The following is a 57,671-nucleotide window of genomic DNA, read 5'->3' on the forward strand; positions in this document are numbered from 1 at the left end:
AAGAATCTTTTTCCCAAAAATTTCAGTACAAAGACTACATTATGGGTTGTTCATCGCCTTTTATAAGCTGAAATCTTCGTTCGGGATTAATTTGGGTTGTCATTTTCCTATATATCGCCATATAGTTTTGATACTAAACACAAAGATTGTTTGTTAATGCCTATGAAAAGAATTGCTGTTCTGACCTCCGGTGGCGATGCACCTGGTATGAATGCCTGTATCCGAGCCATCGTGCTCACCGCAGAACATTTCGATATACAGGTAGTCGGATTTCGACATGGATATTACGGTTTACTGGATAGTGAACACGTAGAGCTAACGCCTGAAATGGTATCTAACATTATCCAAAATGGTGGTACCTTGCTGCACAGCGCAAGGTGTCCGGAGTTTAAAACTGAACAATCGGCGCTCAAAGCCGCTAACAACCTGGAAGCACTCGGTATCGATGCCTTGTTGGTAATTGGTGGTGATGGTTCTTTTCACGGTGCCCATCACCTGCAACAACACTGGGCTAAACCAGTAATAGGCTTACCTGGCACTATTGATAACGATATTTATGGTACGGATGCCACCATAGGTTATTTTACTGCAATAGAAACGGCACTGGATGCCATAGACAAAATCCGGGATACCGCAGACGCATTTGAGCGGGTATTCTTGATCGAGGTTATGGGCCGCCATGCCGGATTCATTGGCTTAAGTGCATCCATCAGCTCTGGGGCTGACCAGGTATTGCTGCCGGAAATCAACAATGATAACGAAGCAGCCTTCAAAAACCTGGTGGCGCGAATCGAAACCACCCGAAAGAAAAAAGGCCAATGCAGCTACATCGTTGTTGTTGCTGAAAACCTCTGACCAGGTGGTGTTACGGCACTGGCGAGTAAAATCAATGATGAATTAGATATCGAAAGTCGCCCTGTTGTGCTGGGCCACATTCAGCGCGGCGGCTCCCCTTCCCCACAAGATCGTATCCTGGCAACCAAATTGGGCGCCTATGCGGTTGAGTGTGCAATTGCTGGTAAGTCAGGCATCATGGTGGGCGAGCAAAATCAGCAACTGGTGGAAGTGCCGTTGCCAGACACCTGGAACAACCAAAAGCCCTTAGATCCGTACCTGGTGAAGATTCAGACCGAATTTTTTGACATTCTGGAATAAAAAAGCCGCTCTGCTGAGCGGCAAACAATGTTCTGAAGGGAACAAGAACAATGGATTAAATGACGTTAATTTCGGGCGATTTCCGTGGTTTCCTGATATCTGACGGTTTGCCCGGCACGCAGTCTCTCTGCGCCGCGCACTACAACATTGTCGTCATTGCGAATATCACCAAACACTTCCACTCTTTCTCCCATACCAACACCGGTTCTCACCGGCACCTGATGCGCTTTGTTTTCATCATCGATGATAAATACAAACGTTCCGGCCTGTCTTAGCACCAAAGCATCGCGTTTTACGGTAATCGCTTCGTGGGCATCACTGTGTGGTAGTGCAACTCTGACTGCGCTGCCAATGGGGAAATCACCGGGTTTTAAAGCTACGCGAATTTCCATCATGCGCGAACCAGAATTACCCACAGGCACAATAGTCCGGATAGTTTCGCTTTTTTCGCTGATCCGATTTTTAACTAATACTTCCTGACCGCGGGTAATAAAAGGAGAAGCTGATAACGGGGCGCGAATACTGGCTTCAATATTTTGCGTATCCACCACTCTTAACATATCAGCGCCTACCGAAGTGTATTCCCCGGGTGTTTGAATACGCTCTACGACCATAGCATCAAAAGGCGCCTTTACATTAGTCTGCGCCAGTCGGTACTCGGTTTGTCTTTTATTAATGCGTGATTGTTGAATTTCCTGGCGCGCCACTTCCAGTTCGGAAATGATTTCATCCAGTTCATCACGGGAAGAATTGTTGAGCTGCGCCATTTTACCCACCCGTTCCTGTTTGCGCTCCAGTAAGGCCACCCTAGATTCCCATTTGGCAATATCAGCAATGTTCTGTTCAAGTTGTAATTGCAGTAATTCATCATCCAGTCGGGCTAGTACCTGGCCTTTTTGCACCAGTTCTCCCACGTCTGCCATCCACTCAATTCTGCCGCCAACTTCAGAGGCAATATTAGAATCGGAACGACTCATCACCGTGCCGGGTACCCAAATTTGCTCAGACACCATTTCAGTTATTACGTCATCTACTTCTACCAGCGCCGGAGGCGGCCCCTGGTTTTCTTCCTGCGCTAAAGCCAATGATGACAACGTCATTAGTGCGGGAATTGCGATACGAATTAAAGTCTTCATTATGCCTGTCCTGTAAAATTAGTGTTTGTCGTTAAGTTTTTGATTCTTTGCATTGTGTAATACACCTCCGCCGGTCAGGTTTGGCACCTGCGAGGGTTTCCCCACAGACAGTTGCAGCAAGGTGGGTAATAAAATCAGGGTAAATATGGTGCTGACTGTCATACCACCAACAATTACCGCCGCCATACCGCGATAAATAACACTGCCGGCACCGGGTATAAGTAACAGAGGCAACATGCCAAAAATCGAGGTCAGAGTACTCATGAAAATCGGCCGAAGGCGCAGCGACAAAGCCTGCTCTACTGCGTCCCGACGGCACAATCCGTCTTCTTTTTCAGCCAGTCGTGTTTGATGGACTAACAAGATAGCGTTATTAACAACTAATCCCAGGGTAATGATAAAGCCAATCATGGTTAACAGATCCAAAGGCTGAAACGTCACCAGATTGAGTAACTGCATGGCAATCACGCCACCCACGGTCGCCAGAGGAATACTGAGTACAACCATCAGGCTGTCTTTAGGGGATTTGAACAAGCCCGCCATCAAGATAAACAACAGCGCCATTGCAAACAGGAAGTTTTGACTCATGGTGGAAACCACATTGTTCAGACTGCTGGCTGAGCCGCCGTAGGCAATTGTGCCATCTGTTGGCATCGCCGCCAGTATTTGTGGCTCCACCTGCGCTTTGACAATGTCCATTGCCTCTTCCAATGACATATTATCTGGCGGATTTAGTGACAAGGTTAAGGTACGGCGACGGTCTATGCGCTGAATTTGGCTGGGGCCGACAGTGCGTCTCACTTCGGCCAATTCACCCAATTGTACCATTTCACCAGAAGGCGTCATGATAGGCACCACAGCTAACTCTTCCGGTGTAGCCCATTGTTCTGAGCGAAAGATAATATTCATGCGCTTTATGCCATCAAAGTACTCGCCCACGTATAGGCCATCGCCCATCGTGCGCACTATGTTGGCCAGGCTTGGTCTGTCGTATCCCACTTCCATCATGCGAGAATCGTTGGGAATCAGGCTAATTTGAGGCTCTGTTTGCTCAAGCGCCGGATTCGCCTGTACATTAGCCCCTGGAAAGGTTTCTTCCAGTAAGTCCATACCGATCACGGCAGCGGCTGCCATACCATCGGTATCTGTTGATTGCAGTCGAATATCGATACTTCTGCCATTGCCGAAACCACCAAACAGATTGCCCTGCATAGCAAAGGCACGCGTGTCTGGTAAGTCCTTCAATATTTCTTCGCGCATCAGGGTTTCCAGCTCTTTAACTTTGCTTTGATCCTTGGCTCGTGCGCCAATAGTGCCGCCATTTGGCCAGGTGATGATGTAGTAATTTTTTAAGGCGGGCTGCTTTTCACCATCCATATAGGGCTGCAAGCGCTTTACCACCAAATCCATAACTTCTTTTTCTACAAACTCACTACTGGCACCTTGCGGAAAGTTAAAAAATGCATCGATGGCGTCGCGTTTTACCGGTGGCAGATAATCTAACTTAGGCAACAACATTACAGTGGCAGTGACAGGTAGTACCATCAATACTGCAACAATCGTTAATCGCTTTTTGTTGTTAGATGTGGCGCCCATCACGCTGCGGGTTATTTTGTTCCAAACTGGTTTTAGTCTGTCTTCCGGCATTTCTTTGTTTAACCATCGACTAGCGGCTACAGGTAAGATGGAAATTGCCACAACAAACGATATCACCACGGCAATGGCGATGGTCAGCGCTAAATCAGCAAACAACTGGCCAGCCACATCTTTCAGGAAAATGACCGGAATAAAAATCGCTACGGTGGTTGCCGTTGACGCCATCAGAGCACCAAACACTTGCTTTGTGGCCTTTTCAGCTGCTTCAGTACTATTGGCCATTTCTCGTTTATGCCGCACAATGTTTTCCAGAACGACGATGGCAGCATCCAACACCATACCAACAGCAAATGCCAGGCCTGCTAAAGATATAACGTTAAGAGAGCGACCGGTTATTTGCAGAACCACAAAGGTACTCAACAAACAAATGGGAATCGACAAAGCGACAATTAACGTGGCCCGGCGCTGACGCATAAACCACCACAGTATTGCCACCGCTAAGAAGACACCCATCACTAAATTACTGCTTACCAGATTTATCGCCCGATAGATAAACACCGATGCATCAAAAGATTGCACCATGGTAAGTTGTTGCGGGTTCAACATATTGGTGTTGATTTCGTTAACCTTATCTTTGACTTCCAGCAACGTGGCCAGCACATTGGCATTATTCTCCCGGTCAATGCGGATGGAAATAGCCGGGTTGCCATTTTGAATACTGACGTAATTCTCATCACCACCCTGGATGCGAATTTCAGCAATATCATTGAGCTTGATGGGACTGCCATTGCGCCATTCCAGAATCATTTCGCCCATTTGCTGGGGCTGATATTTGCCTTCAAAGCGCAATGTGTATTTGCGACGCCCGACTTCGACAAAGCCACCGGAAACATCATTTGCCGATCCTAACAACCGGGAAATGTTGGTAATATCAACGCCCAGCTCAGCAGCGCGATAAGGGTCAAACACGATCTGAAACTCTTCTTCGCTTCCCCGACCTGATTGCATTTGAGCGCGAGAGACTCCGGGAATGGCTTCCAGTTGTGGCCGGATACTTTCATCAAAATAGTTAATAAACTCTTTGATATCTTTATTGTTGCCGGGCAATTTTTGCAAAAAGAAATAAGTCAGAGCAGGCTGGCCACCGCCCCCACCACCTAACATGATGTTAGGTGACAATGCATCTCTGGGCAGTGGTGGAATGCGGTTCATTCGGCTGATGACTTCAATTAGCGTTTTTTGCATATCGGTTTCGAGGCCAAATTCCAGGTTTATCCAGGCATTCCCCTGATTGGCAAACGTCGACATGGTTCTCATACCGGGTAACCCTTGCAACACCTCTTCCTGGGGCTCCAGGATTTCTGATTCAATTTCCTGAGGTGCAGCCGCACGCCATGAGGTCTGAATACTGATTCTGGGACGTTCAATGTCCGGGAACAGTTGCACGGGAAGCTCCGATAAACTAAATAATCCCAGAAAGGTAATGATACCCACGACGATAGCCACGCCGGAGGCATTTTTTAATGCTGCTTTGGTAATATCCATTGTTGTCCCGGATTTGTTATTTTATTGTTGCAACTATAGGTCGAACAAAAAAAGAAAAAAGTTTAAATCCGTTAGCCGTCGATTTATCACGATAAACAGCAAATGCCGTGAAAGATGTTACAAAGCGTGTTTTTTGACACATTTGCAACACACTGCAGCTTAAGCCTTAAATACCATTAAAAACAGTAGCTTACTAAAGTTAACAGGTCATTCGGAACAGACGGCAGATGAACTCAATAGTGTTGTCGTAAAATTTTACGACCACCAAAGAAATCAGAATCTAATAAAAATTAGGTGAGAGATTGACCTGAGGAAGTTGCAGGAACCTGCAAATAGCTAATATTGTCCCGTAACGTTCTGCCACTAATGTCGATGATGGCAGCTTACCTATCCATTGAATAATAAGACCCGGGACGGTGGTTTTATTGAGAGCGTACAGCCCACATGCTGTATATGCACAGAGTTACATTAATGGTTTAGCCACATCGTGCAACAGAAGCCAGTTATCACATGATTGTGAGAATTTTACGCACACAGCTGTGGTCAACATTAACCGCCAGCTTCCTTTATGCGCACAGCCCTTTAACGTTCAGCGTTAACCGCGAATACCACTCTTTGCCCGAAGTATTGACTACGAGTGAGCAACTACCACTCAGGCATTGATCATTTCTTTGACTTTATCGCGGTGACTGCGACTCACTTTTAATTCGGTGCCATTGTGCAGCACTAAATGGTATTCACCGCTGATGTGGCTGATCAGTTTATTGACGTAATTGATGTTTACTATGGCACTGCGATGCACGCGAACGAAGCGACGCGGATCGAGATCGTCGATTAGCTCTTTCATGGTCCGCCGCATAATATGGGTTCCATCCTGAGCATGGACACACATATAGTCGCCTGCCGCGTCAATCCATTGAATTTCCTCTACGGACACTCGGGTAACTTCGGAGCCGTCCTTAATAGCCAGCACTGTCGGGTATGGGTTTGCCGAGATGGGTTCGCCTTCGGCTAACTTGCGCAGGATATCTTCGCAATCATCGCCGGTGAAATCAGCGATTAAACTTGCCAGTTTGTGTTTATGCACCCCTTCCTGTACCTGGCTAAGAGTCTCTTCAACCTTTTGCAGTGCCTCTTTTAAACGTTTGTCGTCAACAGGCTTTAACACGTAATCCAGGGCGTGAATATCAAACGCTTTGATTGCATAGCTATCAAAGGCAGTAACAAAGATGATTAGCGGTAAAGGCTGACCGGTATCCCTGAGTTTATTGATTACCTGAAATCCATTGAGCCCGGGCATCTGAATATCCAAAAACACCAGGTCTGGTTTTAATTGGGGGATCTCGTCAACGGCAATATTCCCGCTGGCACACTGCCCGATGACCTCAACATTATCAAATGCACCTAGTCGAATCGCTAACCCTTTCCTGGCCAGCGGTTCATCATCCACAATTACTGCTTTAATTTTTTTATCCATTGTCTACTAATTCGTAAGGTATTCTGATACTAACTTTAATTCCGGTAGGGTCGTTATGCGACACCACAAATGAATAATCTTGCCCATATAATGAGTGTAATCGTTCCTGAATATTGGTCAATCCCACGCCATTGGTGCGATGCAACTGACCATTCACGATATCGGCGCCGGGCCCGTTATCAGCCACTTCCAATAATAAATCCCGGCCAAACAATCGAGTGGCTATACAAATTTCGCCCCCCTGTTCCATTTTGGAGATGGCGTATTTGATGGCGTTTTCCACTAGCGGTTGTAATATCAGGCTGGGCACCAGGGCTTTACTGGTATCTTCATCAACCTTCCACTGCACGTCAAGCCGCTCATCAAAGCGTACCTTTTCAATATCAAGATACAAACTCAGTGCCTGAATTTCCTGTTCCAGAGGGACTTTTTTAATCGGATCTTTATCCAGAGAATAACGTAAGAAGTCGCTTAATCGGCTGACCATTTCTTCAGCCGTTTTGTTTTCCTTAACCAATATCAACGTAGAAATCGCATTCAAGGTATTAAACAAAAAATGCGGGTTGAGCTGATAACGCAACATTTTAATATGTGCCTGGTGGGCCATTGCGTTGGATTTCAGCGCATTTTGCTTCTCTTTTTGCAGCAACTGATAGTTTTTGATACCGAAATACAATCCCGTCCAGCACATCAGTATGAAGAAGGAGTTCAGGCTGCCATTCAAATAATAATACCAGTCCTCGGGACGATACCCATGCTTATAAATCTCCCAAAAGTGTACATTTTTCATCACCTGCCATAGCAAAGACACCACAAAGCAGGATACCAGCACAGACAATAACATTTGCCAGGGTTGCAGCTTGGCAACCTTTTGATAAACATAGCGCAGAGGAATACTAATCAGGCAACCAGCAATAGCGTTCAGGAAAATGACAAAGATCCAAACAGTTCGCATGTCATGTAAGAACGACCCGATATAATAAACCAGAGCAAAGCCAGCCCAGCCACCAACATGCAGTGTCCAGAACAAGCGCTCTCTGTCTTCAAATAGTTTATGCCAGTTAACCAAATGACAATTCCAATGATGATTTGAGGGAAATTATACGACATCCCAATGCAATGCGTTTGCTGCTTGTCCTGCAACAAACGCTATTGGTCGCATAATTTGAAAGAAAGGCGAATTTAATACGAAATATTAAGTCTTTTCAACCAGTGTACCCACCACCATGCAGGCCCCACCAGTAAAAATTGTAGATCTTTGAAAAATGACGGTTTTTTACCTTCAATATGATGCCCGACAAACTGCAATATCCACATTACAACAAACAGTACCAGACTAAATTGCAGTACATTGATGCCCTGTTGATACATGGCCTCTATACTCAAAAAAACCGCCATGGTCATCAGTGTCATTGCGGCCCCGATAGGCCCGGACAAGCGAAAGTAGTAATAGAGTGTGGGTATCGCCAGAATATGTGCAAAAGTAATATCCATTGCAGCTAAAAATTCTGGCACTGGCACTAACCACACCAGCGCTATAGTAACCCAAAATATCGCCGGAACGGCAATACCATGGATCAAGATATTGGTTCGATTTTGATGACTTTCTCCGTACTCACTGAGTAAGGCATCTATCTGTCGGTGATGAATTTGCTGAATCATGATTTGTTAATTTTTTGTTATAATCCAGCGTCAGCATAAATTATGTCTGGTTTTTGAGCAACTGCTGTTTTATTGGCTGACCATTAACCGCTCCAGTAATGCTTCGGTGTAATGATTCTTTTCCTCGAAGCGCAAACCGTAATAAAAATACAGTTCATCCATACGCACATTCATTACTTCCGAACGAAACTTGAAATCCTCCTGATTACCGGGCGCACTAATAGTCAGCATGATTTGCTTATCTTCAATCTTTTCCCGGCCTTTGCGGGTAACACCAACCCGGCAACCGCTGCCAGAAATATCCAGAATCATGCCTTCACCAAGACGACTTTTATGTTCATCAGATATTTTCGATTGCACAGCATTGAGCTCACAGGGTACCCGAATTTGGGTTCTTTTTTCTGCCCGTAACCCCTGCACCTGCACCGCTTCCGGAAAGTTTACCCAGACAGCATGGATAGGCGACATGGTAATCGCCTTAACTTTGGCTTTAAAGGCCACAATTTCTCCACTGTCTTCCAGCACCAGGCGCACGATGACCTGCCCGTCAACATATAATCCATCGCGCAATGGACCGTATTTTTTTTCATCCGGGAATTTGAAAATCAACGTTTTTCGGCCATCCGCCCCGATAAACTCGGAGCGAACGCGTTTGACTGTGTTGGGAAAGCTAAGCTGAAAATCCACCGGTAAGCCGGGTTTTAGTGAGCGCAGTTTATTCACATCCGCGCTGGAAAGTTTTTGTCTGGAAGCCAAAATCGCCATAGGCGTAACATTACTCTTTTTGTTTATCGGGTTGTCGGCTTGCTTATCGGCAGCTTGCCGTTTCGCCTAAGCACAAACTATGCGATATTTACCCGGGTGTCTCAATATCAAATTGGACCCTGCGGGTTATTATCGTTATATTTTAGCTGCCCTCAGTGCATCTTTCCCCCAAAAAGTGACGTCAAATTTTCAGGAAATTATGAAAGCAAGCAATTCAAAATTACATTATCAACTTAGTATAGACGCTATTTCTAAACACACGTTTAATGTGGAGATCCACATTGACTCAGCAGACTTTGACGAACTAAACCTGACTCTCCCCTGTTGGATCCCAGGCAGTTACATGGTGCGGGATTTTGCCAAAAACCTGCTCACCATCAGCGCCTGCAACGAGCAAAACCAGGCACTGCCTGTGACACAGTTGGACAAGCAAAGCTGGCAGGTAAGCCAATGCCAGGCAAAAACCATCATTCGCTACCAGGTTTATGCCTTTGATCTTTCTATACGGGCAGCATTTTTAGACACAGAATATGGCTTTGCCAACGGTACCAGTGTGTTTCTGAAAGTACAGGAACTGCATGAACAGGCGAGTACGGTGGCGATCCTGGCTGACAACCTGTTACCTAACTGGCGCACTTTTACCGCCATGACACAGCTGGACGTAAACGACACAGGTATCGGGCTATATCGTGTCAGTGATTATGCCGACTTAATAGAACACCCAATATTATTTGCTGACGCAGATGTGCTGGAGTTTGAAGTAGAAGGCATCAATTTTAAGATGGTATTAGCCGGAGGGCACAATGCCGATCTGCCACGCATAAAATCAGATCTGGAAAAAATATGTCAGCACCATCTCAATTTATTCAGTAGCGATATTGACATTAAACACTACCTGTTTATGACATTGCTTTCTGAATCAGATTTTGGCGGTTTAGAGCATACCCACTCCACGGCATTATTATTTAGCCGCAATGAACTACCGACAGTAGCTGAGCAACATACCATGACCGATGGTTATCGTTCATTTCTGGGCCTCTGTAGCCACGAACTGTTTCACACCTGGCATGTTAAACGAATCAAGCCCAAAGTGTACCTGACACCGGATCTTTCCAAAGAGTGTTATTCAGAGCAGTTATGGATATATGAAGGCTTTACTTCTTACTACGACGATTTCAGCCTGTTGCGGTCACAGATTATTAACCAGGAAAGCTACCTGGAGTTATTAGGGCAAACCTTAACGCGTTTGTATCGCACAGAAGGTCGAAAAGTTCAAACCGTGACACAATCCAGCTTTGAAGCCTGGACTAAATTCTACAAACAGGATGAAAATGCCGTTAATGGCATCGTTTCTTATTACATCAAAGGCGCGGTAATTGCCCTGTGTCTGGACTTGCTCATCAAACGAGAAAGTCAACATAAACAGAGTCTGGATGATGTTATGCAGGCCCTGTGGCAGGACTTCGGCAAACCGTTATCCGGAACAGACAACCAGGTAATACATGAATTACTGCGCGACAAACTGCATCTGGACCTGAGCGAGTTTTTAGATAAAGCGCTTTACAGTACCGATGAGTTACCATGGCAGGAGCTGCTGGCCAGCTTTGGCATAACGTCACATTTTCGCGCCCGCAATAACCTAAAGGATATCGGTGGTAAAAAAGGCGCGTATGATAGCAACGCCGTTGATCTTGGCATGCATTACAGCAGTGATTCTTCCGGTATTACGGTGCAACAGGTAAGTAACGGACGCGCAGCGCAACATGCGGGCCTGCAAAAAGGTGATCGCATTGTGGCACTGAATCAGTGGGATTTAAAAGGTAAAACTCTTGAAACTGAACTGGCCAAATATCCACTGGGGTCAAGTGTTGAACTTACCTTGTTCAGACGTGGCCGACTATTGCAGGTGTCGCTACAGATTCAGGCTGCCGAGAAAGATACAATTTACCTCACCATCGACGATCCGGTTATGGCGCGCCTTTGGTTAGGAGAATAACCTTAGGGCGCCATAGTGGGTACGAGAAGTTGCGGATCAACGCGCTTTTCGTACCAGTTCATTCGCCAATCTAAATGGGGGCCAGTCACTCTTCCGGTATCACCAATCTCAGCGATAAGTTGCCCCTGTTTAACACGTTGTCCCACCTCGACATGACCCTTGTGTAAGTGCAGAAACGTAGAAGAAACACCATAACCATGATCAATAATTAAGGTGCCTCCCGAATAATACATATCCGGAACAAACAAGGTAACTAAACCATCTGCCGGGGCATATACCGGCTGCCCTATCGGTCCGGCCACATCTACTCCGTAGTGGGGCCGTTTTGGCTCACCATTTAATACTCTGCGACTACCATAAACACCGGAGATTGGGCCTTTAGCGGGCCAGATAAAGTCTTGTGCAAAGGCGGTATCTGCTTCAATACGGTCCCGCGCCTTACGCACCATTTGGGCATCTTGTCGGATACGCGTTAGGGTTGATTCAGGAGGCGTCACCATTTTAGGTGGTAAACCATCAATGTGCTGCTCCTGATAGAGGCGTTTATCAATTACCAGTGCCTGCTTTTGTTCAGTACCGTCAGGTAAGCGCCAGGTTAATTGCCAGTTTAATTTGTCATCCCGGGAAAATCCCAGAGCAAACTCCCCTGTCGCGGCCAGGGTAATTTCCCGGTCGTCTAACCAAAGCTGACTACCTGCGGGAAGTTTACCGCGTAACAAACTGCCTTGCTGTTTTTCACCGCGTAACTCCAACGCCTGAACCTGACTTAAAAATAAGCACATTAAGAAAGCAGTCAGGCCCTTACGCATATGCGATTGCTCCTTTGCCAACGCCTTCAAAAGCCACAACTTCAACTGAGGTATCCGGAGTCAGAGCGGCCTGCTCGTTGGCCAGATATTGCGCCAGACACTCTACCGTGGAATCAGTGTCCACAATCTCTGACTCAGCTTTAGGAATGATCAGTTCAAACTCGCCTTGCGATGATTCATAGGCAAAACAGTAATAATCGCCCTGCGGAGCAATTTTTTGCAACGACTCAGACAATTGGCTCGCGGCTACAATATCTTCAGTTGTGCCGATATAAATATCGCTCCACCGGTTAGCCCAGTATCTCTGCCATTTTTCATCGAACTGACCATCCAGTTTCACCAATATTTTGGAGCGGTGACCATGAGCAATGCGTTGACAATTGCCATCGTGCTTTTTTAGCCCGTGGGTGTAGTGATAAAAGGCACCATCAATAACCTCAGTTCGCAGTGATAACGTAATATCGTCAACGTTTTCAGGTAAGTGGGTGGCTATGATTTCTTTTAAATACTGACTCACTGACTCCATCGTCACTTCTTCAGCATATATAAAGGCATACGCTTCAGGTGGGCAGCTTAATGCGATTTCTTTTTCCGGTCGAACGAAGTTTACAATGACATTATCATTGCGGTGGTCATTGCCTAACTTCACAAAAGCATGTTCTGCGGGTACCAACAGTTTGTGATCGACATATTCGTCAATCAGATATTTTAGTTCTTTTTTCACCTTTCCGAAGTCAAGTACCATGCTTTCTTCGTTTAATGCGCCATTGAGCACAACATCGACGATCCAACTCTCTCCCACCATGCCTCTTTTCGGGCACAAATAGGAAAAGTCCATAACAGTCAGATCGTTTACAAATAAATGCATTCTTGTTTCATTACCTTATGACAATTGCAATTTCAGCGTTTAGTTTAACACCTTTTAAAAGCAGAGCCTCAAACCAACTTAAAATTGTTTTAAAAACTATGAATTATACCCATTCCATCAAATACTTGCTCAACTCAATGGGAACTGAAATCCATTTTCAACGTGGCGCTGCGCCACGTTCTCTTTGTTGTGTGAGGTTCGATGAACAACAGTATTATTTACGTTCCGCGCCTTGACCTCATGGCGCTAAATCCAGTGCTGAGTGATTCGTACTTTACCGGGCTGGTATCAGTCCTTCCACTTGTTCAGTTGGTCTTTCAGGTTAGGTGGAATACCTTTGATGACCAACGTATCGGATTCTGGCTGATAAACCACCCTTTCTCCCAACAGTTTTCGCTCAAAACTCAAACTGACGCCACCGCCAGCCCCGGTGAACTTGCTCAGTGTTTTGATTGAGGTTTTATCACCCTGAAAGGCACTTTCTAAATTTTCTTCTGATTGTTGGGAAAAAGCGTGAAAATCCTGGGTTTGATCCGCCATTGCCAGAGTTTTGGCCACATCTTCCACCACAATATCTTCACCCGATTCAATTTGGGATTTGTAATAAGTGGCCAATTCTTCGCGCTTTTGTTGTTTTTCTTCCGGCGCAAACTGTTCGACGTCCATGAACTGCTCGACTTTTTCCAGCAACAATTTGTTTTGCTGCTTGATATCCACTTCTTCTGCACAACCCAGGAACATCAAAAAGAAGTCTGAAATTTTTCGCCCGGCCCGGCCTTTTATAAAACTCACATAACGGTTTAATTCCGGCGTAGTTTGATACTGAGATAAATCAATTCTGGCTGCCAGTTGCATTTTGGCTAAATCAAGGTGGTTTGATACGGTTAAATTGAGTTGCGGATTAATTTCTACGTGCTCTTTGGTGTCCAACAGGGCCACCATTAAATAATCGGTGGCCAGATACTGATATTGAGTAACCACAATAAAGCCACTCTCCGGCGTGCCGGTTTCTATCATCGCACTAACCAGTTTGTCGCAGATCTGCACTGAAAACGGTAAAAATCCCATGTCTCCGGCGATCAAACCTGCCAGCAAGTCTTTAAAACTCTGAGCTTCCTCGTCGTCTGGCTGTACAAATCCGCCAATACCTTTAACCGGTTTATTGTTATAACTTTGGCTGAGTTGTTGCACGAACAACTCAATATCAGCGCCGACGTCAAACAGATCGTCTCTGGCCCTGACACTGAGCTTTTCGCCATCATTGATGAGTTGATGAACGACAAAGTGATTTATTATTGCTGACATGAAAATCCCGGGAAATGCATCGATTAAACAATTGTATCTATGTCGGTGGACGCAGAATAACAAAGCATGTTGCTGTCACCTGACATAAAATGTGCGTTAAGTTGTGTGCCTGTGGTTAACACAGACCGACCTGGTTTTGCTGATAACCGACATTCTGTTAATCAGAGTTCAGGTTACAACAAAAATGCGTTACCATTTTACACAAGCTATATTCCGGATGTATACATGCCACAACAATCAAAATACTCAAACGAACAATTTGAGGCGCTTTTTAGCGACATTTTAATCGCTCTTGAAAAACATAACCCATCACCCGATCTGGCTATGATGGTACTGGGCAATAGCCTGACACACGTTCTGCAAACCCAGGTTTCACAGGAGATAAGGGGCGATATGGCAGAAAAGTTTTGCCAGGTGTTGTTAAGTAGCGTAAAAAAGTAACAGCAGAATAACGATAACGAAATTACAAGTTCATGATCCTTACGGAAACGCCAAAACGGCAATTAGTCAGTAAGCTGGTAACCTGGGGCCACTGGTTTACCTTATGCAACATTATTGTTGCCATCTGTATCGCCGGTATTTACCTGTTTAGCAGCGCCCTTCCCGAAACCGCTTTAGGTTTGTTTTACCTCATCGCCAATTGGTTTAGTCATATCGGCTTTTTGACCTTTTTTGGGTTTGTGATTTTCATGTTGCCCCTTTGTTACCTGCTCCCCAATAGTCGATTTTTAAGAGCCTGGGGATCAACTGTCGCGGCATTTGGTCTGGCATTTTTGGCCTTTGATGCCCTGCTGTATACCCGCCACGGTTTGCACTTTAGCCCATATTCTGCAGAGTTTATTCGCCAGCAGACTGATACCGTGCTGGCCGGATTGAAGTTTCATCAAATCATATTTTTATTAGTGTCATTTTTTGCCTGGTTGTTGTTTCAGCTTTTAGTGGCTAACTCCTTGTGGCAACGCATCGAACGCCTGCAAAAGCTGAAAATCGGCTTACCAATTAGTTTTGGTTTTGTGACCCTGTTTATGTTTAGTCATATTGTCCACGTTTGGGCTGATGCGAACCTTTATCAACCGGTTGTTAAACAAGATAACATGTTCCCGTTATCCTACCCGGCAACCGCTAAAACCCTGCTGTCTAAATATGGTTTGTTAGACATTGAGCAATACCGCACTAAAAAAACACTGCAGTTTAACAATCAGTTTGAACGTATTAGTTATCCCAAAAGCTCGCTGTTTTGCGCCACGAATCCCGATAAAAAGGCAGTACTCATTCTGGTGGATGACGCCCTCGAAACACACATTGAGCGCTCCTCGCCCGCATTTGGCAAGATGTTGCCACAGCACTTTGATCTCTCAACCTCTAAAATTGCCGGTATAAAAACAGCGCTTTATGGATTACCCGAAGTGTTCCACGCGAACCTCTCGAATAAGTCCCCCATTTTACTGCAGTTAATTACAGCGTCTGGCCAGCAGGTATTTTCTTACAGTGCTGATGACACTGTTGCAGCCTTTTTTACGCAACACAATACTGTCCCAGTACAAACTCAATCAGAGTCAGGTGAGATACCAGCTGCTGTTAACAATGGGCTGTATATACTGCATGTCAATGCCTCGCAGGCTGAGCAATGGATACAGGAAAATAATGGTTCAACGCCCTTTCTGATGACTTATTTAAACCCGGACACTCGTGTCCCTGCTTATACCAATTTGCCGGTTACTATCAGCAACGAGTTAACTTCGCATCAGGATATTGCGGCCACCCTGATCAATTATATGGGTTGTGCCATTCAGGATAATTTGCATTCCACCGGTGAAAATTTGCTGAGCGGAGCCCGGAACTGGATCGTGAGTAATCAGCAAAATAAAATTATTATTTTGCACAATCAATTAAGGACAGAAGTAGACCCTTCCGGAAATTACCAACTGTATAACCTGGACGGCTCCCCGCAGAACAATGTTGAACTGAATATTCCATTGTTAGGACAAGCGATTAAGTTGTTGAGTAGTTTTAGTCAGGCGAAATAAAATTTCTTACTTTTCAGTGAAATAAATTTCGTTACAATACAAGGATTGGTTGCTAGTATCAAAGCTGATCAGGTGAAGGAAATTCAGTACCGTGGTCTTAGGCCGTAGATTTATTTATTCATTATTTTTGTGTTGGGCAACCTCAACCCCGTTAGCGGCGAGAGAGTCGTTGGCAGTGGTTTATCCTGAAGTGCCCTCCCCGGCAAACTTAGTGTTTGAAGAAATCATTGCCGGCATTCAATCTGCTCATCCCAATAAATTAATGATAAAAGCGATTCAAAACTCAGAATCGCCTGACGAATCACTGGCATGGGTAAATGAAAACCAGCCTGAAATGCTCATAGCGTTGGGTAAACGCGGCTACCGAATAGCCAAATATATTTACAAAGACCGTCCTGTTGCGATCGGAGCTTTACCTATCAGGCCCAATGGCATTTCCGGTATCTCATTACTGGCCGATCCCGGCATTATTTTCGATTCATTAAAAAACCTCGCACCAGATATAAAAACCATCAATGTGGTTTATTCTCCCGGCAGTCGCTGGTTAATTGCAATCGCCGCAGAACAGGCTCAGGCAAAGGGTTTAACCTTTAATCACGTTGAAGTGAAAAATATTAAAGATGCCATTAGCACCTATGATAAATTGCTCGAGAACATTAACCCCCGCACTGATGCTGTCTGGTTACCGGTTGATAAGATCACTGCACACGAACAAGTTATACTGCCCAATTTGTTAGAAAAATCCTGGGAACAGAACCTGGTATTATTCTCCAGCAAGCCTGCCCATGCCAAAAGAGGGGCGCTGTTCTCTGTGTTCCCGGACAACGAGGCATTGGGACAACAGTTGGTCAAAATGGTCACGGATATCTTAGTATCAAAAAATGATGCAGGAGTCATACCACTACAAAATATGAAACTGGCCGTTAATTTGAGAACGGCCGCGCATCTGGGTTTTGATTACAAATCCCAGCAAAAACAACAATTTCACCTCACCTTCCCACAGTAGCGCTTTATGAACGACGTGCAAGAACACAGCAAACTCAGAGCCGCAGTGGGCAGAACCAAAGACTCACTCAGCATCAGACGGCAATTATTAGCCTATATCGTTGCCGGTGTTTTTATATTGTTGGTGCTATTTAGCATAACCATTAGCTGGTTAGCCGGTAAAGAAACCAGTGAACTGACAGTTAACAATGCGCAACAGGTTGCCAGGGCGCTGGCGCAACAATCGGTACTGGCACTGTTAACCGAGTCAGAAGAAAACGCCGATACCGCATTGGATCAGGTGATGTCGTTTCCCGATGTTGCCGGAGCCGGCCTGGTGACACTCGAAGGTGAAATATTTGGATGGCGCGGCGATGCCAGGGGTGAAAACTACTTCCGAAAGTTCAACTGGCAGGAAACCCGCAACTACCTCATCCTGGAAGAAGACGATGACAATTGGTTTGTTGCGTCTGCGGTTATTCTCACTGATAACGAAGGTGATAGCGAAACTGAGCTGTTCGAATCCACTGAAGAAAAGCTGGGCTACGCCATTTTATCCTTTAGTAAAGAAACCCTTACCCAGATTAACCGCGATATTATTTTAACTATTGCGATTACGGGTGGTATCGCCGTAATTGGTCTGATTCTGATAGTCGGCGGCGCTATCCAACGTCAGCTCACCCCGTTGCAGGCGTTATCAGAAGTCATGTCACATAACCATGAGACCGGAGAACACCGCTTAGCCAAAGTACATGGCGCAAAAGAGATTGAGCAAATGGCCAATTCATTTAACGCGATGATGCTAACGCTGGACGAGCAGGACGAGCGGTTGAGGAATCAACGCGACCAGTTAGAAGCCGAAGTAAAAATACGCACAGCCGAACTAACCGTGGCCCGAGATGCGGCATTAACCAGCAGTCGTCATAAATCTGAATTCTTAGCCAATATGACCCACGAACTGCGGACGCCAATTCAGTCGATAATCGGTTACGTTGATCTGGCCAAAGAAGAAGCGGAAAATGAAGGACAGTTCGACATGGCGTCGGATCTGGATAAGGTCACACGCAATGCCGACCGATTATTAGGCATGATCAACTGCCTGTTAGATTTATCAAAAATTGAAGCCGGCCGCATGGAGTTAAACCTCTCCAGCACCTACCTGAAAGATTTACTGCAAAATTTAGCGGAAGCCACTGCGCCACTGTTCCCTCGCAATAACAATAAGTATTTACTCGATAACCACGCCGGTAATCCAATCCTACGTATTGACAGTGAAAAAGTCCTGCAAGTGCTGATAAACCTGGTGTCTAACGCTTGTAAGTTCACTGAAAACGGTACGGTCACATTGCGTGTTGAAAGCCATTCTGGTCACTTGATTTTTAACGTCATTGATACCGGCATGGGAATACCGGCGAATCAACTTGCCAGGATATTTGATCAATTTCAACAGGTCGAAAGCGGTGATACCCGACGTTATGGCGGCACGGGGTTAGGTTTGGCGATATCCAAACAGTTTTGTGAGCTCATGGCCGCAAAGATAAAAGTGGAAAGTATTGAGGGGCAAGGTAGTTGCTTTACCGTTAAGCTTCCTATCAGCTAATTACAGTATTTCCACTACATTAGCTGCCCTTACCTAAAGTAGTTCATTCAGTTATCACACAAGCATCAATGTAATTTAATACACATTTGACTAATCCCTGTGCAAGTTTTGCAAATTAATCATAACTTCATAAAAGTTTTACACTGCAATGACTTGTTAAAACCCAAATAGCTAATACAATCAAAGATATAATAAATAGAGCAAGCTCTGATAATAAAACCACATCTGCACTAATACGCGGACACAAACTATGAAAAGAACACTACTCACGACCTGTGTGTTATTGGCCATTTACGGCCAGTCATCAGCAATTTTTGCGGCCTCCCCCATGCTGCAGGAAAGTGACATCAACGACGATTATCTGGAAGATGATTTTGGTGATGATCAGTTTGGTGACTTTTATGGTAGTGAAGAATTTATCAGCATTGCGACAGGCACCCAGCAAGCTATTGAAAAAGCACCTGCAGTAGCATCAGTGATTACTGCAGAACAAATTCGACAAAGCGGCGCCAGAAATCTTATTGATGCTCTCAAAATGGTACCAGGTCTTAATATTAGTCGCAGTAGTCAGGCTATGGGGCCAAAATTTAATTTTAGAGGAATAACCTCAACCTACTCTCCACAAACTCTGCTGATGCTGAATGGGGTCCCCACTAAAAGCGTAGTACGTGGTGATAACCATATTGTATGGGGCGAATACCCCATCAATAGTATTTCAAGAATAGAAATCATACGCGGCCCAGGTTCTGCACTTTATGGAGCCGATGCATTTGCAGGTGTTATAAACATAATTACTTTTTCGCCAGAAGAACTCCAACAAGCTGAAGCTGGCGCAGGGTTTGGTAGTGATAAAACCCATAATGCTTGGTTTAAAACTGGTTTTTCGAAAGGTGACTTAAAAACAGGTATGTCAGTTGAGTTTTTAGAATCAGACGGTTCTGACGAGACTATTGACTATGACGCACAATCACCACTAGATGAACTAGCAAGAGACCTGTTTGACCTCGAACCTGTATCAAACGCCCCGGGTGGTACAAATTTAGGATTTAGAGCGCTGGATGCATACTTAAATGCCGAATATAACGATTTTGATCTTGGTATTAGTTACCAGGATAGAGCAAAAGTTGGTACCGGTCAGGGCATATCCGAAGCTCTCGACCCCAACGGAAAATTTGGTAGTTATAAATTGATGATAGACTTTAGATATGAAACCCTTAGGCTTGCCAATGAATGGAAGTTTTCGGGCCATTTCAATTACTATCGTTCAACTCAAGAAATAGAGAGAAATTTAAATTTGCTTCCGCCAGGAACCTTATTCGGCGCCTTTCCGAACGGAATCATTGGTAATCCTGAGTGGAAAGAAGATACAACAACATTTGAGATTCGAGCAGACTTCTCAGGTTGGGCGGATCACCACTTAGTTCTTGGAACTGGATATGTGGTTCAGGATCTCTTTGAGGTTAGAGAAAGTAAAAACTTCTTTCCTGATCTTTCCCCAAACCCGAACGGTTTAGTAGATGTGTCTGACACTGATGAAATATTTATACCTGAATTTGACAGAAATAATAAATTCTTACTTGTTCAAGATATCTGGCAATTAGCACCGGACTGGGAACTTACAGCAGGGATCAGGTACGACGATTACTCAGATTTTGGTTCTGCAGTAAACCCACGACTATCGCTGGTTTGGTCGAGCAGTCTCAAATCTACAACGAAATTTCTTTATGGGCGCGCATTTAGAGCACCAAGTTTTGCTGAAATCTTAACAGTTAATAACCCTGTAGCTCTTGGCAACCCTGAAATAGATCCAGAATCTATAGATTCTCTAGAACTAGCTTATAGTTACCGCCACAATGATAAACACACATCAAGTATTAATGCTTTTTATTACAAAATAGATGATTTTATTACTTTTGTACCTGACCAGGGAGCCCCAACATCAACGGCTCAAAATGTAGGTGAAATTAGTGGTTATGGATTGGAGGCCGAAACTGGTCTCAGTTTAAATGATTACGTTTCAATGAAAGTAAATTATTCATTTGTCCGGTCTACAGATGACCTTGTAGAAGATGACGTTGGTGAGTACCCTAATCATCAGGTAAAAGCTGAACTTTTATGGCAAATTACTGACTCTTGGTCTCTGCATTCCACTGCTGCATTTATAGGTAAGCGTAAACGCTCCCCCCTTGACCAACGAGAGTCATTAAGTGGATATTCAGATGTTGGATTCAATCTTCATTACACTGGTAATGAAGGTTGGAATGTTTCTTTTAGCGTAGATAATCTACTCGATGAAATAATTTTAGAACCAAGTACCGGACCGAGTACAGAAGGTGGAGCAGTTAACATTCCAGGGGACCTCCCCTTATCAGGTCTAACAGCCATGATAAAGGTTTCAAAACAATTATGATTGATTTTAACGACAAAGTGGTTCTGGTAACAGGCGCGACATCAGGTATAGGAAAAACTACCGCAAAAATGTTTGCAAGCAATGGAGCTAAAGTTGTTTTATCTGGCCGTAGAACCGCAGAAGGATTAGAAGTCGTAAGCGAGATTGAAAAGGAAGGTGGAATTGCACGGTTTATTCAATGTGATGTAAGTAACGAGAGTCAAGTAGAGAATTTGCTCTCTGGAGTAGTACAGTACTTTGGTAAGCTGGATGTTGCTTTTAATAACGCTGGAATTGGAGGCACTATCGCACCACTTCATGAGTTGTCTGAAAATGACTGGCAATCTACACAAGATATTAACTTAAAAGGTGTTTGGCTTTGTCTTAAACACCAAATAAGGCTTTTCTTATCTCAACCGCCGAAGGACTACACAATTGTCAATATGGCATCTTTATGGGGAACTGGGGCAAGTGACTTTGGAGCGTCAGCTTATACTGCCAGCAAACACGGTGTTATTGGCCTGACAAAATCCGCCGCATTAGAATATGCCAAAAACGGTATTCGAGTGAATGCTATTTGCCCCGCTTGGGTTCCTACTGATGCAAATGCAGCAGTACTATCCAATGATGAAATGAGAAGTCACATTGCTGCGATGCACCCAATGGGCAGATTAGGGACACAAAAAGAAATTGCTGAATGTGTTTTATGGTTGGCCAGTGAATCCAGTAGTTTTTTAACTGGTCAGGAAATTCTAGCCGATGGTGGAATTTCCGCCAAACGCTAAATTACCATGGCCGCTGGCTTTCTCCTGTGTACTCTACTCTGTCGCATCGGACTGGTAAAAAGGCACCTTCTACATCCTGTTTTGCTTCGATATAACAGGGTGGCATGCCGGCCACAAAGCACAATGTCATGTACATATGAAATGACTCCGCATCAAAACCAAGATCGGCCCCTAAAGCAGCATAGAGCGCGGCAACATTCATATTGATGTGTTTCTTTGCCTTTAACAGAATAGCCACTTTGATGGCCAGGTTAAAATGCTCCAGAGAATTGATGGAGTTTTCTTTAACAAACTTGATTAGATGAGGAACCCGTTCATCGGTACTGGCAAGCGGCCTGCCATAACCGAAAATAACCTTGTGTTGCTTCAGCTCTGCGTCAACAAAATCAGCCAACTCACCACCATCACTGACGTAGCTATTTGCCCTTTTGAAAAAATCAATAGCCACTTTAAAGGGTTTTCCGCCGAATATTGCCGCTTCACAACTTGCAATGCCTGCCGCTAACGCCAAAGGAGGTGTAGTTCTGGCAGTCCCCGCCAATGCGGTAATGTGATTTGGCCAGATTGATTTGTCCGGGTAACTGGTACTGACCCAGATAAAATTAAGCAGTTTGACCTCCGATTCAGAAAATTGTCTGCCGGTAATGCCATAAGCAAACAGCTCGAGCCAGGACAAGTTTTTTAAATCATGATGCAGGTCTTTGCCACGGTACACAACACGCTGACTCAAATAGCTGCGCCCCATTTCAGTGACAATTTTGTTTTCATGCGAAAACAGGTCGGCAATGCTCATGGTAAGATCTCCGACACATCGGGTAAAGGTCCAACTTCGCCGGGATCATTACGCAACTCTATTTGCTGTCCAAAAAATGGAAATTGTTTCCAGCCCTGTTGTTTTGCTTCCAGCGAATGAACAGCGGCGCCCGGTAATCGCAACATTAAACTACAAAGTTCGGCTTTATCAGGTGAAAAGCCCAAATGGTAAAAACAGGCTGCAACAACAAAATTCATGCCTAGCGCCATTCCAAGCGTATTTTCAAAATTTTCAAGGTTTTGTTTCAGCCAGGAAATGGCTGGATATTTATTCCAGAGTCCTCGCAACGCTAAAAAATCGTGGGTATTTTGGGAGGCTTGCTGAGCATGAGGCAGAAAACCCGGTGGATGCTCAAACTTCTCCCATATATCTTCCCTGCTTCGCTCTGTATTTGGCGCATTTAAAGCGATGATCCATTTATCGTAATCTAAATCAAATCGAACAAACCAACTTACCAGTTGCTGTAACTCATGACTTCCCTGGTAATTGCCGGAGGCCACCGCTAAAAATGACATCAAATTTGCGGCGGCTGGTGCTCCACCCACGCCACTGTTCATGGCAGCTCTTATTGCCAAATCACGTGGCCCTGAATTTGCTATCGCAACAGCCATACAGTCAAACAGGTACAGCTGATCAGGTTCCGGCTTATGTCCCAAAAACAAGGTCAGAATATATTCTGAAAAACTTGCCTGCCCCAACATTTCGCCATAAACATCATAACCATGGCAATAGCTTTTTTGGGCCAAAAACTCATTATCAGGCGACGCCTCATCACGCCATATTGCTGTTTTGAATTTTGGGACGTTGTCCACACTAACCTCCGGGTGTGGCGGAACCACCGTTTACTGCAATCCCTTTAACTCTGTCACCCATTGGAGGCACTTCGTTTTTATCCACCCGAACGTCTATCAACGTGGGACCGTCTTTGCTGAATAAGCGTGGGTAATCAATACTTTCCAGTTCTTCGACGGTATTGATAACAATACCCTCTACCCCAACCGATTCGGCCATCATGGCAAAGTTGACTTCACCCAGTTCAAAACCTACTTGTTCAGCACCGCCTAAACGTTGACCATGCATAACCATGCCAAGTACAGAATCATTCAGTACCAAAAACACGATGGGTAGTTTCATTTGTTTGGCAACAGTGATCTCTTGTGCACTCATCAGGTAGCTACCGTCACCAGTAATACACACATGCGGCTTCAATGGGCCATCCACCCGGTTACCACCGGCGGATCCTACAACAGCGCCAATTGCCCACGCCATGGCACCAAGCCCCATGGCGATGTGCAACTTGCCATCGTGTTCTTTGCGTTGATAATACTGAATCGACCATGACCAGGCATTGCCGGCATCCACAAAGACACGAGTCTCTGCAGGCAGTTCACGGCTTAAGTGGGTAAATAAACGCTGAGGTTTGATCGGATTGTCATCACTTAAACACTTATCTTCATCAAACAACGATGTAGCACAACCGTTAATATTCAGGCGGTCCGGCTGTGGTAAGCCTTCCCATTCTTTATTCCAGTAACGCTGTGCCCGATTCAACTTTTCATTTACGATGCGGAAAATTGTCGGGAGATGACCACAAACGTGCAGTCTGGCCATGTGTGAACGGGTAAAATGTTCAATACGGGAATCCACATGGATCAGTTTTTCATTCATCAGTTCACTGGCCCAACCACGGGTTCCCAGTTCACCTAATGCGGCACCGATTGCAATAACTAAATCAAGTTTGTTGTGATCCTGCAGGAGTTCTTTAGCACTTTCATGGCCAGCAAAACCAAAAACGCCCCGATATAAAGGGTGCGATTCGTCAACCCAGCGCTTACCCATGGGTCCAGTTACGAATGGTGCATTAATCATCTCTGCAAAGCGCATAATCTCTGATGATGCATCTTTACAGCCATCACCAATAAATAACGCCACTTTATTCACGCTTTTTAGTTCGATAACCATCTGATCCATCGCACCCTGATCGGTCAAGGTATAGCGGGTTCTCAGGGTTTTCTTTTCGACATTTGCTTGTTTGAGCGCGACGGTTCTGAGCACATCTGAGGGAATACTGATATGCACCGGACCGGCAGGTTCGTTACGCGCAGTCATTAAAGCAGATACCAGTTTGGTTTCTAACTGCTCGTGATGACTCACCAGGGTACTGTATTTAGTACAATGGTTAAACATACTTACCGTATCAATGGCGGCACAGGAAGAATCTTGTAAGGCTCTTTTACCAAACTTAGGTAAAGGGGTTTGGGCGGTAATCACCAGCATTGGTGTATTATCTGCGTAAGCTCCTGAAACACCGGTGATCAGATTAGTGGCACCAGGGCCTGTTGTCGCACAACAAACACCAATACGTCCGGTTTCTCGCGCATAACCGTCAGCCATAAATGCCGCGCCGGATTCATGCCGGGAGACAACGGGAGCTACTCCGCCATGCCTGGCACTGACAGCCAAAGCATTGAATAAAGGTTCAATCGCCCCACCGGGCACACCATATACAAAATCAATATTCAGTTGATTGAGATAATCAACGATCATGTCTGCATACGTAAATACATCCATGTCTAAACCAGATTCCGTTTTTGAATCAGCCATAGACATAACACCACCATTTCCTGTCACTTGTTAAAGAAGCGTGTCGCCATCAATTCTTTACCTGACAGTTGTTTAGCAACAACTGCGAGGTCCATTATCAGCACCGATGAAAGAGTCATTTTTAGTCAATTAAACAAACTCATTGTTTCGGGCTATACATCGGTATCATTTTTCATCCGTTAGAAAACCGAGGCGCGTAATCTACACAAAATTTGAGCAATTTTATACCGATAATGTGATTATTTTTTCGCTAATCATCCTACCAGTAAAAAACAGGTTGATTTTCTTACCGCACCTGACCTGAGCGGTATTAAAAGTTACCAGCATTGCGTTTTAGCTCGTATCGCTCTTCAATCACATCAATACCTAACGGCTTACTAATGTGATATCCCTGCAGGTAATCTACGCCCAGTCCTTGCAATTCCTGTGCGGTTTCTTCATCTTCAACGAACTCGGCAACGGTTGTTTTGTCCAGCGCTCTGGCCACTTCACAAATTGACTTCACCAATGCTTTGTCAATCGGGTTATCTTTCATATCCTTAACAAAAGAACCATCGACTTTGACACAATTTGCTGGCAGTTGTTTTAAGTAACTGAAGGTACTAAAACCCGTACCGAAATCATCAATGGAAAACTCGCAACCCAGTTCCATTAACTTCTGGATCATATCCTGGGTAGCGCCGAGATTTGTTAAACTGGCGCTCTCAGTAACTTCGAAGATAATTTGCTGCGGATTGACGTTATATTGATTGAGCTTTTCTTCCACCAATGGCAACAAACGCTCATCACTGAAAGCCTGAGCAGAAAGGTTAATGGCAACCTTTTCCAGCACGCTGTGTTTACTGATCATGCTCATGGCCTTAGAAATCACCTGATGATCCAGTAAGTTAATGTCTTCCACCCGTTCAATAGCGGGAATAAATTCGCCCGGGAAGATGAGTTTTCCGTCTATTTCGAGGCGTACCAATGCTTCAAAATAATGTACCTCGCGGGTAACCGCATCAACCACAGGTTGAAAATGTAAAATAAGCTGATCTTTAGTGATGGCTTCCTGCAGTACGTGCACCCACTGTACAGACATCTGAAAGTCTTCCGTTTCTTTGTCTGCTTTTTCAAATACGTGCACCAGGTTTCTGCCACGCTTTTTGGCAACATATAAAGCGATATCCGCCTGTTGCAAATACATTTCTGGCTCAGTCTGTTCACCGTTGATCTCGGTAGCACCAATACTACAACTGATCTTAAAAATACGTTCGCCAAACTGGTAATGACCTTGCTGTAATAAATTACAGATCTCATTCGCTATCTCGCGCGCTTCGTTTTGATTGGTACGCGGCAGAAGTAAAGCAAACTCATCCCCCCCTACCCGACAAAACACATCCGCTTCACGCTTTACAGACGAAATGGCACCGGCGACTTCTTTTAAGATGATATCTCCCTGGTGGTGCCCCTGGGTATCATTGATCACTTTAAAATGATCTAAATCCAGATAAAGTAAAGCGTGTACTACCCCCTGCTTTTTCGCAGTTTCGGCCAGACGATTCAATTCGGTATCAAAATAATGGCGGTTATACAGGTTAGTCAGGGTGTCATGTGAGGCCAAATGGCTCAGTTGCATTTCCGCTTTTTTGCGGTCATCAATGTTGTCCAGGTTTACCGTTACACCCGAGACCTTGCCCTGTTGATATAAATCGTTGAACTGCACCTCAACCCATATTGCATCTCCGGGCTTAGTTTCTAACTGAAACTCAATGCGTTTCGCTGTGGCAGTTCCATCCAGCATCTGACTCAAATTGTGCTGCACATATTGCCGTGTATTGCCATCATCGCCATAAGCAAAATCCGCTAATGACTTGCCCATAGTATCTTCTTTGGAATAACCGGTTAGCAACACCCAGGCTTTGTTAATAAATTTGATATAACCATCGCTGTCCAGCTCCATAACCACAGTGGACAGGTGATTTAATAAACGGGTATGGGCCTCTGACAGCTGTCGAAACTGCTCTTCTCGACGTTTGATGGTCATAACCTTGTCTTCAAATTAACTATTGCTGACCAGATAATTTTCGCGTTGGGCAGCAATGGCGATGACCCTGCGTAACTGCTCCCCTTTAAAGGGCTTCGAAATAAAATCCACAGCGCCGTCAATTAACAGTTGCTCCGCAAGATCCGTACTGCCATGAGCGGTCATAATGACCACTGCCTGCTGAGCATTAACAGCCAGTATATGTTTGAGGACTTCCCCTCCTGACATCTCAGGTAATTGCACATCAAGCAAAACAATATCGAATTTGTCTGCTTTGTACTTTTCAACACCCAGAGTTCCTGTGTCGGCCACTTGTACCCGATAATTGTTATTCAGTAAACGGGAGGCTAATTCTGCGATATCCGGATCATCTTCCACCACCAGTACAGACATTCTGTTGTCCAACGGTTCATTGCTATCCGAAAAGGTCATTACCAGTTCTGGCAGCGTGTCCAGGTGTTCAGCCGCCAGTACATGGTTGATGGTAAATGCCGACGCCGTAGTTTTGGCAATATGTTCGCAATAGGTATCGGTGATCAAAATGTAGGGGGTATCTGATGGTACTTTAAACAAATTAGCCCGTACCATTCGAACCAGTCGCCAGGCATCCATTTGCCCGATGAATGTATCTGAAATAATCAGATCAACGGGTTGCTGTTTCAGCATGGAAACCGCACTACTGGAATCCTGAACATGGATTACATTCACATTCCGTTCGGAGAGTAAATCAGTAACTGATTGCTGTCGCACCAGGTTCTCGGTTATCAGCAATACTGAAATGGATATCGCCATTCTTTTCCCTAAAATAAGAGGTATTCTGCACACACAGGCATTTTAATTCCTCATACTACCTGGATTAACAGGAAACTAAAATACTCATTCTGTCTAACTGCTTAAATTCTGACATGTAGCAGTGAAGGTGCCACTGCATCTGCCAGTTCTCCTGAGACACAGGTCTGATTGTGTGAGATTAATATGCACTTTTTAACACCCGCAGCCTTACCGGCTATCATATCGGTAATTTTATCCCCAATCATAACAGACTGACTAAGCTCAATGTTCAGTTCATCAGCCGCCGTGTAAAGCATTCCGGGCTTGGGTTTGCGGCAATCGCAATCCACTTTGTATTCACCATAACCTTCCTGAGCGTGATGTGGACAATGGTAAACTGCGTCGATGTAGATGCCCTGCTGTTTAAATTCATTGAGCATAAAGTCGGTCAGTTTCTCGAAGTCAGCCTCAGAATAATATCCACGCGCAATACCAGACTGATTAGTGATGATGACCAGTTTATAACCCATGGAAATAAAGCGACGGCAAGCGGGGAAAACGCCGTCAAAAAACTGAAAATCACTGATACGAAAGGTATAACCGTGATCCTCATTGATAACGCCATCACGGTCTAAAAATACCGCCTTATGTTTGTCGGTCTGAATGGACATAGAAAAGGTATAATTTTTTACTTGCTGATAAGCATACCCAATAGATAACGTTTGGCTACTATCCTTTGGTATGAGAGCGCACGTTTGCTGAAGAAACGTGCGATTAGGTAAAATTAAATCGCGGTTTAAACGCGAGTACCACCATCCAGCTCAATGACACGGCCGGTAAAGTAGTCATTTTTAAAAATAAACTTAGCGGTTTGTCCCAACTCTTCTACTTTCGCAAGGCGTCGTAAAGGCACGGTCTTCAGAAACATCTCCATCATTTCCGGGCGCATCTGGCGTGCCATATCGGTATCCACTAAGCCAGGCGCAATACAGGCTGCACGAATGCCAAAACGAGCCAGTTCTTTTGCCCAGGTGACGGTCATAGTCGCTACAGCAGCCTTCGACGCTGAATAGTTGGTTTGCCCCATATTACCGGCACGGGAAACTGAAGAAACATTAATGATCACGCCTTCACAACCCAGATCCACCATTTGAGCCGCGGCTTCACGAGCACATAAAAACGTACCGGTTACATTGACGTCTAAAACAGACTGAAACTGCTCTAATGGCATTTTCTTTTGAACTTTGCCTTCTTTGACTTTTAGCAACATACCATCACGCATGATACCGGCACTGTTGATCAAACCATTTAATTGTTTGAAGTCTGCCGCAATGCGCTCAAACACCGCTTCCACTTCCTGTTCGTTAGTCACATTGACCACATAAGGACGGGCAGTAATGCCTTTTTCTGAAAGCTCGGCAACAGCCTGATTCAGGCTGTCTTCTTTCATATCCAACAGAGCGATATGGGCTCCTTCATCCGCCAAAATATCGGCCATTGCACGGCCTAAACCCTGCGCAGCGCCTGTAATTGCAATGACTTTATCTTTTAAATTCATGATCTCAGTTTGCCTTTTTAATGTTTGGTTTGACCCAACAACTGAAAAATACTGGAGAAATCTTTGTTCCCCTGCCCCTGGGCACTCAAAATCTGGTAAAGGTTTTGCGCCAATGCCCCCATAGGAGTCATGGACTGACTCTGGTTCGCTGCTTCCATTGCCAGTCCCAGATCTTTTTTCATCAAATCCACCATAAATCCACCTTCGTAGCCTTTGGAAGAAGGCACATTAGGCAATACATCAGGACAAGGGTTATACAGTTCTAACGTCCAGTTGCGCCCTGAGCTTTGCAACATAATGTCAGACAAGACTTTCGGATCCAAGCCGTACTTGATCCCCATCTGCAATGCTTCTGAGGTTCCTGTCATTAAAATAGCTAACAGCATGTTATTGCAGATTTTAGCTACCTGACCGGCACCAATATCACCGGCATGGAAGATGTTTTTGCCCATCGCCTCTAACACAGGCTTAGCTTTGTTGAAGTGCTCGTCACTGCCACCCACGATAAAGGTGAGTGTGCCACCCTGAGCACCTGCTACACCACCGGAGACGGGAGCGTCAACAAAACTGATATCCAGAGAAGTTAAATGCTCGCCCACCACTTTCGCTGAGGCCGCATCTATGGTGCTGGAGTCAATCACCATGGCGCCTTTTTTAATATGGGCACTGATCCCCTGCTCAGAAACAAACAGCGATTTCACGTGTTTGCCCGCGGGTAGCATGCTGATCACAAAATCCACATCTGTGACTACATCTGCTGCAGAGTCCGCCTTATGTGCGCCTTTATCAACCACTTTGGCGACATTCTCGGGTACCAGGTCAAAGACTTTAACATTGTGACCGGCTTTCACCAGGTTGGCAGCCATTGGGCCACCCATATTACCTAAACCAATAAATCCTATGCTTGCCATTATTATGCGACTCCTAAATTAGCCAATGGATGGTTTTGCTCAGTCCAGTTACCCATAAAAAACGAAGCGATAAACTCATCCGGGATCATATCCTGTGATGGGTAGAGCCAATTGGGTGCTCCATCCTTATCAATCAGCAAAGCTCTGACCCCTTCCTGGAACTCCCCTGCTGACGCGCAGCGACAGGCCATAATCAATTCCATACGAAAACAGTCAGCTAAAGAAAGTTGCTTACCTCTTTGCAACTGTTCCCATACCAGACGTTGAGTGACCGGAGAGCCATTGACTAAGGTTTTAGCGGCGCGGTTTAGCCACTTTTCATCTGACTCGAGCCACTTGCTCACCTCAGCCACAACCTCAGTCAAGGATGTCTGCGCCATAGCGCTCTGGATCTGCGGCTCAAACTGAGCGATGTTAGAGGCAGGTAATTTGTCTTCTGATACTGAGTTCAGTTCAGTCAATACCAAGTTAAGCCCATCGGCAATTGCAGCAAATTCCGCACTTGCCAATTTATCCATAAAAGTGTCAATGCTGGTATCGGCAACAGCATAATCGGCCATACCGATTAATCTGGCATCAGCAGCGTTGATCTGTACACCGGTCAACCCCAAAAACAGCCCCATATTGTCTTTAAGCTGGTTCAGGAAGTAGCTTCCGCCCACATCAGGAAAGAGTCCGATGGTGATCTCCGGCATGGCCAGACGGGTTGTTTCGGTCACTACCTTGTGACTGGCACCGGAAAACAAACCAATGCCACCGCCCATGATGAAACCGTTACCCCACACAACAACTGGCTTGCTGTAAGTATGGATTAAAAAGTCCAGTTGATACTCTTCAGTAAAAAAGGTCTCAACAGAACCAAGGGTTTTGTTAGGTTCAGCCTGCATTGCCTTGTATAAAGACACCACATCACCACCGGCGCAAAATGCCTTTTCACCGGCACCGCTTAACACCACCGCCGCTATTTCTTCGTCGGCTTGCCAGCTTTGCAGTTGCTTTGTTAACAACTGCACCATTTCCAGATTCAGGGCATTGAGTGCCTTGGGTAAATTAAGCTGTGCATGGCCAAGCTGTTGACCGTTTTTTAGCGCGACGGTTGAAAATAAAACTGGCGCTTCGCTCATTTTATTCTCCTTGTTTTTAGAGTAATTCGCCGGCACCTTCTGCCAGAACCCGACGGCCCACAATCAGACGCATGATTTCGTTTGTACCTTCCAGGATTTGGTGTACACGTACATCACGCACATGACGCTCAAGCGGGTACTCCTGAATGTAACCATAACCACCGTGGATCTGCAGCGCTTCGTCACACACTTTAAAACCAATGTCAGTAGCGAAGCGTTTCGCCATCGCACAATACGCCGTCATTTCCGGATCATTATTGTCCAGTTTAAAGGCTGCCAGACGCACCATCTGACGAGCGGCAACCAGTTCCGTGGTCATGTCGGCAATTTTAAACTGTAGTGCCTGAAATGCCGCCAGAGGTTTACCAAACTGAGAGCGCTCCTGCATATAGTTTTTGGCTGTATTCAGGGCTTGCTGTGCAGTACCAATAGAGCAGGTGGCGATATTAATACGACCGCCATCCAGACCTTTCATAGCAAAAGTAAAGCCCTGACCTTCGTCACCCAATAGATTAGTGACCGGGATGCGCACATTTTCAAAGGTTACAAGACGTGTAGGCTGGGCATTCCAGCCCATTTTTTCTTCGGCTTTGCCATAAATGATACCTTCAGCATCAGCGGGTACAACCACTGCAGAAATGCCTTTAGGGCCAGCTTCACCGGTACGTACCATAACCACCATGACGTCGGTTTCACCGGCGCCAGAGATAAACATCTTGGAGCCGTTGATCACATACTCATCACCTTCGCGTTTTGCGGATGTACGCAAGGAAGCGGCATCACTGCCCGAACCCGGTTCGGTTAGACAGTAAGACGCCAGTTTTTCACCTGTCACCAGTGCTTCGCACCATTCATTTTTAATAGCGTCAGTGCCCCAGGTGGCAATCATCCAGGAGGCCATATTGTGAATAGTCATCATGGCCGTAGTCGCAGTACAGCCCATTGCCAGCTGTTCAAAAATAATGGATGAATCTAAACGAGACAGTCCAAGACCACCGACTTCTTCCGGAGCATACAGGCCGCAAAAACCCAGTTCGCCCGCTTTTTGAATCACTTCTTTAGGAAAGTAGTGCTCTTTATCCCATTTAGCCGCATTCGGCGCTAATTCCTGCTCAGCAAACTGTCTGGCAGTATCAGCAAACGCAATTTGATCTTCAGTCAGATTAAAGTTCACATCTCACTCCTTTATTAACGCAAGTGAATGGTCATATTCGGACCGGTAGGAATATCATCTTCAAACCAACGAGAGGTGATAGTTTTGGTTTCGGTGTAGAAACGTACTGCCTGCTTACCATAAGCATGCAAATCACCGAAGAATGAGTTTTTCCAGCCAGTGAAGGAGAAGAAAGGGAGTGGCACAGGAATGGGGACATTGATGCCTACCTGACCTACCTCAATTTCGTGTTGGTATTTACGTGCAGCAGCGCCACTGGCAGTAAAGATGGAGGTACCGTTGCCATAAGGATTGGCATTAACCAGTGCGATAGCTTCTTCCAGTGTGTCCACACACATGCAGCACAATACCGGACCAAAAATCTCTTCCTGATAAATGCTCATTTCACGCGTAACATTGCTGAACAAAGTTGGACCAATCCAGTTCCCGGACTCGTATCCTTCAACAGTGCATACTGAGCCATCTACTAAGCAGGTAGCGCCCTGCTCTTTACCTTTTTGGATATGGGCTAAAACGCGCTCTTTGGCCGCCGGGCTGATCACCGGACCAAATGCCGCTGACTCATCATCCCACAGGCCGGGTTTTACGTCGTTGAACAGTGGTACCAATTCATCAATCCATTCCTGTGCACTACCGACAAATACTGCAACAGAAATCGCCATACAACGTTGCCCCGCAGCGCCCACTGATGAGCCTACCAGGTTATTCATAACCTGAGCTTTGTTGGCATCAGGCATGATCACGCTATGGTTTTTAGCACCGGCAAAACACTGTGCGCGTTTCATATTTTCGGTAGCCGTTTTATAAATATACTGACCTACCGGCACAGAACCGACAAACGACACGGCTTTAATGTCCTGATGATGCAACAATCCATCAACAGTCGATTTATCACCGTGCAGAACATTTAATACGCCTTTTGGTGCACCGGCTTGCATGAAAAGCTCAGCCAGTTTCATCGGCGTCATGGGGTCCTGCTCAGATGGCTTAAGTACAAAAGTATTACCCGCCGCGATAGCCATCGGGAACATCCACAAGGGGATCATAGCCGGAAAGTTAAAGGGAGTAATACCGGCGCAAACACCCAAAGGTTGGATATAACTGTAGGTGTCGATACCACGGGCAACGTTTTCTACCGTTTCACCCATCATCAGAGCCGGCATATTAATGGCTTGCTCTACGACTTCAATGCCACGCCAGACATCGCCCTTTGCATCTGCGAAGGTTTTACCGGTTTCCTGGCTCAGGATTTTGGCAATTTCGTCGTGGTTTTCTTTTAACAATGCCTGGTAACGCATCATCACACGGGCACGCTCAGAAACAGGCGTTTCGCGCCAGGTTTCAAAGGCGGCTTTGGCTGCAGCAACAGCCTTTTCCACTTCCATGGCTTCCGCTACAGGTGCCAGGGCAATAGTTTCATTGTTGGCAGGGTTGGTTACATCGATAGTTTTTGTGCTTTGAGAGGCGACGAATTCGCCGTCAATTAACAAGGGAACGGTTTGCATAGGGTACAAGCTCTTTTGTTAATGTTAAGAAATTGTAGCGACTTTAGCAGAGTTTTAACCTTTACGTTAACGTCAATTTAAAAAATATCCTCCGCCAAAGTGACAACCAGAGCTTACACTCCTGATTGAAAACCCATCGGCACAGAAGATTGGCGAGTTAAACATTGAGAAAAAACGAGTAATTATTTGCGCATTCAGACTTTCTTACATAAGGTTAAGCAATAGGCAGATTATTAAGAGAGTGATATGAACAGACCGCGTGGAGATCAAATAAGTCATCATCGTACCTACGAAACGTCCAGTGATCGCCGGGACAATGCTAACCGAACTCATGGTCAGCAGCGTACCCGCTCAGGGTCAATTGAAATAAGACGTCGTTCAGGCTCGGTGGACCATTTTCATTATCACGAGAATCGCAATACAACCGGGTTTATGGTCAGCAGAGGGACTCATACCGACAGACATGGCACAGTGACACATGGGCGCAGAAATGTAGACTCATCCTATAACCCATAAAAAACAGGCGTCAGGTCAACGGTAAATCGTTAGGTTTATTCAAAAAACGGGTTAGTCTTTTCGGCAGATAAACGTCAGAACAGCTTTAATGGGGGTTGTTCAGGCTTTTCGCGCCTGCGAATTAAGCAACGCAACAAAGTCTTTGGCGGGCAATGGAGGAGACCAATAATATCCCTGACCATAAACACAGCCTAAAGATTTGAGTTCAGCTGCGATCTCGGCGCTTTCTACGCCTTCTGCGACATTTTCCAGATTCATTGTGCGACTCATCTGAATAATGGCATTCACAATGTGCTGCTGTTGCAAGTTCGTCAGCATATTGCGTACAAAAGACATATCAATTTTTAACGTAGACGCATTAAAGTTAGATAAATAATTCAGGTTTGAATAACCGGTACCAAAATCATCAATAGCAAAATTAACCCCTTTATCAACCATGCTGTAAATTTGTTGCTGAATGTGGTCAGTATTGCCAATAAACAAAGACTCGGTGATCTCCAATTCCAACATGCTCGGATCTAATTTGAACCTTTGTAGCGCCCGGAAAACATGGTTTGGCAAATTTCCTCGTTTAAACTGCACCGAAGAAATATTGACTGCGACAGTCATCCCTTTGAACCCAAGCTGATGCCATTCCGAACATTGTTCACATGCTGTTTCTATTACCCATTTGCCAATTTCCACTATCAGTCCAGACTCTTCAGCCACGGGTATGAAGGTATTTGGTGGTATAATAGCCCCGTTTTTATGCCAGCGGATCAAGGCCTCTGCCCCAACGATTGTATTGGATTGCAGATCGACTTTAGGCTGGTAATAAAGCTCAAATTCCCGATTTTCCAAAGCGCTTTTAAGATCCTGAACCATATTAAGACGATGCAAAATGTCTTTTTCCATACCACTTTCATAAAACTGATAGGAATTAGGTTCATCTAACTTGGCCCGGTAAACGGCAAAATTTGCCTTTCTGCGTAACTCTGCAAAGCTATCCCCATCAAATGGAGCGGCGGTGACACCAAGCGAACAGGTCATTTCGTGGTCATAGCCCGCCAAAAACAAAGGTAAAATCGTAGTTCTGATGGTCTGGTGGCAAAATTCATTCAACGCTTCAAAATCCGGGACCCTGGTAGTAAGAGTAAATTCTGTTCCCGAGGTTCGGTAAACGTTGGTTTTGTTGTTTTCCAGTTTTCTCAGTCGCTTCGCCAATTTAATTAATATTTGATCCCCAAAATCGTGACCAAGAGTTGAGTTGATCCAGTTAAAATTGTTTATGTGCAATATAACAAAGCCCTGAATACTGCCTTTATTGGAGAGGTTTTTAACACCAACCGAAATATCCTGTTTGCATTTCTCACTGTTTGGCAATCCGGTCAAATCGTCATACAAAATCCGTCGCTCTGAGTCTTTACGAACGGTTTCGTTATACTTTGTTTCCTCTGACAGTTTAATCACCAAAGATTTGATGAAGTTGGAAATTATAAAAATACCTAAGCCATATAACACCAACATCGCCGCCATATCATTGGCTTTGGCCCATATTGAATACTGGCTTATGACTTTGTTTTCAATGATGTTTACCGCAACCGCATAGGCAATTGCATAATAGCTAGCCACCATAAACAGGACTAACGGAACAACCAGTACTTTACCCCCCAGAAACACGGCGAAAATCACCACAAACGGGTATAGTACAAGTGAGCTATCGTACAAACCGTCGAAGTAAAATGCTTTAGACAAGGCGAAAATTGCGACAGTCCATAGCATCATACCGGCAACAATATTGCTGGTATCAGTGTTGAGAAACCAGGTTAATGCCATCAAAAAGCAGATTATCAATACGCACTCAATAACCCACGCACCGTCGCTTTGCACCAGACCGCTAACCGCAACGAACAAAAACAGCATAATAAACACATTATTCACGGCAACCACCCGTGAAATGCGTGACTTCATATCGTTAAACAACAATATAGATTCGGCAACGCGTTTTACGCTGGGTAATTGCCTAGACATGGTTAACCTGGACTTGCTGTGTTTCTTCAGAAAAGTGTAAGAAATGCTCGGGTTGGGTCTCTTTTAACTTTTTCGACTGGTACATTGCTTTATCTGCGAGGTGCAGCAAGGTTTGTAAATCTAAAGAATCATCCGGATAGCTTGCTGCCCCGACGCTGGCACCTATGGTTACATTTTGCTCAAAGTTTCGTAAATAAAAGGGTTTAGAAATCCGATTTACCAATCTTGTTACTATTTCTCGTGTTTCAGACTGGTCAGCCTGACTGAGTAGCAGCACAAACTCATCACCTCCCCAACGTCCGCCAAAGTCTTCAGGGCGAAGCGTCTTCTTAATGCGATCAGCCACAAAAATCAGAATTTCATCGCCCGCTTTGTGCCCATAGATATCGTTTACCTGTTTGAACCAATTTAAGTCCAGCAACACCAACATAAATCGACTTTGAGTGGTCATCAGGGTGGTCAGTTGCTTTTCCAGTCCCTGGCGATTTAACATTTTAGTGAGCTTGTCAAAATCTGCCTGATAGGCGAGATCATCCAGTTCTCGTTTACGCTTCGAAATGTCGTGTAAAGTTACCTGATAGTACTCACGCATATCTTCGCTAATGATTGCAGTGACCACCACCTGAACCCAGAAATGTTGGTTACCATCCTCGGTTTTAAGTTTAAACTCTCCGGTTGCGATTTCTTCGTTTGCAAAGGCAACTTCTACGACCCTGGAAAGCGAATCAGGATCATCAAATAAATCCTTCAGCAATGGGCCGAAACTTTTTCTGAGTTGCAAATCCAGTTTATTCAGTACTTTTTCAAAGGCACTGTTAAACAGCAGAATATTGCCACCAGGCTCCATCAAAATAATCGGCGACAGGGAATTTTCAAATAGCATCCGAAAACGTTTTTCCAATGCTTCAATTTCTTCTCGTAACTTCCTTTCCTGATTAAACTGACTTTCTGTTTTATCCAGTAATTCGTTGACATCCCGCACCAACAAACCAAGTTCACTGCCATCGTGAAACTCCGGAACCATTAACCGCTTGCCCTCCCCAGGTCTGGTATGATGCAGAGCTTTCGCAATGGCAATAATTGGCCGGGTGATCAGAAAAAATGCAACAAATATTGAGACTATCGTAACCACCAGAGCCTGAAGCACCATGGCATTGGAATTCTCGGTGGCCAATTGGCTGGCCCGCAACTCGATAAATTCCACATTGGGCTCAATGAGTAATTGTCCGATGGTCTTATTGGGTTCAAATAACGATTTGATGGGGAAAGCAATGGGGTTGTTCAATGGTTGCTCATGTGTTCTGACAACCGTTTCTTCGAAAGACATACTGGCATTTAAAACGATGTCGTTTGTGATAAGTCCATCTATCACTTCCTGCGCCAAATCTTTCTCTGCCAGATAAGCCGCAGTGGCCGCAGTGGCTTCAACGGTTTTATACAGACTATCAATACTTTGATGGGCAAACCCGATCTCTTTGTTAACCGTCAACCGGTAAAACAATTGGGTAGACAACAATCCTATTGCGATTGATGCGAACCCAATGACCACAGCGAGTCGTACTAATAATCCGCTCTTATTCATTGAATCGATACACGACTTTTACGTCGTCCGTAATATTGTCAGCCTGAATATAGGCTATCGCAGAATTTGACGTGGCAACAACTTGCAGCACTGCCTGCTCATCCTGTTCCTGCACAGGAGGCCTTACCCGCCCTGTAAACTTAACCCTGGACCAATAGGCATTAACCCTATTTAATGGCATCCCCACAAGCTCTTTGTAAAACACTTCTTTGAGTTTGTGGTTGTTGTCTATGTCTAACGGCTGTGCTTTACGGCCATCGGGAAAAGCGACGTATTTCCCCATGTATAAATCGATAAGTTGCGTTCTTGATAGTTCGGCTGTCGGATTATTTTTGTTGACCACAACAACAAGGTTAGAGGCATCAGGTGTACTGACAGCACCGAGACTGCTAACCAGGAGCAATGATTTAAGTAGTGTGCACCCGACCATCAGAATGTAAAACTCAGATTTGAAAACAAGGCATTGACTTTTCCAACTGGCTCGTTGAAGTTACCGCCTGGTTCAGGAGGCTGCCAAAGTGTACTGCCTCCGTTGTCTATACGTGTATGATCCCACTGTAACTTAAATGACATGTTATCGGAAAAATCCCAACGCCACCCCAGTGACAAGGTTTTTTGGTTAACATTAAAAAATCCGAGCACCCCCAACGCTTCAAAATACAAATCGGTAGCAAATGGAATGTTTTGCAACATAGCTAAATCAACAGCACCCACCTCATATTGCTTAGTTTCACTGTAAGCGATTGAAAAGAAGAAATTATGCAAATCGGTATGATACACACCGCTAAAGTAGCCACTATGCATATCCTGGACAGTCAGCGAATCAGCGTTGATCTGGGCTAACTCGGTCATAAAGGTCATACTTTCAGCACGATATTGGCCACTCACAGACGTATATTTGCCCGTCTGATTATTCAAATCAATTCCCGCAGCGACCTCATTTACACTGGGCCAAAATTGCTCGAAGATCGGTACCTGAATACTCAACGCGCGCAGTCCGTTAGCGAGCGGCGTAATGAGAGTCGAGTCGAATTTTACCTGAGTATGATTTAACGCTATATCCCAGTCAAAGGTTTGATAATCTAAAGCCAGCCCCACAATATTATCAAGATTAAGTGGTGTGACATTTGATGAGCTAAACCCCGTCACACCATACTCACTTTCACCATAAAACATTTTGGCAGAAAACGTTCCATTACCTGCCGGACGGCGATAAGTAATGTCAAGACCATCGAGATGGCGATGAGGAACAATCCCGTAGATCTCAGAAGGAACATGGGCCCAAGGGTAAGCGAAACCAATATCGCGAAACTCAGTCAGTAAAAACAAATCCAGAGCCGTGCGGCCGATACGCACTGACCAATCTGCGGTAGGCGTGTAACGCACGAACGCCAAGTTTACCATGGAGTCCAAACTGTACTCTTCCTGTTCACGATAAATTACTTGCACCACGGCATCGAAGCTGGAATTAGCAATAATATCGAACTGCAAACCCAGGTTACTGGTTTGTGCAAAGTCGAACTCGCTGTCGAATACTCCCCCAACCCTGGAAAAATCTGACCGGTAGCCGAACTCGTCTGAATCTGTAACAACCAGACCTATCGTTCCAAATCCCGAAACATTGACCGAAGATGATGCCTGTAACGGGTAACAAACCCACAGGAAAATAAGAGAGATTATGCTTTTCATGCCAGCCTTCAAATTTGCTTTAGTATTTACCAGCACCAGCTTGCTGTAACATTATTGATATCGAACCCAGCGTATCAGGGTAAACCACGATTGCGTTTCTGTAGCGAAATCCTGTTACTACAAAAACTGCAGAAGATAACCCCAAAAGCCCTGATAGCTAAACACACACCAGGATATCATAATCAATCTACACGTAAATTCACAATTATGCCAAGTTAGGCCTTAAAACTGTTCAAATAAAACAAATGGTTAATGGTACTTTTTGTTGGCCTGGTAATTGACAAACTTATTACTCAACAGTGATTGTAGCTTACAGTGCAATTCAGCACATCGTTACACCTGAATGTCAGGATTTACACTCGAGTAAAGCGCAATACAAGTTGCCTGGTAGTCGGTATCAGCACAACTTACGTCGTAATTAAGTTGACTCAATACTAAATGTTGCAAGATAAAATATCTCTGAGTAAATTTAGTCAAAATTTGTCGGTTATAGAATTGCCACACATCTAATAGTGGCATATGCTTAACACGGAATAGAAAAATAATAGGGAAATCACTCATGACTGCAAACCAAGGCAGCCTGACGATTGCCGGATGCGGCCTGCATCCTGGCCATATGACACTTGAAACCGAAAGCTTGATTAAAAATGCTGAAAAGGTGTTATTAGTGGCCCCAAATCCGCTCTCTATTCAGCACATTATCAGCCTGAATAACACCACCGAACACCTGGGTAAATACTACAACGAAGAAGGCATTTCCCGCCCTGACATTTATAAAAAAATGGCCATGCACATTGTTGATCTGGTGCGCAATGGTGTTCAGGTAGTTACTGTTTTTTATGGCCACCCAGGCGTGTTTGTCACCTCCACCCGGCTGGCCAGCAATGTCTTAAAAAATGAAGGTTACCCGGTAAAAATGTTGCCGGGCATCGCTGCTGATGCCTGCCTCTATGCAGACCTTGACCTGGACCCTGCAGATACGGGCTGCCAATCTTACGAAGCAACACGCTTTTTATTAACCAGGCGAACTCCGGATACGAGCGCCGCATTAATACTGTGGCAATTGGGATTAACCGGCGAGCACACTAATGATCATTTTAAACCTGGCGAGCAGGGCCTAAAGGCTCTCAGTCGATTATTGGCTGAGTATTATCCAGCAAGTCATAAAGTATGTGTTTATGAAGCTCCTACCCTGCCGGGGTTTGCGCCGCGTATAGATTGGATGACCATTGAAGAGCTGGCTACTGCTGATGTCAATACCATCAGTACCTTGTACGTACCAGCAGGTAATGAACCCACTTTTGCCGAAGACCGCCTAGCCTGGTTGGGTTTAACCGAAGCAGACATTGAACATTGGGAAGAATACGAAGAGTTCGAAGATTGAGCCAGTTAAGCAGTATGGCTTTTTAACTTGTTAGCAAATGCGCAAACAAGAAACTAAAACGAAGGTAAAAAGAGGAACGTAAAATGGATAATTTAAGCCGTTTTTATATTGACTTGGCCACTGACACTAGCAAAGCTGATTCATTTTTTCATGCGTCTGAAGCAGAGAAAATGCAAATTTTAGAGAGCGCCGGAATTGCGGACTCATCGAAATTAGTTGCTGCGGATCAAAGCGAAATCAGACATTTAATGATGAACGCATTGTCTAACTCAACGGGTTCGTGGAATGGATTAGATAACAATGCTGGTAACGACGATAACAAAAACAATATTGGTCGTTTAGGTAGAACTAAACAACATTAATCTGCAATGTTCTATAGAGCCTCTTCACTATCAGTCAATTTGATATTCGCACTTTTTATAGCGTTAGTATGCTATGAAGTGCGAAGTGCAGAGGCTCCTACCCCACAAAAAACAGAATCTCCCGGTAATATTGAACAGGTCCAAAAAATAGAACAATTAGCGCGAAATAAACCTCGGCTAGCTATAACTATGTCCAATGAAAAACTAAATAAATTTATTCAGTTAAAGGATTTTGAAGCAGCTGGAAGAGTATTGAACGCAACATCATATGCTTATTCTTTTATAGGTGAATATAACAAATCTATGTTATCAGCAAGGGAGGCTGAGAACTTAGCAATTCAATATGGTATCCGTGAAGTCCAGGCGCGTTCAGAAATGCTTCAAGGCAACATTCTTCAATTAATTGGAGAGTATACCAGAGCAATTAACAAGTACCTGAATGCTTCCAAAATATATAGTGAGTTAGAAAACGAGCTCTATGTTGGCTACTGCTACCATAACATGGCAAATACATATAAAGCTGCCGGTCATTATCAATCAGCGATTGATTTTTACAACAAATATAAAAATATCAAAAACGACGGCAGCGTAAATAAAGGAATCGGCGATACTTTGCTTTTGATGGGGCAAACCGAAAAAGCGTTAGAGCTATTCGATTTAGCACTAGAGTTGTATAGAAGCGAAGAAGATTCGTTAGGTGCCGCTCTGGTTAGAAACAGCCAGGGTGATGCTTTTTTAATGAAAAATGACGGTATTGGTGCATTGGCTTCCTATGAGGAAGCATTAGCATTATCGAAAAATCATGGCCAAAGCTATACAGGAGAATACTCAATAAGAGGAAAAGCTAAAGCACTTTTACAATTAGGAGACCCTGAAGAAGCCTTAACATGGGCTAATCAAGCATTCGACTTAGCAGAGCGCAGAGATGAGAAAGAAGCGATTTTATCCAACCTTGAATTGAAAGCTAATATAAGCGCAGCACAAAATAACTTTTCATCTGCATTTGAGTTACTAAGTGAACTTAGAGAGCTAGAAATAAAATATAGATTGGAAAAAGATTCCACGCAGTTAATGGTAATGCAAGCCCTGTTTGACAGCGAAGCTAAAGCGGCAGAAATTGCCGAGTTGGAAGAACAAAATAAAATTCTCCAGTTAAAAGGAGCTGTTGAGAAAGAGCGCTCTCAACAGACGCAGTTTATTGCTTTTACACTTGTCTGCGCATTGTTAACTCTGGCCTTTTGGATATTTACTGTCTCTCGAGAAAAACAACGTCTGGCAAAGGTATCTGCTGAATTAGAAAAGGCTAAGGTACAGGCTGAAACGGCGACTCACACTAAATCAGCGTTTCTGGCAAATATGAGCCATGAGATTCGCACCCCGCTGACATCCATTATTGGTTATGCCGACAGCATCCTGCAGGGAGATATCCCAGAAAAAGAAGAACACAGGGTCATTAAAATTATCTGCGAAAATGGCAACCACCTACTTAATGTTATCAGCGACATTTTGGATTTTACCAAAATAGAAGCAAACAAACTGGAATTCGAAAATATAGCCACACCACTGATCCCACTGCTTGCACAGATAGAATCAGTAACCGGAAAACGGGCGCGCGACAAAGGCTTAAGCTTTGATTTGCATTTTCGTTATCCTTTACCCAGTGCCATTATTACTGACCCCACTCGTCTGCGGCAAATTCTGTTTAACCTCACCAACAATGCCCTGAAGTTTACCGATAAAGGCAGTATAAATGTGTCTGTAAAATCGCTGGAAAACCAGTTACTGATTGGTGTCAGGGACACCGGCATTGGTATTAGCAAGGCCAATCAACAGGCTCTTTTTCAACCTTTCCAGCAGGCAGATGGTTCCATTAATCGTCGCTTTGGTGGTTCCGGTTTAGGTTTATCTATCTCCCGTCATCTGGCGCAAGGATTGGGCGGCGATTTAACTGTATCCAGCGAAGAAGGTAAAGGTTCAGAATTTGTGGTTGCGATTAATCTACAACCTGCGCCCGATTGTCGCTGGATAACCTCAGGTGAAGAAGCGCGCGTTGTTACCCAAACCGTTGAGGCACAAAAACAAACACTACCCAAATTTAATAAGGCCAAAGTACTGCTGGCAGAAGATCACCCAAACAACCGCGAACTCATCCGCTTAATGTTGTCCCGAATGGGCCTTATGGTGACAGATGTTGAAAATGGTCTTCTGGCCTGCAATGCCGCATTAAAAGAACAATTTGACTTGGTGTTTTTAGATATTCAGATGCCGGTAATGGATGGTGGTCAGGCGCTAAAGCAAATCAAAAAGGCGTATCCGGACACCCCGGTGATAGCCCTGACGGCGAATAACATGAAGCATGAGGTTGAACAATACATGCGCGAAGGGTTTACGGCACACTTACCCAAACCGCTCCCCAGAGAAGACCTGATTGCCCTGTTAGAACACTATCTTGCAGACTTTTTGATTACACCTGAAACTAAGACGACGACAAGTGGCATGCAGGCTTTGCCGGTGCCCAAAGGTGCTACGCCGCTGGCGGGACAAGAAGAGGATATGGTAAAGCTCATTGCCAGTTATGCATCGCAGCTCAATCAGGAGGTGGAACAGGCCGTTATGTTTTGGCAGGCTGAAAACTGGCCTGCGTTATCTGAACTTGCACACACAGTAAAAGGTTCGGCCGCTAACTTCGGTTTTGCGAATATTGGTGAGCATTTTAATCAAATAGAGCAGCAACTAAAAACCCGTCAATACCCTCAGGTCAGTCAGTTAATTAATCAGGCTCTGGGGGATATGCAGTTAATTAACAGTATTCCTGGCACTGATAAGGCAGTAGGCATACATAATCACAGTGTCAGCTTTTCAGCCTGGCACAGCGCCATGAAAACCTTTTTTGCATCACTGCCACCTGCTCTGGATAAAATGCAACAGGAGGCAGTGTCAGAATCACTGGAACTGGCTTCCAGCATTAACGAATTGCAAAAACAATCCAATAAACTGGCATTTCCAAAGGCTTATAATCTGTGTATGCAAATCAGAAAAGCCATCCGGGAAGGACAAGGTGCTGAACAGCTAATAAACGCCTGTGATGAGCTGGCAAACGAATTAATCAGTATCAAATCCTATTTAGATAGCCATTCTTTAAGTGCTTAAAACTAAAAAGCTGGCACACCGGCCAGCTTTTGTCGAACAACTTACCAGAATTACATCACTTCAACAGCAATCGCAGTGGCTTCACCACCACCGATACACAATGAGGCGACGCCTTTTGATTTACCCAGACGTTTTAATGCATGGATCAGAGTCACCAGAATACGGGCACCTGATGCGCCGATAGGATGACCCAGCGCACAAGCACCACCGTTGACATTAACCTTGCTTTCGTCAAGCTCCAACTGACGCACCGCCAACATGGTCACCATGGCGAAGGCTTCATTGATTTCGAATAAATCTACGTCATTCAACGACCAACCTGCTTTGTCCATCAGCTTTTGCATTGCTCCCACTGGCGCGACTGTGAAGTTTTCTGGCTCAATGGAATTGGTGGAATGAGCGACAATGCGAGCCAGTGGCTCAAGGCCCAATGATTTAGCTTTGGACTCAGTCATAATCATAAGTGCTGCGGCACCATCAGAAATAGAGCTGGAGTTTGCTGCTGTTACTGTGCCGTCTTTTTTAAATGCAGGGCGTAAATTGGGGATTTTCTCTGGCATAGCTTTAGCCGGAGACTCGTCTTCGCTGACCACCACATTGCCTTTACGGCCCTGAATCACCACATCAGCCACTTCATTTTTAAAGTAACCTTCAGCTATCGCCGTTTTGGCCTTATCCAAAGAGGACAAAGCAAACGCGTCCATGTCTTCACGGGTGATACCTTCAGCATCGGCAGTCGCCTGAGCAAAACAGCCCATCGCCTGACCGTCGTAGGCATTTTCCAGACCATCCAGCATCATGTGATCCTGAACCTGGCCATGACCCATGCGATAACCGCCACGGGCTTTAGGCAATAAATATGGCGCGTTAGACATGCTTTCCATACCACCTGCTATCACCACTTCAGCACTGCCAGCTTTAATAAAGTCATGAGCCATCATGACGGCCTTCATACCAGAACCACACACTTTGTTAATGGTGGTTACGCCAGCAGAAAGCGGCAAACCGCCCGCCTGTGCCGCTTGTCTTGCAGGCGATTGCCCCAGACCAGCAGGCAAAACACAGCCCATAATCACTTCATCAACCTGATTGGCGTCTGCCTGGCTATCGGCCAGGACACTGGCAATGGCACCAGCGCCCAGTTCTGTAGCGGTCAGAGGGGATAAGCTGCCCATAAATGCGCCCATTGGGGTACGCTTGGCAGATACAATAACGATATTTTCTGTTGTCATTTTCATTACCTTTGCTGATGATGTTGGCATTGTGGTCTATTTGGTCAATCTGAGCGACTGTACTTTAGGACCATCTCCATCCTGTACAACATTCTGGACGCAAGCGATAACTTTGTCGAAATCGGTTGTAAATAGAATGTTGAAAAGTTGTCAGGGTTACTTTACCTTTACGTTAACTTATTCCTTACGTGAACGTAAAGGTAAACCTGTGAGTGAGCAAACTTATTCTATTGGTGAATTGTCAAAAGAATTTGACATTACCCCCCGCTCTATTCGTTTTTACGAAGAGCAAGGCCTGCTGGCACCGGAACGAGCCGGTCAAAGTCGTATCTACAATAAAAAAGATAGAGTTCGGCTAAAGTTGATCCTACGCGGCAAACGTTTGGGATTTTCCTTAGCTGAAACCAAAACCTTATTTGAGCTCTATGATTCTCATCAAAGCTCTAAAGTACAACTAGAAGAAATGTTACGCATGACGCATGAAAAACGCGCCATCATGAAACAGCAAATGGAAGATATTCAGATGCTGATGAATGAGCTAAATGACGTGGAGCTGCGTTGTAAAGAAGAATTATCTGAATTAACCAAAGGTGTGTAAATCCATGAATACTCCCTACCCTACATTAAATTTTGATCTTGGCGAAGATATTGATGCGTTAAGAGAAGGTATTTACCAGTTCGCGCAGGGCGAAATTGCGCCTCTGGCAGAAAAATCCGATGAAGATAACGCCTTCCCCAACCAGCTATGGACTCAATTCGGTGAAATGGGCCTGTTAGGTATGACCGTCGCGGAAGAATACGGCGGTGTGGATATGGGTTATCTGGCCCACGTTGTCGCTATGGAAGAAATTAGCCGTGCATCAGCTGGCATAGGTTTAAGCTATGGTGCTCATAGTAACCTGTGTGTCAATCAAATTCACAAAAACGGTACCGCAGCGCAAAAAGAAAAGTATCTGCCTAAGCTGGTAAGCGGTGAGCACATTGGTGCATTGGCCATGAGTGAGCCTAACGCCGGTTCTGATGTTGTCAGCATGAAACTGCGTGCGGATAAAAAAGGCGACCGTTACATTCTTAACGGCAACAAGATGTGGATCACCAATGGCCCTGACGCCAGCACTTTCGTGATTTACGCAAAAACTGACGTCAATGGTGGCTCCAAAGGTATCACCGCTTTTATCGTTGAAAAAAGCTTTGCCGGTTTCTCTCAGGCGCAAAAACTGGACAAACTGGGTATGCGCTCTTCCAATACGTGCGAGCTGGTATTCGAAGATGTAGAAGTTCCTGAAGAAAACATTCTGGGCGAGGTTGGCGGCGGTGTGCGCGTGCTGATGAGCGGCCTGGATTACGAACGCCTGGTACTTTCTGGTGGCCCTATCGGTATTATGCAAGCCGCCATGGATATCGTGGTGCCCTACATTCACGACCGCAAGCAGTTTGGTCAATCCATCGGTGAATTCCAGTTGGTACAAGGTAAAGTTGCCGACATGTACACTCAGATGAATGCCGCGCGTGCCTATGTTTACACCGTAGCCAAGGCATGTGACCGTGGCGAAACCACCCGTAAAGATGCTGCTGGTGCGATTCTTTATGCGGCAGAATTGGCCACCAAAATGGCGCTGGATGCGATTCAGTTATTGGGCGGTAATGGCTATATCAATGAATACCCGACTGGACGCTTGCTGCGGGACGCCAAACTTTATGAAATCGGCGCCGGTACTTCTGAAATACGTCGTATGCTGATTGGTCGCGAATTATTCAAAGAATCAGTCTAAAGTATATTGACCGGGCAGATACAAGCCCTGTTGTAATTAATGAATCGGATTTTTCGTAAATCCGATTTTTTATGAAGCGGATTTAACGGAGTTAAATGTGTCGACACAAGCAAGTAATCCAATTCAATCAAAAATTAATGTGAAAAGTGCTGCGTTTGCAGAAAATGCTGAGCACATGGCGCTGCAGGTAAACGATCTGCAAGAAAAAATCGCGCAAATCAAACAAGGTGGTGGCGAAAAAGCCAATAAGCGTCATACCGACCGAGGCAAATTATTGCCCAGAGAACGTATCAATGCCTTATTAGATCCCGGCTCTCCCTTTCTGGAGATCTCGCAACTGGCAGCCTGGAACGTTTATGAAGACTATGTGCCCGCCGCTGGAGTTATCGCGGGTATTGGTCGGGTATCCGGTCAGGAATGCATGATAGTCGCCAACGACGCCACAGTTAAAGGCGGTACCTACTATCCTCTGACGGTGAAAAAGCACCTGCGCGCGCAAACCATTGCTGAACAGAACAACCTGCCCTGCATTTATTTGGTGGATTCCGGTGGTGCAAACCTGCCTCGTCAGGACGATGTATTTCCGGACAGAGAACACTTTGGTCGCATTTTTTATAACCAGGCCAACCTGTCAGCTAAAAACATTCCACAAATCGCAGTGGTTATGGGTAGTTGTACTGCTGGTGGCGCTTATGTTCCCGCCATGGCAGATGAATCCATTATCGTTAAAAATCAGGGCACAATCTTCCTGGGTGGACCACCGCTGGTTAAAGCCGCAACAGGTGAAGTAGTATCGGCAGAAGAGCTGGGCGGCGGCGATGTACACTGCCGGACATCAGGTGTAGTAGATCACCTGGCCAACAACGATCACCATGCGCTTAAGATCGCCCGTGACTCTGTTGCCCGATTAAACCGCGTAAAACAACCCAATATTGATATTCGCGAAGCCCGAGAGCCACTTTACGATGCCAAAGAAATTTACGGCATTATTCCGAAAGACACTCGTCAGCCGTATGACGTGCGTGAAATTATCGCCCGCATCGTTGATGGTTCCGAATTTGATGAGTTTAAGGCACTTTATGGCACCACACTGGTATGCGGTTTTGCCCGTATATTTGGTTATCCAGTGGGCATCGTTGCTAATAACGGCATTTTGTTTTCCGAATCAGCACTAAAAGGCGCGCACTTTATTGAGCTTTGTGCCCAACGCAAAATTCCACTGGTCTTCCTGCAAAACATCACTGGTTTTATGGTGGGCAAACAGTATGAGTCTGGCGGTATAGCCAAAAATGGTGCCAAGATGGTAACGGCAGTAGCCTGCGCCAACGTACCTAAGTTCACTGTGCTCATTGGTGGTAGCTTTGGTGCCGGTAACTACGGCATGTGTGGCCGCGCTTACGATCCTCGATTCCTGTTTATGTGGCCAAACGCCCGTATTTCGGTAATGGGTGGCGAACAAGCGGCAGGAGTACTAGCGCAAGTCAAAAAAGAACAAAAACAACGCGCTGGCGAAACCTGGTCCGCAGAAGAAGAACAAGCCTTTAAGCAACCTATCGTGGACAACTACGAACATCAGGGACACCCCTACTACGCCTCAGCCCGTTTGTGGGACGATGGTGTAATCGACCCTGCTGACACCCGTTTTGTATTAGGGTTGAGCCTGTCAGCTGCCCTGAATAAGCCTGTTGAGGAAACTCAATTCGGCGTCTTTAGAATGTAAGGTGTGATGATGACTGACTCTGTACTTTATAATCTTGATGAACGTGGCGTAGCCACGGTTACCCTTAATCGCCCGGAAAAGCACAACGCCTTTGACGATGCCCTCATCGCTGAACTGACGCACCTGTTTAAACAAATCGGTGAAGATAAAAACGTGCGCGCTATGGTATTACAAGCCAATGGCCAAAGCTTCTGCGCTGGCGCTGATGCAGGCTGGATGAAGCGCATGGCGGATTACTCTTTTGATGAGAATGTTGCTGATGCGAAAAAGCTTGCTGACATGTTATGGCACCTGAATTACATGCCTAAACCCACCATCGCCAGGGTTCAGGGAGCCACTTATGGTGGCGCAGTGGGCCTGGTGGCCTGTTGTGATATGGCAGTCGCCAGCAAACTCAGTAAATTTTGTTTAAGCGAAGTACGCCTTGGCTTGATCCCTGCCACCATTAGTCCTTATGTGATTGCCGCCATGGGCGAACGGGTTGCTCGTCGCTATTTTATGACTGCGGAAGTGTTTTCTGCTCGACGGGCCAGAAGACTAGGGCTGGTAAGCGAAACAGTTACCGAGGAAGAACTGGATACCACCATCGAAGATCTGCTGAATAACATTTTGCGCAACGGCCCACAGGCGGTCGCGGCAGCAAAACAGCTGATTTTTGATATTAAGAATCAGCCCGGTGAAGAAGAGGTTATTGAAAAGACCTGTTTGCGAATTGCCACCGTCCGTGTCTCTGACGAAGGTCAGGAAGGATTGAGTGCATTCCTGGAAAAACGTAAACCCAACTGGCGCAAGGATTAAACATGTTTAAGAAATTACTAATCGCTAACCGCGGTGAAATTTGTTGCCGTGTTATTAAAACTGCGCGCAAAATGGGGATCCCCACGGTTGCCGTATATTCTGATGCTGATGCCAATGCCTTGCATGTGCAAATGGCGGATGAAGCGGTGCACATTGGCGGCCCGGCAGCCAAAGGCAGCTACCTGAAAGCCCAAACCATCATTGATGTTTGTAAGGAAGTCGGCGCCGATGCGGTGCATCCTGGCTATGGGTTTTTATCTGAAAATGCCAAATTCGCCAATCTGTGCGAAGCCAACAACATTGCTTTCGTAGGGCCGCCTACCGGCGCTATAGAAGCCATGGGTAGTAAAAGCGCAGCCAAAACCATCATGGAAAAAGCAGGTGTACCTCTGGTACCAGGCTATCACGGTGATGACCAGTCGGAAGCCGTTATCAAAAAAGCCGCCGATGACATGGGTTATCCGGTATTGCTCAAAGCGGCTGCTGGTGGCGGTGGTAAAGGTATGCGCCAGGTATGGTCTGAAAAAGAATTTGCCGGGGCCTTAGCTGCGGCAAAACGCGAAGCATTGTCCAGCTTTAGCGATGACACCATGCTGGTTGAAAAATACCTGACACAACCCAGACACGTGGAAATTCAGGTGTTTTGTGACAAACATGGTAACGGTGTCTATTTGTTCGAACGGGATTGTTCGGTACAACGCCGTCACCAAAAGGTTATCGAAGAAGCGCCAGCGCCAGGCTTGTCTGATGAAGTCAGAAAAGCCATGGGTGAAGCTGCACTAAAAGCGGCTAAAGCCATTGACTACGTCGGTGCCGGCACCGTGGAATTCTTGTATGACGTTGACGGTAGTTTCTACTTTATGGAAATGAATACCCGATTGCAGGTAGAACACCCGGTTACCGAAATGATTACCGGCCAGGATCTGGTGCAATGGCAACTGAATGTCGCTGCTGGCGAGCCTTTACCACTCACTCAGGAGCAACTCAAAGTCAATGGCCATGCATTTGAAGCGCGGGTTTATGCCGAGGATCCCGACAATGACTTCTTGCCAGTTACCGGTCAACTTACCTATCTGCAGGCCCCGTTAGAAAACCGCCATGTGCGGGTTGATACCGGCGTGCGCCAGGGTGACGAAGTATCAGTTTATTACGATCCTATGATTGCCAAACTGATTGTCTGGGATGAAGATCGCAACAAAGCGCTTAATCGTCTGACTTCGGCACTTAGCGATTACCATATCAATGGCATGACCACTAACCTGCCGTTTTTGTACAATCTGGCCAGCACCGATGCCTTCAGAAATGTCGAACTGGACACTGGCTTCATTGAGAAGCATCAGGATAAGATATTTGTTAACAGCGACTATGACTTCAATCAATGTTTGCCGTTAATGGTGCTTGCCATTCTGCTCAATAAAAAACAGACTCAACCCAAAGCCAACAGTGCTGATATCTCGTCCCCGTGGCAATTTACCAACGCCTGGCGTGCCAATGAGCAACACAGCCAAACTGTCGTTGTGGGTGTAGCCGGTGAAAAATTCGAAGTGACTGTTACCCATGTGGACGCCGAACAGTTTGAGCTGAATATCAATGGCGAAGATTTGTTGGTATCTGGCGTGCTGAGCGCCAATGAGCTAATTGCTAATGTTAATGGTCATCGCCAAAAAGCCACGCTGGTAGTTCATGGCAGTGATATGTCTTTGTACACCGCACAAACCGCTCTGCACTTCAGTGAAGAAGAGCCTGATTTGGGTTTGGATGATATGCAGGATGCCGATGGGGGGTTAACCGCACCCATGAATGGCACTGTAGTAAAACTCATGGTTGAGGCAGGTGAGACGGTTGAAGCTGATACACCATTGCTAATCATGGAAGCTATGAAAATGGAGCACACCATCAAAGCACCTGCAAAAGGTAAAGTCACTGAGTTCTTCTTTCAAGCTGGTGAACTGGTAGATGGTGGCGCGGAGCTTCTGGCTTTTGAGGTGAGCGAATAATGGCATTACCGCAATCAGCAACCATCGTTGAAGTGGGACCTCGTGACGGGCTGCAAAACGAAAAGGCCGATATTTTATTGCAAGATAAAATTGCGTTAGTGGAAGGTCTGGCGAATGCCGGACTATCCATGATTGAAACCGGAAGTTTTGTCTCGCCCAAATGGGTGCCGAAAATGGCCGATTCTGCCGAGGTATTTAAACAGGTGACACGCAAGCAAGGCATCACCTACTCTGCCCTGACACCAAACCTTAAAGGCTTTGAAGCAGCTATGGAAGCCGGAGCCGATGAAGTGGCGATTTTTGGTGCCGCGTCTGAGTCATTTTCACAAAAGAACATCAACTGCTCGATTGCTGAAAGCCTGGCGCGTTTTGCTCCGGTAATTGAGGCCGCACAGCAGCAAAACATCAAGGTGCGCGGTTATGTTTCCTGCGTTTTAGGTTGTCCCTATGAAGGTGACATTGCCCCGGAAGCGGTTAAGCAAGTGTCGAAACAGTTGCTAGATATGGGCTGTTACGAAATCTCTCTTGGCGATACCATTGGTGTAGGCACACCGCTGAAAACCCAACTGATGTTGAATGCAGTTTTGCAGGATATACCTGTAGAGAAACTGGCTGTGCATTTTCATGACACTTACGGTCAGGCGCTGAGTAATATCCTGATGGCGTTACAAATGGGCGTCAATGTCATCGATGCTGCTGTCGCAGGTTTAGGTGGGTGTCCTTATGCCAAAGGCGCCTCAGGCAATGTGGCCACTGAAGATGTGGTTTATATGCTAAATGGTATGGGCATTGAGACAGGTATTAACCTGGATGCTTTAGTGCAGGCTGGTGACAAGATCACCAAAGCACTTAATCGCAGCAATAACTCCAAAGTTGCCAACGCGCTGTTAGCCAAAGGCTAACCCACCACTGTGTGACATTCCTGTACTGGGAAAGTGTTCTTAAGTGTTTGCGCAATTAATGGCTTGGCGCTTTTATAATTAGTCAGGATGGCTGTGGCTACAGCCATCCTGATATAAAGCTTGGCTAGTTGCTAACTGCAATTTGCTGTCACAGCAATTTTTTCGGACTATTTAGGAGCTAAAGGCTGGATTTCCACTATCGGCGCTTCAGTAGTAACAGAAAAAACATTTTCTCCACACTTAAAAGATGCTCCCCCACCTGAGGCTCCGCTATTGTCTGGACATTTACAACTGGTAGTGGTCTCTATACTCACTGTTGTTGCTTCCTGGTCATTACCCGCAGGCCAGCTGAGCGTGACTATGCCATCTTTAATCGTTTGCTCACAACGAGTGTCATTTTTTAGTGGCGCCAGATAAATGAGTTGTCCCTTGGCGTCGCTTATTCCTGTGCTGGATGGATAGTCGCGTTGCACAAAATAGCTATTTACCCAATACCCCCGCCCATTTTGGGTTTCTGCGTAAGCACTGCTGGTCCAGCCATCTGGATTTGCTGAACTACTGTAAACCGGTCCTTCCCATTTCGGGTATTCAAGCTTGCCATCCTTTACCGACATATCGTACTTATTGGGACGCGATGAGTTGTTCATTTTACTTTTTCTGTCGTCGTAAACATGCTCTGTAAATTTACTGGATGAGTCGAGTTTGATTTTGTACTTTTGGTACATCAGGTGGTAACGGCCAAGAGCGCCGGAGGTGTGCGCTACCCATGTTGAGGCTGACGGTGTGCCAGAAAGCACAGAGGTATCAACAATATTTTTAAGATCTATCGGGTTTTTCGCTTTTAATACACCATCCTTGTATTCAATTGCTGGATTATTTAGTTCAGTGATGCCATTTAAATTATCTACTTTATAGGGAAAATTGAAGTAAAGCCTTTTTAAAGTAAGCTCCTGGCTATCATCTGAAACTTGGCACAATGCCGTAACGGTACCGGTATGCCATTCACTTTTCTTATTGGGCATATTGAGCTCTTCAATCCAGCAATTTTTATTAATGCTCTCAGTATTAAACAATTGGTCAGATTCACTGTCACCAGAACAAAAGTTGTTCAGGTATTTTGCCTGTTCAACAAATTGAATTATACCTTTTGTTCTGTCTTTGGAATCTTCGGTTGCTCCAAAGACTGCAATGAACTTATTACCCAAAGTCTCAAAAAAGGCTTCCATGTATACCAGTGTTTCTTCATAACCTGTTTTTCCACTTTTATCAGATAGCGTATATGGAAACTGTGCATGCCTCCCGGTATAGAGTTCTGGGTGATTGTATAGCAGCGCAACCTGAACCTGATTCATAAAATACAATTGTTGCATGTCAGAGAGTAAATTAAGTTGCAAGGTAACAATGGGTTGCATTGCTGCCATGTAATAAACAACTTTATTGTCGATGCTGCTCTCACCATGAGTCTTTTCAATCACATCATGGTAAGCCTTATTCAGATCTTTCCATATATTGCGCTCAGGTCTTAACCTATCAAGAAATTCGTTCAATAGTTCTGCGGGGTCCAAATTTGAAGAAGCCCCCTGACTTTCGGTTAATACGCCATTTGTTGCCAACTCAGGTACATTCGCCCCAAGAAGTCTCAAAATATTGCTATCTGCCTGTGAGCAAACGCCTCCCTGGCAAAGGTTTGCAGTAAATTCATTGAATTCGTCAGGTGTACGAGGAAAAACATGTTGGGTGTAAAAGTCTTCAAACTTACTATTAATACCGGCATTGGCGTCAATGAGTGCGGTGACAATGCTGTCATAGTGGTTTTGCGCGTAATCATAAGCTAAGGTTTTTACAGCCATATAAGTGGCTGAACTTATCATCTGAATTTCATCCAGTTTTTTGTCCATTTCATCCAGTTGCGCTTTAATTTCTTTCAGGGTTTCCAAAGTCATATTGGGCTTTGGAAAGAGAACGCCCTTTACTATTTTTGCTGCTTTGACTGCAACGTTATAGGGTTTAGGCACTGCTTTTTCTGCGATATTAAACGCCAGATCTACCCCACCACCCAGTGAAACAGCCGAGTCAGTGATTGAATTTTTGGATAAAGATTGGGGGATTGGAAAAGTAGTATTACTCATTTGTTTTCCTTATATGAGATTAAAAAGCCGGTTTTTTAAGCGATGTATATAACCGTATAAAAATCCATTTTCTTCGAATGCCCCAAGGGAACAGTATTAAGTCAAATTCATTAAATCTGAAACTTTAAACAGCTATTCACTGCTGTTTTCACACTCTTACATCTTCAAAAATGGTTGCGCTATCAAAGCGTTAAACCATTATCTGGAATATTTTACATAAGCACATTACAGCAGATTACATTTATTCCGATAGCAAAAGAAACAGGCAAACCCGGTTCTTTTTATTACCTTTGGTCAAATCACTTTTTATTGACAGAAATTATTTCTGCCCGCAGTCTTTCTAGTAAAAATAGTTCGCTTTGCAAGACACACCGGATAATAAGATATGCACTGGTTTTTAAATTTATCCATCAAAAATAAACTTTGGCTGTTAACAGGGTCGTTTTTTGCTTCATTGTCTGTGGTTATCATTGTGGCATTCTGGACTCAGCAAAAACTGGCCAATGATGTCGATATCATCGCCAATAAGTACTTTACGGCATCCAATCTGATGTTGGCCGCCGATGCGAATTTGTATCGTGCCATATCAGCAGAACGCAGCCTGATATTCGTTAGCACTTCATCTCCGCCATTTCGCAATCTGGTGAATTACCACAAGCAGAACATTGAAGAAGCACAGCAAAAACTCCAGCAATTCAAACTTGTCATTGACGATCCGCAAATCCATCGTTTGATGAATGATTACGAGCGTTTGAGTAAAGAATGGCAAACGCTGACTTTCCAGGTGGTGTCACTACGGGAAAATAACGGCAGAGAAGAACGGCGCGAGGCGTCGCGAATTAGTTTGCAGGATGCTTCACAGAAATTTGCCGAAATGCATGATGTGATAGATCAAATGAGTGCGGTGGTTACAAAGGACAGCCAAATGGTTGTGCAGGAGGCGGAATCAAACGTTACCTTTTCAGCCTCACTGATCTTATTCGTAACAATCGGCGCGGTATTATTTGGTACTTTTATGACATTGATGGCGATTCGATTGCTGGCACAACCACTCAAAGTACTGACAGACAGATTAAAACAAATCTCTTCAGGTGATGGGGATTTAACACAACGGCTGGAGGAAGACCGTTGTGATGAGATTGGTGAAACCGCCATTGCTTTTAACAAGTTTGCCAGTAACCAGGCAGCGATATTGAAACAGGTTAAAAATGCCATGGTGAGTTTTATGCAGTCCATGGAATTTGTTGGCGAGAAAATGAACCATCTACATCATGCGACCTCAAAACAACAGGAAGTCAGTGACGATGTCGCTGGTTCCATGAGTCAAATGAGTATGGCGGTAACCGATGTAGCTAAAAATGCGGCGAATGCCTCTGAAGCAACCGAAGAAGCGAATCAGTTAGCGATCAAAGGCCATGCCGTTGTTAACGAATCGGTATCTACCATCAATACCATAACCTCCAACATTGCCACGACATCAGAGGTGGTCAAACAGTTGGATGTCAGAACCCAATCTATCTCCAATGTAACTGACACTATCAGTGAAATCGCTGACCAAACCAATCTACTGGCGCTGAATGCGGCGATAGAAGCCGCCCGGGCCGGCGAACAAGGGCGAGGTTTTGCCGTTGTCGCAGAGGAAGTACGCAACCTGGCAAAGCGAACCTCTGAACTGACCAAACAAATCCGTGAAAACATCGAGCAACTTAGCGTTGAAAGTGCCCAGGCCGTATCAGTGATGGAAGAATCTTTAAATAATTCAAAAATTTTGGATGAAAAAGCCATTCTCTCCGGTCAAGCATTACAAGAGATCACCACTGCCGTTGATTTGATCTCAGGAAT

44 protein-coding genes and 1 pseudogene (1 of these 45 running past the window's edge) are annotated in these 57,671 nt (G+C 45.1%); 19 read left to right on the forward strand and 26 right to left on the reverse strand.

Translation table 11 applies throughout. The features are described from left to right. Positions 1-162: 162 nt before the first annotated feature. A pseudogene (locus tag LJ740_RS02505) lies at positions 163-1,155 on the forward strand (ATP-dependent 6-phosphofructokinase). A gap of 65 nt (positions 1,156-1,220) precedes the next feature. Here LJ740_RS02505 and LJ740_RS02510 read toward each other — a convergent pair. The 6 genes from LJ740_RS02510 to LJ740_RS02535 form a co-directional block, all read right to left on the reverse strand. Continuing rightward, positions 1,221-2,291, reverse strand: a complete 1,071-nt coding sequence (locus LJ740_RS02510) for an efflux RND transporter periplasmic adaptor subunit (RefSeq protein WP_229527472.1) — start codon at positions 2,289-2,291, stop codon at positions 1,221-1,223. Positions 2,292-2,309: 18 nt separating this feature from the next. Then, positions 2,310-5,432: an efflux RND transporter permease subunit gene (locus tag LJ740_RS02515; protein WP_229527473.1), complete on the reverse strand. Its 3,123-nt coding sequence runs from the start codon at positions 5,430-5,432 to the stop codon at positions 2,310-2,312. Between the two features lie 652 nt (positions 5,433-6,084). Further along, positions 6,085-6,909 (reverse strand): LytR/AlgR family response regulator transcription factor, encoded by an 825-nt coding sequence (locus tag LJ740_RS02520; RefSeq protein ID WP_229527474.1) that lies wholly within the window; start codon positions 6,907-6,909, stop codon positions 6,085-6,087. Next, positions 6,902-7,978, reverse strand: coding sequence for a sensor histidine kinase (locus tag LJ740_RS02525; protein ID WP_229527475.1), 1,077 nt, complete (start codon positions 7,976-7,978; stop codon positions 6,902-6,904). Before LJ740_RS02525 ends, LJ740_RS02520 begins: the two co-directional genes overlap by 8 nt. A 113-nt stretch (positions 7,979-8,091) precedes the next feature. Beyond that, positions 8,092-8,571 (reverse strand): Mpo1 family 2-hydroxy fatty acid dioxygenase, encoded by a 480-nt coding sequence (locus LJ740_RS02530; RefSeq protein ID WP_229527476.1) that lies wholly within the window; start codon positions 8,569-8,571, stop codon positions 8,092-8,094. A 69-nt stretch (positions 8,572-8,640) separates the two neighbouring features. Then, positions 8,641-9,336 (reverse strand): flagellar brake domain-containing protein, encoded by a 696-nt coding sequence (locus LJ740_RS02535; RefSeq protein WP_229527477.1) that lies wholly within the window; start codon positions 9,334-9,336, stop codon positions 8,641-8,643. Positions 9,337-9,535: 199 nt separating this feature from the next. Here LJ740_RS02535 and LJ740_RS02540 point away from each other — a divergent pair, with 199 nt between their 5' ends. Then, complete coding sequence (locus LJ740_RS02540) at positions 9,536-11,332, forward strand: M61 family metallopeptidase (protein ID WP_229527478.1); 1,797 nt, start codon at positions 9,536-9,538, stop codon at positions 11,330-11,332. Positions 11,333-11,334: 2 nt separating this feature from the next. On the opposite strand, the gene LJ740_RS02545 is transcribed toward LJ740_RS02540, so the two are convergent. The 3 genes from LJ740_RS02545 to yejK all read right to left on the reverse strand — a co-directional run bounded on the left by LJ740_RS02545 (position 11,335) and on the right by yejK (position 14,314). Beyond that, positions 11,335-12,141, reverse strand: coding sequence for a M23 family metallopeptidase (locus LJ740_RS02545; RefSeq protein ID WP_229527479.1), 807 nt, complete (start codon positions 12,139-12,141; stop codon positions 11,335-11,337). Continuing rightward, the gene (locus LJ740_RS02550) at positions 12,134-13,009 is read right to left on the reverse strand and encodes a 6-carboxytetrahydropterin synthase (RefSeq protein ID WP_229527480.1); all 876 of its coding nucleotides are present in this window, start codon (positions 13,007-13,009) and stop codon (positions 12,134-12,136) included. The genes LJ740_RS02545 and LJ740_RS02550 overlap by 8 nt, the downstream gene beginning before the upstream one ends. A 288-nt stretch (positions 13,010-13,297) precedes the next feature. After that, on the reverse strand, positions 13,298-14,314 hold the full coding sequence (yejK, locus tag LJ740_RS02555; protein ID WP_229527481.1) for a nucleoid-associated protein YejK: 1,017 nt from the start codon (positions 14,312-14,314) through the stop codon (positions 13,298-13,300). Between the two features lie 225 nt (positions 14,315-14,539). Between yejK and LJ740_RS02560 the strand changes: the two genes are divergently transcribed. The 6 genes from LJ740_RS02560 (at position 14,540) to LJ740_RS02585 (ending at position 22,099) form a co-directional block, all read left to right on the forward strand. Next, a complete protein-coding gene (locus LJ740_RS02560; protein WP_229527482.1) occupies positions 14,540-14,755 on the forward strand; it encodes a YejL family protein in 216 nt (71 codons plus the stop codon). Positions 14,756-14,787: 32 nt separating this feature from the next. Next, positions 14,788-16,341, forward strand: a complete 1,554-nt coding sequence (locus LJ740_RS02565) for a DUF3413 domain-containing protein (RefSeq protein ID WP_229527483.1) — start codon at positions 14,788-14,790, stop codon at positions 16,339-16,341. A 175-nt stretch (positions 16,342-16,516) separates the two neighbouring features. After that, positions 16,517-17,347, forward strand: coding sequence for an ABC transporter substrate binding protein (locus LJ740_RS02570; RefSeq protein ID WP_229528023.1), 831 nt, complete (start codon positions 16,517-16,519; stop codon positions 17,345-17,347). Between the two features lie 6 nt (positions 17,348-17,353). Continuing rightward, positions 17,354-18,925, forward strand: a complete 1,572-nt coding sequence (locus LJ740_RS02575; protein ID WP_229527484.1) for a sensor histidine kinase — start codon at positions 17,354-17,356, stop codon at positions 18,923-18,925. 250 nt (positions 18,926-19,175) lie between these two features. Beyond that, complete coding sequence (locus LJ740_RS02580) at positions 19,176-21,335, forward strand: TonB-dependent receptor plug domain-containing protein (protein ID WP_229527485.1); 2,160 nt, start codon at positions 19,176-19,178, stop codon at positions 21,333-21,335. Continuing rightward, a complete protein-coding gene (locus tag LJ740_RS02585; RefSeq protein WP_229527486.1) occupies positions 21,332-22,099 on the forward strand; it encodes an SDR family oxidoreductase in 768 nt (255 codons plus the stop codon). The genes LJ740_RS02580 and LJ740_RS02585 overlap by 4 nt, the downstream gene beginning before the upstream one ends. Position 22,100: 1 nt before the next feature. Here LJ740_RS02585 and LJ740_RS02590 read toward each other — a convergent pair whose 3' ends face one another. The 11 genes from LJ740_RS02590 to LJ740_RS02640 form a co-directional block, all read right to left on the reverse strand. Continuing rightward, positions 22,101-22,892 (reverse strand): citrate/2-methylcitrate synthase, encoded by a 792-nt coding sequence (locus tag LJ740_RS02590; protein WP_229527487.1) that lies wholly within the window; start codon positions 22,890-22,892, stop codon positions 22,101-22,103. Continuing rightward, positions 22,889-23,725, reverse strand: a complete 837-nt coding sequence (locus LJ740_RS02595) for a hypothetical protein (RefSeq protein ID WP_229527488.1) — start codon at positions 23,723-23,725, stop codon at positions 22,889-22,891. Before LJ740_RS02595 ends, LJ740_RS02590 begins: the two co-directional genes overlap by 4 nt. A 1-nt stretch (position 23,726) precedes the next feature. Beyond that, positions 23,727-25,517: a thiamine pyrophosphate-binding protein gene (locus tag LJ740_RS02600; RefSeq protein WP_229527489.1), complete on the reverse strand. Its 1,791-nt coding sequence runs from the start codon at positions 25,515-25,517 to the stop codon at positions 23,727-23,729. 310 nt (positions 25,518-25,827) lie between these two features. Next, positions 25,828-27,543: a sensor domain-containing protein gene (locus LJ740_RS02605; protein WP_229527490.1), complete on the reverse strand. Its 1,716-nt coding sequence runs from the start codon at positions 27,541-27,543 to the stop codon at positions 25,828-25,830. 15 nt (positions 27,544-27,558) lie between these two features. Continuing rightward, entirely contained in the window at positions 27,559-28,335 is a 777-nt protein-coding gene (locus LJ740_RS02610; RefSeq protein WP_229527491.1) for a response regulator, read from the reverse strand. 101 nt (positions 28,336-28,436) lie between these two features. Then, positions 28,437-28,985 (reverse strand): D-glycero-beta-D-manno-heptose 1,7-bisphosphate 7-phosphatase, encoded by a 549-nt coding sequence (gmhB, locus tag LJ740_RS02615; protein ID WP_229527492.1) that lies wholly within the window; start codon positions 28,983-28,985, stop codon positions 28,437-28,439. A gap of 125 nt (positions 28,986-29,110) precedes the next feature. After that, a complete protein-coding gene (locus LJ740_RS02620) occupies positions 29,111-29,872 on the reverse strand; it encodes an SDR family oxidoreductase (RefSeq protein WP_229527493.1) in 762 nt (253 codons plus the stop codon). A 17-nt stretch (positions 29,873-29,889) separates the two neighbouring features. Further along, positions 29,890-30,783 carry a 3-hydroxyisobutyrate dehydrogenase gene (gene mmsB / locus LJ740_RS02625; RefSeq protein WP_229527494.1) on the reverse strand — a complete coding sequence of 298 codons (894 nt, stop codon included), beginning with the start codon at positions 30,781-30,783 and terminating at the stop codon, positions 29,890-29,892. Positions 30,784-30,785: 2 nt separating this feature from the next. Continuing rightward, positions 30,786-31,907 (reverse strand): enoyl-CoA hydratase/isomerase family protein, encoded by a 1,122-nt coding sequence (locus tag LJ740_RS02630; RefSeq protein WP_229527495.1) that lies wholly within the window; start codon positions 31,905-31,907, stop codon positions 30,786-30,788. Between the two features lie 16 nt (positions 31,908-31,923). Beyond that, entirely contained in the window at positions 31,924-33,081 is a 1,158-nt protein-coding gene (locus tag LJ740_RS02635) for an acyl-CoA dehydrogenase family protein (RefSeq protein WP_229527496.1), read from the reverse strand. Positions 33,082-33,095: 14 nt separating this feature from the next. Beyond that, positions 33,096-34,586: a CoA-acylating methylmalonate-semialdehyde dehydrogenase gene (locus LJ740_RS02640; protein ID WP_229527497.1), complete on the reverse strand. Its 1,491-nt coding sequence runs from the start codon at positions 34,584-34,586 to the stop codon at positions 33,096-33,098. A 246-nt stretch (positions 34,587-34,832) separates the two neighbouring features. Here LJ740_RS02640 and LJ740_RS02645 point away from each other — a divergent pair, with 246 nt between their 5' ends. Then, positions 34,833-35,102, forward strand: a complete 270-nt coding sequence (locus LJ740_RS02645; RefSeq protein WP_229527498.1) for a hypothetical protein — start codon at positions 34,833-34,835, stop codon at positions 35,100-35,102. Positions 35,103-35,201: 99 nt separating this feature from the next. Here the strand turns inward: LJ740_RS02645 and LJ740_RS02650 are convergent, their stop codons facing one another. From LJ740_RS02650 to LJ740_RS02665, 4 genes are read right to left on the reverse strand one after another with little or no spacing between them, the layout of a single operon-like run. Further along, entirely contained in the window at positions 35,202-37,112 is a 1,911-nt protein-coding gene (locus LJ740_RS02650; protein WP_229527499.1) for a putative bifunctional diguanylate cyclase/phosphodiesterase, read from the reverse strand. After that, the gene (locus tag LJ740_RS02655) at positions 37,105-38,694 is read right to left on the reverse strand and encodes a sensor domain-containing diguanylate cyclase (protein WP_229527500.1); all 1,590 of its coding nucleotides are present in this window, start codon (positions 38,692-38,694) and stop codon (positions 37,105-37,107) included. The genes LJ740_RS02650 and LJ740_RS02655 overlap by 8 nt, the downstream gene beginning before the upstream one ends. Next, positions 38,687-39,124 (reverse strand): hypothetical protein, encoded by a 438-nt coding sequence (locus tag LJ740_RS02660; RefSeq protein WP_229527501.1) that lies wholly within the window; start codon positions 39,122-39,124, stop codon positions 38,687-38,689. Before LJ740_RS02660 ends, LJ740_RS02655 begins: the two co-directional genes overlap by 8 nt. Then, complete coding sequence (locus LJ740_RS02665) at positions 39,124-40,383, reverse strand: hypothetical protein (RefSeq protein ID WP_229527502.1); 1,260 nt, start codon at positions 40,381-40,383, stop codon at positions 39,124-39,126. Before LJ740_RS02665 ends, LJ740_RS02660 begins: the two co-directional genes overlap by 1 nt. 559 nt (positions 40,384-40,942) lie before the next feature. Here LJ740_RS02665 and LJ740_RS02670 point away from each other — a divergent pair. The 3 genes from LJ740_RS02670 (at position 40,943) to LJ740_RS02680 (ending at position 45,279) form a co-directional block, all read left to right on the forward strand. After that, positions 40,943-41,767, forward strand: coding sequence for an SAM-dependent methyltransferase (locus tag LJ740_RS02670; protein ID WP_229527503.1), 825 nt, complete (start codon positions 40,943-40,945; stop codon positions 41,765-41,767). 83 nt (positions 41,768-41,850) lie between these two features. Next, positions 41,851-42,129 (forward strand): hypothetical protein, encoded by a 279-nt coding sequence (locus LJ740_RS02675; protein WP_229527504.1) that lies wholly within the window; start codon positions 41,851-41,853, stop codon positions 42,127-42,129. 375 nt (positions 42,130-42,504) lie between these two features. Further along, positions 42,505-45,279 carry a tetratricopeptide repeat-containing hybrid sensor histidine kinase/response regulator gene (locus tag LJ740_RS02680; protein ID WP_229528024.1) on the forward strand — a complete coding sequence of 925 codons (2,775 nt, stop codon included), beginning with the start codon at positions 42,505-42,507 and terminating at the stop codon, positions 45,277-45,279. 50 nt (positions 45,280-45,329) lie between these two features. On the opposite strand, the gene LJ740_RS02685 is transcribed toward LJ740_RS02680, so the two are convergent. Beyond that, positions 45,330-46,511 carry a thiolase family protein gene (locus LJ740_RS02685; RefSeq protein WP_229527505.1) on the reverse strand — a complete coding sequence of 394 codons (1,182 nt, stop codon included), beginning with the start codon at positions 46,509-46,511 and terminating at the stop codon, positions 45,330-45,332. Between the two features lie 208 nt (positions 46,512-46,719). Between LJ740_RS02685 and LJ740_RS02690 the strand changes: the two genes are divergently transcribed. The 6 genes from LJ740_RS02690 (at position 46,720) to LJ740_RS02715 (ending at position 53,700) form a co-directional block, all read left to right on the forward strand. Further along, positions 46,720-47,109 carry a MerR family transcriptional regulator gene (locus tag LJ740_RS02690; protein ID WP_229528025.1) on the forward strand — a complete coding sequence of 130 codons (390 nt, stop codon included), beginning with the start codon at positions 46,720-46,722 and terminating at the stop codon, positions 47,107-47,109. Positions 47,110-47,113: 4 nt separating this feature from the next. Beyond that, complete coding sequence (locus LJ740_RS02695; RefSeq protein ID WP_229527506.1) at positions 47,114-48,283, forward strand: isovaleryl-CoA dehydrogenase; 1,170 nt, start codon at positions 47,114-47,116, stop codon at positions 48,281-48,283. 97 nt (positions 48,284-48,380) lie between these two features. Beyond that, a complete protein-coding gene (locus LJ740_RS02700) occupies positions 48,381-50,003 on the forward strand; it encodes a carboxyl transferase domain-containing protein (protein WP_324255585.1) in 1,623 nt (540 codons plus the stop codon). Between the two features lie 9 nt (positions 50,004-50,012). Beyond that, a complete protein-coding gene (locus LJ740_RS02705; RefSeq protein WP_229527508.1) occupies positions 50,013-50,801 on the forward strand; it encodes an enoyl-CoA hydratase/isomerase family protein in 789 nt (262 codons plus the stop codon). Positions 50,802-50,803: 2 nt separating this feature from the next. Further along, positions 50,804-52,798, forward strand: coding sequence for an acetyl-CoA carboxylase biotin carboxylase subunit (locus LJ740_RS02710; protein ID WP_229527509.1), 1,995 nt, complete (start codon positions 50,804-50,806; stop codon positions 52,796-52,798). Then, positions 52,798-53,700 (forward strand): hydroxymethylglutaryl-CoA lyase, encoded by a 903-nt coding sequence (locus LJ740_RS02715; protein ID WP_229527510.1) that lies wholly within the window; start codon positions 52,798-52,800, stop codon positions 53,698-53,700. Before LJ740_RS02710 ends, LJ740_RS02715 begins: the two co-directional genes overlap by 1 nt. Positions 53,701-53,867: 167 nt before the next feature. Here the strand turns inward: LJ740_RS02715 and LJ740_RS02720 are convergent, their stop codons facing one another. Beyond that, positions 53,868-55,829: a hypothetical protein gene (locus tag LJ740_RS02720; RefSeq protein ID WP_229527512.1), complete on the reverse strand. Its 1,962-nt coding sequence runs from the start codon at positions 55,827-55,829 to the stop codon at positions 53,868-53,870. 385 nt (positions 55,830-56,214) lie between these two features. On the opposite strand from LJ740_RS02720, the gene LJ740_RS02725 reads away from it, so the two are divergent. Beyond that, positions 56,215-57,671, forward strand: the 5' portion of a protein-coding gene (locus tag LJ740_RS02725; RefSeq protein ID WP_229527514.1) for a methyl-accepting chemotaxis protein. It continues 193 nt past the right edge of the window; the window shows 1,457 of its 1,650 coding nt (coding positions 1-1,457); it begins with the start codon at positions 56,215-56,217; its stop codon lies off the right edge, out of view.

Source organism: Planctobacterium marinum (assembly GCF_020687805.1).
Lineage (GTDB): Bacteria > Pseudomonadota > Gammaproteobacteria > Enterobacterales > Alteromonadaceae > Planctobacterium > Planctobacterium marinum.

Excerpts from the sequence above, each read along its gene's own strand:
- LJ740_RS02695 (WP_229527506.1), top strand. The coding sequence starts at position 47,114 with ATGAATACTCCCTACCCTACATTAAATTTTGATCTTGGCGAAGATATT.
- mmsB (WP_229527494.1), bottom strand. The coding sequence starts at position 30,783 with ATGGCAAGCATAGGATTTATTGGTTTAGGTAATATGGGTGGCCCAATG.
- LJ740_RS02720 (WP_229527512.1), bottom strand. The coding sequence starts at position 55,829 with ATGAGTAATACTACTTTTCCAATCCCCCAATCTTTATCCAAAAATTCA.
- LJ740_RS02545 (WP_229527479.1), bottom strand. The coding sequence starts at position 12,141 with ATGCGTAAGGGCCTGACTGCTTTCTTAATGTGCTTATTTTTAAGTCAG.
- LJ740_RS02645 (WP_229527498.1), top strand. The coding sequence starts at position 34,833 with ATGAACAGACCGCGTGGAGATCAAATAAGTCATCATCGTACCTACGAA.
- LJ740_RS02590 (WP_229527487.1), bottom strand. The coding sequence starts at position 22,892 with ATGAGCATTGCCGACCTGTTTTCGCATGAAAACAAAATTGTCACTGAA.
- LJ740_RS02685 (WP_229527505.1), bottom strand. The coding sequence starts at position 46,511 with ATGACAACAGAAAATATCGTTATTGTATCTGCCAAGCGTACCCCAATG.
- LJ740_RS02515 (WP_229527473.1), bottom strand. The coding sequence starts at position 5,432 with ATGGATATTACCAAAGCAGCATTAAAAAATGCCTCCGGCGTGGCTATC.
- LJ740_RS02550 (WP_229527480.1), bottom strand. The coding sequence starts at position 13,009 with ATGCATTTATTTGTAAACGATCTGACTGTTATGGACTTTTCCTATTTG.
- LJ740_RS02680 (WP_229528024.1), top strand. The coding sequence starts at position 42,505 with ATGCTTCAAGGCAACATTCTTCAATTAATTGGAGAGTATACCAGAGCA.
- LJ740_RS02510 (WP_229527472.1), bottom strand. The coding sequence starts at position 2,291 with ATGAAGACTTTAATTCGTATCGCAATTCCCGCACTAATGACGTTGTCA.
- LJ740_RS02675 (WP_229527504.1), top strand. The coding sequence starts at position 41,851 with ATGGATAATTTAAGCCGTTTTTATATTGACTTGGCCACTGACACTAGC.
- LJ740_RS02605 (WP_229527490.1), bottom strand. The coding sequence starts at position 27,543 with ATGACCATCAAACGTCGAGAAGAGCAGTTTCGACAGCTGTCAGAGGCC.
- LJ740_RS02650 (WP_229527499.1), bottom strand. The coding sequence starts at position 37,112 with ATGTCTAGGCAATTACCCAGCGTAAAACGCGTTGCCGAATCTATATTG.
- LJ740_RS02705 (WP_229527508.1), top strand. The coding sequence starts at position 50,013 with ATGACTGACTCTGTACTTTATAATCTTGATGAACGTGGCGTAGCCACG.
- LJ740_RS02575 (WP_229527484.1), top strand. The coding sequence starts at position 17,354 with ATGAACGACGTGCAAGAACACAGCAAACTCAGAGCCGCAGTGGGCAGA.
- LJ740_RS02670 (WP_229527503.1), top strand. The coding sequence starts at position 40,943 with ATGACTGCAAACCAAGGCAGCCTGACGATTGCCGGATGCGGCCTGCAT.
- LJ740_RS02630 (WP_229527495.1), bottom strand. The coding sequence starts at position 31,907 with ATGAGCGAAGCGCCAGTTTTATTTTCAACCGTCGCGCTAAAAAACGGT.
- LJ740_RS02610 (WP_229527491.1), bottom strand. The coding sequence starts at position 28,335 with ATGGCGATATCCATTTCAGTATTGCTGATAACCGAGAACCTGGTGCGA.
- LJ740_RS02660 (WP_229527501.1), bottom strand. The coding sequence starts at position 39,124 with ATGGTCGGGTGCACACTACTTAAATCATTGCTCCTGGTTAGCAGTCTC.
- LJ740_RS02665 (WP_229527502.1), bottom strand. The coding sequence starts at position 40,383 with ATGAAAAGCATAATCTCTCTTATTTTCCTGTGGGTTTGTTACCCGTTA.
- gmhB (WP_229527492.1), bottom strand. The coding sequence starts at position 28,985 with ATGTCCATTCAGACCGACAAACATAAGGCGGTATTTTTAGACCGTGAT.
- LJ740_RS02640 (WP_229527497.1), bottom strand. The coding sequence starts at position 34,586 with ATGCAAACCGTTCCCTTGTTAATTGACGGCGAATTCGTCGCCTCTCAA.
- LJ740_RS02560 (WP_229527482.1), top strand. The coding sequence starts at position 14,540 with ATGCCACAACAATCAAAATACTCAAACGAACAATTTGAGGCGCTTTTT.
- LJ740_RS02530 (WP_229527476.1), bottom strand. The coding sequence starts at position 8,571 with ATGATTCAGCAAATTCATCACCGACAGATAGATGCCTTACTCAGTGAG.
- LJ740_RS02620 (WP_229527493.1), bottom strand. The coding sequence starts at position 29,872 with ATGAATTTAAAAGATAAAGTCATTGCAATTACAGGCGCTGCGCAGGGT.
- LJ740_RS02540 (WP_229527478.1), top strand. The coding sequence starts at position 9,536 with ATGAAAGCAAGCAATTCAAAATTACATTATCAACTTAGTATAGACGCT.
- LJ740_RS02565 (WP_229527483.1), top strand. The coding sequence starts at position 14,788 with ATGATCCTTACGGAAACGCCAAAACGGCAATTAGTCAGTAAGCTGGTA.
- LJ740_RS02580 (WP_229527485.1), top strand. The coding sequence starts at position 19,176 with ATGAAAAGAACACTACTCACGACCTGTGTGTTATTGGCCATTTACGGC.
- LJ740_RS02585 (WP_229527486.1), top strand. The coding sequence starts at position 21,332 with ATGATTGATTTTAACGACAAAGTGGTTCTGGTAACAGGCGCGACATCA.
- LJ740_RS02600 (WP_229527489.1), bottom strand. The coding sequence starts at position 25,517 with ATGGCTGATTCAAAAACGGAATCTGGTTTAGACATGGATGTATTTACG.
- LJ740_RS02710 (WP_229527509.1), top strand. The coding sequence starts at position 50,804 with ATGTTTAAGAAATTACTAATCGCTAACCGCGGTGAAATTTGTTGCCGT.
- LJ740_RS02535 (WP_229527477.1), bottom strand. The coding sequence starts at position 9,336 with ATGGCGATTTTGGCTTCCAGACAAAAACTTTCCAGCGCGGATGTGAAT.
- LJ740_RS02655 (WP_229527500.1), bottom strand. The coding sequence starts at position 38,694 with ATGAATAAGAGCGGATTATTAGTACGACTCGCTGTGGTCATTGGGTTC.
- yejK (WP_229527481.1), bottom strand. The coding sequence starts at position 14,314 with ATGTCAGCAATAATAAATCACTTTGTCGTTCATCAACTCATCAATGAT.
- LJ740_RS02520 (WP_229527474.1), bottom strand. The coding sequence starts at position 6,909 with ATGGATAAAAAAATTAAAGCAGTAATTGTGGATGATGAACCGCTGGCC.
- LJ740_RS02715 (WP_229527510.1), top strand. The coding sequence starts at position 52,798 with ATGGCATTACCGCAATCAGCAACCATCGTTGAAGTGGGACCTCGTGAC.